Source organism: Thioclava sediminum (genome assembly GCF_002020355.1).
In the GTDB taxonomy this organism is placed as follows: domain Bacteria; phylum Pseudomonadota; class Alphaproteobacteria; order Rhodobacterales; family Rhodobacteraceae; genus Thioclava; species Thioclava sediminum.
Window position 1 is genome coordinate 614,333 of record NZ_MPZV01000002.1, and the last position, 57,083, is coordinate 671,415.

Below are 57,083 nucleotides of genomic sequence, written 5' to 3' on the forward strand. Positions count from 1 at the left end.
ACGAAACCGCCCGCTTCCTTCACGAGGAGCATGCCCGCAGCCACGTCCCACGCGTTCAGCCCGCGCTCCCAATAGCCTTCGTAGCGACCCGCCGCGACATAGGCCAGATCGAGCGAGGCCGCGCCCCAGCGCCGGACGCCCGCGCATTGCGGCATCAGCTTGGCAAGGTCCTTCAGCGTCGCCGGAAGCGTCGATTTGCCGCCGAAGGGCACGCCGGTCGCGAAGACCGATTCGATCATCTTGTGACGGCCCGATACGCGCAGACGGGTGTCGTTCATGAAAGCGCCGAGGCCCTTCTCGGCGAAATACATCTCGTCTTTCGCCGCGTCGAAGACCACGGCTGCGATGATTTCGCCCTTATGCTCCAGCGCGATCGAGATCGCCCAATGCGGCAGGCCGTGCAGGAAGTTGGTGGTGCCGTCGAGCGGGTCGACGATCCAGCGGCGGGTCGGGTCGTCGCCCGCCTCTTCGCCGGTTTCCTCGCCGATCCAGCCATAGGAGGGGCGCGCGCCGCGCAGCTCGTCCTTGATGATCTTCTCGGATTCGCGATCGGCCTTCGAGACGAAATCGCCCGGGCCCTTCGAGGAGACCTGAAGGTTCTCGACCTCGCGGAAATCCTTGACCAGCGAGCGTCCTGCCTTGCGGGCGGCCTTGATCATCAGGTTGAGGTTTGCGCTGCCTTGCATCTCTGGGCTCCTTCGCGTTTCAAGCGGTCGCCTTACAGGTGTTGCGTGGAAAATCCAAGACCTTTGGCGCGTCAGGCAAACTGAGGAGCGGCTCTGCCCCGCTTGCTGCCAGCCCGTTGCTTGCGCTCCGGGCGTTCGGCGGGGCGTCCTTCCACTGGAAGGCCGCCATTTTCCGCCTCACCCCCCGGGATATTTCGGTCGAGAATAAGGCTCAGGCGCGTTGCAGCTTCACCGGCTCGGTGCGCGCAAGCCGCAGGAAATGCGCCATGAAGGGCTGGGTGGCATCCTCGGAACGCGTCGCGGCGTAAAGGCGCTTGGTCAGCCCGTGTTCCGTCACTGGCTTGGTGATGTAATCGGGCTGGTATTTCACCTCGCGCAGCACCCAGTCGGGCAGCACCGCGACACCGCGATTCGAGGCGACCAGCATCAGGATCACCGCGGTCAGCTCCACCTGCCGCACGGCTTTCGGTTCGACCCGGGCAGGCGTCAGAAGCTGCGTGAAGATATCCGAGCGGCCCCGGTCGATCGGATAGGTGATCAGCGTCTGATCCGCGAAATCCTGCGCCTCGATATAGGGTTTCGCGGCCAGCGGCGAATTCGCGGCGGCGATGAAGGTCGGCGCGTAGTCGAAGAGCGGGTTGAAGGTGACGCCGTCGATCTTCTCGGGATCCGACGAGATCACCAGATCGACCTCCTCGCGGCTCAGCGCGGGCAGCGCATTGAAGGCCAGACCGGGCCGGATATCCACGTCGATATCGGGCCAGGCATGGCGGAAGCGTTCCAGCACCGGGAACAGCCAGTCGAAACAGGCGTGGCATTCGATCGCGATATGCAGGCGCCCCGCGCGGCCCGACCGCAACGCGTCGAACTCGGCCTCTGTCGCGGCGATCTCAGGCAGGATGCGTTCGGCCAGCCGCAGCAGCTTCTGCCCCGCCGCCGACAGCTTCAGCGGCTTCGAGCGGCGAACGAACAGCTCCACCCCGGTCTGGTCCTCGAGCCCTTTAATTTGGTGCGACAGCGCCGATTGTGTTATGTGCAGCACGTCCGCTGCCTTCGCGAGCCCCCCGGCATCGTGAATCGCCTTGATTGTGCGCAGGTGACGGAACTCGAGATGCATCTTGTTGTTACACTCATAACGATTTTGAAGATTATGAGTTTGTCTCACAAAGCCCGATCTGGCACAAGAGAGCGAACGAAAGGACAGATTCCCATGACGACGCCCAAGGTCAGCTTCGAATTTTTCCCGCCGAAGACGCTCGATGCGTCGTTCCGGCTGTGGGAAACCGCGCAGGTTCTGGCACCGCTGAAACCCGAGTTCACCTCCGTGACTTACGGTGCGGGTGGCACGACGCGCAAGCTGACGCATGAGGCGGTCGGCACGATCCACAAGAATTACGGCCTCAACGTCGCCGCCCACCTGACCTGCGTGGAAGCGACCAAGGCCGAGACGATGGAGATCGTGGACGCCTATGCCGAGGTCGGCGTGACCGAGATCGTGGCGCTGCGGGGCGATCCGCCGCAGGGCGCCAAGCATTTCACGCCGCATCCCGAGGGCTTCGCCTCTTCGGTCGAGCTGATCGAGGCGCTGGCCGAGGATGGCCGCTTCACGATCCGCGCGGGCGCCTATCCCGAGCCGCATCCCGACGCCGCCGACAATATGGCCGACGTGCGCTGGCTCAAGCGCAAGGTCGAGGCGGGCGCGACCTCGGCGATCACCCAGTTCTTCTTCGAGCCCGAGACCTTCTTCCGCTTCCGCGACGCCTGCGAAAAGGAAGGGATCGACGCGAAGATCATCCCCGGCATCCTGCCGATCCAGTCGTGGAAAGGCGCCAAGAAATTCGCGCAAAGCTGCGGCACCTCCATCCCCGCATGGGTTGAGGAAGCCTTCGAGGCCGCGATCCGCGACGGGCGCGAGCATCTTCTGGCGACCGCGCTGTGCACCGAGCTGTGCGACAAACTGATCGAGGGCGGCGTGGAAGATCTGCATTTCTACACGCTCAACCGCCCCGGCCTGACCCGCGACGTCTGCCACGCGCTGGGTGTGACGCCCGATACGGTGCTGGAGAAAGTGGCCTGAAAGGGCACTCAAATGGATTGAACGGAGGGGCCCGGCTGGGCCCCTTTTTCTTTGGCGGCGGGCGGCCTCACCGTGTCAGTCGAAGGAAATGGGCGACTGCTTGGCTCGGTTGACGTTGAGAGTGAAAACATCCGGCCGGGCGTAATGACCACTAACATCGAATTTGCGGCGTGAAGCCCTGGCGGCATCCACGTCCACTGTCGCGACCAACAGCCCCTTTTCCTTCCTCATCGGGCCCGCGTGCAAACTGCCGAAGGGCTTGTAGACCACCCCATCGCCGGGATTGATCCACTCGTTGTCGTCAGGGAAAAGCTCGTCACGATAGGGGAGATCCGCCGGCACGTCGCTTGCCTCGAGCGACGTGGCGCAGCCGAGAACCCAACATCCGCCTTCGCGCGCGATATGCTGCATTGTCGCCAGCCAGGTATCGCCGCTGTCCCAGGTCGGTGCACAATAGATGTCGATATTCTGGGCATAGAGCGCGAACCGCGCCAGCGGCATGTAGTTTTCCCAGCATATCAGGGCGCCCACACGCCCGACTGCGGTCTCAACGACCTTAAGGGTCGAGCCGTCTCCGAACCCCCAGACCATACGCTCGGGGTTTGTCGGCATCAGCTTTCGATGGTTGTTCAGAAGGGTCCCGTCGGCGTCGATGATCGCTGCGCTGTTGAAAAGCGTGCTGCCGCTGACCGCCCCATCCACCTCCTGATGGCCCATCACGACCACCATCGAATGCTCTTTTGCCGCTTCCTTTATCGGCGCAAGCTCGTCTTTGCTGAGATCGATCGAATTGGCCTGCGAAAGCGCGAAGAGATCGTCGGTCTTCTTCATCCCTGCCCCCGGCGGGAGCCGCCAGACGAAAGTGGGGTAGCCCGGCAACCATGTCTCGGGAAACACGATCAGTCGGCACGCCTGAGAAGCCGCCTCGGCGACCAGTTCGACCGCTCGCTCCAGAGACGCCGTCTTGTTCATGTAGACCGGCGGTTGCTGTACGATAGCAATTTGCATGAGATCGTCCTCCCAATGGCTGTTCGGCGCGCGGCCATCAAAACGGAAGACGGTCAAGACGCCCCACTCCGTCCGCGGAGTGATGTTCGAGAATAGCACAAGACGCCCATCCACCGGGGAAACCCCACAAGCACCCTTGGAGCGCCGCGCCTCGCGATGCTGACCCCGAGGGCAATGCTGCCCTTTGCGATGCGGATCGCAAACGCTCCCCCCTTCCCTTTCCGGCCCATCGCGATAGCTTGTCGCCCGACCCAACAGGAGCCAGACATGCCCGATCAATATTTCGCCGAAGGACCCGACGATTTCCTCCCGCTCGAGGAGGTCCTCTCGATGCCGGGGCTCGACTACGTCCGCAAGATGGTCACCGGCGACGTCCCCTCCCCCACCGTGCAGAAGCTGATGGCCTACCGGATCACCGAGGCCGAGGAAGGCCGCGTCACCTGTCGCGGCACGCCGGGGCATCCGCAGACCAACGGCTATGGCGGCATTCACGGCGGCTGGTATGCGATGATGCTCGATACGGTGATGACCTGCTCGGTGATCACCGGGCTGAAGAAGGGTCAGACGCAGACGACGCTCGAATTCAAGGTGAACCTGATCCGCGCGATCAAGCCCGGCACCGAGGTGATCGGCGTGGGCCAGCTTGATCATATCGGGCGGTCAACTGGCGTCGCGCGGGGTGAGATCCGGGGTGCCGAGGATGGACGCCTCTACGCGACCGGCACCGCCACCTGTTTCGTCATGACGCCCGAGATCTGAGGCTGGCACGGACCCGCGCGCGAGGCGGCGGATTTCGGGGCGCAGGATGCGCGGTCGGAAAATCGCGCGCGAACCTTCGGGCAAGACGACGCTCTCATGCAGCCCCTCGGAGGGGTCGCGGCCCACGACACGCGGCGCACGCAGCCAGAACAGCTTGCCCCAGCCGGTCCATGTGCCGACCGAGGGCGCATTCGGATCGCGCGGGAACTCTGCCTGCCAGCCGGGCGGCAGACTCAGCCCCAGCGACTCGGCGCGCTCCAGCATCCACACGAGCGGAATATTGGCGAGCGGTCGGGCATCGCCGAAATGGCCCAGCATCCCGCCGATATCGCCATGCGCGCCGCGAAACCAGCGCTGCTCGATCCGGGTCGCGGGAGCATCCGCCTCCGAAGCCCCCTCGTCGCTTTCCCAAACCAACGGCTCCAGCACCGAGCGCCGCTCGTCGAGCGCGAGCGCCTGAAATCCGTGGCGCACGTGATCGCTCAGGTGGTGGTCGTGAAACCGCACGCGCTCTTCGCTGACGATCCAGAAGAAGGGCACGCGGATGCCCAGCGCCTGCACCGTGTCGAACGCGCCGACCATCTCGATCTCGACATTCTCGTGGCACAGGCTGTTGCGATAGCTTTGCAGAATGTCCGCGGGCGTCTCTTCCTCGTAATGGCGCCATGCGAGGCGGGTGTTCCGCTCAATCGCATGTTCGGGACGCAAGAGACCGATCCGCCCGATCATCCCGGCCAGCGAGCGCGCCGCGAAGGCGCCCCGAGAATAGCCAATCAGGAAAATCCGGTCGCCCGGACGGTAGCGCATCGCGAGCCAGCCATAGGCGCGTGAGATCTGCTGGTTCACGCCCCAGCCGAACCAGACGTCCGACATGTCGTGCCAGTCCCGCCAGCGCAGCCCGCGCCCGTAATAGACCGACACTTTCGGCGCGGCCCGGCGCAGGAAGCGATAGATCAGCCCAATCGAGGTGAGGCGGTCGGGCCGCAGCGAGCCGAGCGTCCCGTCGAGCAGCACGACATGATCCACCGGCCCGCGGCCCGCACCAGCTGCCGCGCGCGCCTCGGCCCGTTCCGGGCTGCGGCGACGCAGGGCAGAGATCACACGCTCGAAGAGACCGCGCATATCAGCGCTCCTCAGATAAGTTGGGCTTATACTATCCAATGTAGGATAAGTTTCTCTTATCTTCAGGGGCAATCGCGGCAGTTTGTTGACCCGATCGTGCCCGCCGCGCTTTTTGGACCGGCGCGCACGGGGTTTTCCTTGTCGCCTGCGCGGGCTAAACAGCCCTCAAGCCGAGCCAAGGATGCCTGACATGACTATGGACAAGACTTTCGATGCCGCGAGCGCCGAGCCGCGGATCTACGCGAAATGGGAAGAGGCCGGAGCCTTCAAGGCCGGGGCCAACGCGTCGCGCGACGAGACCTTCTGCGTAATGATCCCGCCGCCCAACGTGACGGGTGCGCTGCATGTGGGCCACGCCTTCAACAACACCGTGCAGGATATCCTCGTGCGCTGGCACCGGATGCGCGGTTTTGACACGCTTTGGCAGCCGGGTCAGGACCATGCGGGCATCGCGACCCAGCTGATGGTCGAGAAGGAACTGGCCAAGACCCAGCAGCCCAAGCGGGTGGAACTGGGTCGCGAGAAATTCCTCGAGAAGGTCTGGGAGTGGAAGGGCGAATACGGCTCGACCATCATCAACCAGCTCAAGCGTCTGGGGTCATCCTGCGACTGGTCGCGCAACGCCTTTACGATGTCGGGTGCGCCCGGTGCGCCGGAAGGCAACGAGGGCAATTTCCATGACGCGGTGATCAAGGTCTTCGTCGACATGTACGAAAAGGGCCTGATCTATCGCGGCAAGCGACTGGTGAACTGGGACCCCCATTTCGAGACCGCGATCTCCGATCTGGAAGTGGAGAATATCGAAGTCGCCGGTCACATGTGGCACTTCAAATACCCGCTCGCAGGCGGCGAGACCTATACTTACGTCGAGAAGGACGAGGACGGGAATGTCCTCTTCACCGAAGAGCGCGACTACATCTCGATCGCGACCACGCGTCCCGAGACGATGCTGGGCGACGGCGCGGTTGCGGTGCACCCTTCGGACGAGCGTTACGCGCCGATCGTCGGCAAGCTCTGCGAGATTCCGGTGGGCCCGAAAGAGCATCGCCGCCTGATCCCGATCATCACCGATCAATATCCCGATCCCGATTTCGGCTCGGGCGCGGTGAAGATCACCGGCGCGCATGACTTCAACGACTACATGGTCGCCAAGCGCGGCGGCATTCCGATGTATCGCCTGATGGACACCAAGGGCGCGATGCGCGCAGACGGGCTGTCCTATGAGGAATGCGCGGCCCGCGCGATGGACATCTCGAAAGGCGCCGAGTTCACCGAGGCCGAGATCGACGCGCTCAACCTCGTGCCCGAGGAACTGCGCGGGCTCGACCGGTTCGAGGCGCGTGAAGCCGTGATCCGTCAGATCACCGACGAGGGCCTCGCGGTGACGACGACCAAGACCGTCACCGACGAAGACGGCAACGAGACCGAGACGACCGTTCCCTACGTCGAAGACAAGCCGATCATGCAGCCCTTCGGCGATCGTTCGAAAGTGGTGATCGAGCCGATGCTGACCGATCAGTGGTTCGTCGATGCCGAAAAGATCGTGGGCAAGGCGCTGGATGCGGTGCGCAACGGCGACACCGTCATCATGCCGGAAGCCGGCGAGAAGACCTATTTCCACTGGCTGGAAAACATCGAGCCGTGGTGCATCTCGCGCCAGCTCTGGTGGGGCCACCAGATCCCGGTCTGGTACGGTCTGGACATGGACGCGCCCGACTTCCGCGATGACGAAGGCGACGGCACGATCGACCTCGTGGAAATGGGCCGCCTGCTCGTCGAGACCAAGATGGTTCATCGCGACGACCGCTATCACTGCGCCTCGGATTTCGAGAGCGTCATCGGCTGGTTCAAGGCACAGAATGCCGAGCTGCCAACGCCGCTGAACGTGGCGCGCATCGTCGAGGTCGAAGACCGGCACAAGGCGATCGAAGTGCTCGCCGCGAGCCTCGCGCAATACGAGATGACCGAGGATCCGACGCAGCTCGTCTATCCGGTCTGGCGCGATGCCGATGTGCTCGACACCTGGTTCTCGTCGGGCCTCTGGCCGATCGGCACGCTCGGCTGGCCCGAGGATACTGAGGAGATGCGCAAGTATTTCCCGACCGATGTCCTCGTGACCGGCTTCGATATCCTGTTCTTCTGGGTGGCGCGGATGATGATGATGCAGCTGGCCGTCATGGATCAGGTGCCCTTCCACACCGTCTACCTGCACCAGCTCGTCCGCGACGAGAAGGGCAAGAAGATGTCGAAGACGACGGGCAACGTGATCGACCCGCTCGAGATCATCGACGCTTACGGCGCGGATGCGCTGCGCTTCACCAATACCGCGATGGCGGCGATGGGCGGCGTGCTGAAGCTGTCCGAGGAGCGCATCAAGGGCTATCGGAACTTCGGCACGAAGATCTGGAACGCGACGCGCTTCGCCGAAATGAACGGCGTCTTCGAAGGCCCGGTCGTGACCGAGATCCCGCAGCCCACCCACACGGTGAACCGCTGGATCATCGGCGAGACCGCGAAGATCCGCGAGCAAGTGGACGAAGCCTTTGCCGCCTACCGGTTCAACGACGCGGCGCTGGGGCTTTACGGCTTCGTCTGGGGCAAGGTCTGCGACTGGTATGTCGAATTCGCCAAGCCGCTCTTCGACGGCGAGCATGCCGAGGAAACCCGCGCCACGATGCGCTGGGTGCTCGATCAGTGCTACACGCTGCTGCACCCGATCATGCCCTTCATCACCGAAGAGCTCTGGGAGCTGACCGCGCCGCAGGGCGACCGCGCGAAGATGCTCGTCCATGCCGACTGGCCGGATTACAAAGCGGCAGATCTGGTGGACGAGGCCGCCGACCGCGAGATGAACTGGGTCATCGACCTGATCGAGGCGATCCGGTCGTCGCGCACGCAGATGGGTGTCCCGGTGGGGCTGAAACTGCCGATGGTTCTGGCCGAGGCCGATGACGCCGCGCGCGCGGCGCTCGCCAATAACGAGGCGCTGATCTTCAAGCTGGCGCGCATCGAGAGCATCACCGAGGCACCGATCCCGAAAGGGGCGATCTCGATCCCGGCGCAGGGCGCGCTGTTCGGGTTGCCGCTGGAAGGCGTGATCGACATCGCCAAGGAGAAGGCGCGTCTGGAGAAGGCTCTGGGCAAGATGGAGAAGGAAATCGGCGGCATGAAGGGCCGTCTGAACAATCCGAAATTCATCGCCAATGCCGATCCCGAGGTCGTGGTGGAAACCCGCGAGAACCTCGCCCGCGCCGAGGAAGAGGCCGAGAAGGTCCGTCAGGCCGTGGCGCGTCTGGCCGAGATGGGCTGAAGAAACGGCGCGGCCCAAACAGTGTTTAGGGCCGCGCCCGACCCTTGGGTGGGCGCTTCAGGACATATGTGGTCATCGCTTTATCTCGAAAGCCCGCAGGTCACCCGTGCCCGCGCTGACATCGCCAATGCGCCCTCCCGGGGGGAGGGTCGGGCGCGGCCCGGGGCTGGTCGCCCCGCGCCATGAGCTGAGCGGAGACCTTACTCCGACACTTCCTTCATCGTGAAGGCCACGCCCGAGGCGACCACGCAAATCCCCGCATAGACGATCAGCACCATTTCCGGCCCCGCCATCGCGAGCGCCGAGCTTGCCGCCCCGAAGGCCAGCAGCATCACACCCACGGTCGTATTCGACACCGCCGTATAGGCCGCGCGGTCATCCTTGGGCGACATATCCACCAGATAGGTCGAGCGGCCCAACCGCACCCCTTGATAGCCGATCATCAGCCCGAACAGCGCCACCGGAGAGGCCCAGATCGTGCCCATCAGCCCCGACCAGCCCAGCACCACCGCCAGCGCCAGAAACGCGGCCGCGACCAGCCCGGTGAAGATCAGCACCTTGCGTGAGGACCGATCCGCCAGCCGCCCCCAGATATAGGAACTCACCAGCGAGGCCAGTGCCGAGGCGAGCACCATCGCCCCCAGCGCGCCGAACCGGTTATCGCCCGCCTGCGCCGCGAGCAGCACGATATAGGGCGGCGCCAGCGCGGTCGGCAGCAGCAGCACCCGCGCGATCACGAACTTACCCAGATCGGCGTCCTTCCACAGCAGGCTCAGCTCGGACAGGCCGATGCTGCCCTTGTCTTCGCCCGGCTGATCTTCCTCGCGCAGCGTCGAGAACAGCGCCGCCGACGCGATCCACAGCACGGCCGCCAGCGAGATCGCCCCGATCACGAGGCTCATCCGCTCCACCACGCCGCTCATCAGAATGATCGCGAACAGGATCACCCCGGCGGCAGAGACGCTCGTCGCGATCCCGGTCGTCGTGCCGCGCCGCGTCCGGTCGACCGTCTTGCCCAGCACATCCTTGTAGCTCACCGAGGACAGCGAGCGCGCAATGGCCAGCACGCCCAGCGCCACTAGCATCGCAAGTCCCGCGGCCATCCCCTGCATCGTCAGCGCGATCACCACGATCGCCGCCGCAGCCAGCCCCTGGATCAAGCTCCCCGCCGCCCAGGCCCATTTGCGCTGCGGCATCTGGCGCACATGCGGCGCGGTGAACAGCTGCGGCAGCAGAGAGCCCGCCTCGCGCACCGGCACCAGCCAGCTGACAAGCGCGGCGGGCGCACCGACGGCCTGCATCAGCCAGCTCAGCACCAGTTTCGGATCGATCAGCCCGTCGGCGAGCTTCGTCATCGACAGCGAGCCGACATGACGCAGGAAACTGCCGGGTTCGTGCTTCGCCGCGCTGTCGCTGAGCTCTTTTACGTTCCCCGGCGCATCTCCGGTCAGGGTCTCGAACAGGGAGGTGGAGAAAGAGGTGTCGCTGGCGCTCATCGGCTGGCTTCCCGAACTTATGTCATTTCACGATATTACGCGGGGAAAAGCGTTTGGCCCAGTCCCCGGTTCCGCCGCGATCGCGCCAACCGACGCGCCCTCTTGCCGCACCCGCGCTTTGCGCTTACGCCTGTAGCCATGACCGGACCCCGATATACCCGCCTGATCGACAGCCTTCCCGCCACCGTGCCCTTCGTCGGGCCCGAGGAACACGAGCGCATTGCCGGCCGCCGCTTCACCGCGCGACTGGGTGCGAATGAAAACGGCTTCGGCCCCTCGCCGCGCGCGATTGCCGCGATGGCGGCGGCGGCAGGCGATGTCTGGAAATACGGCGACTCGACCAGTTTCGAGCTGCGCACGGCGATTGCCGAGCATCACGGTGTCGCGGTCGAGAATGTGCTGGTCGGCGAAGGGATCGACGGGCTTCTGGGTTATCTATGCCGTCTGGTGATCGAACCCGGCGACCCGGTCGTCACCTCGGAAGGCGCCTACCCGACCTTCAACTACCACGTCGCGGGCTTTGGCGGGGTGCTGCACAAGGTGCCCTATGCCGATGACCACGAAGACCCGCAGGCGCTGATCGCGAAGGCGGCGGAGGTGGGCGCGAAGCTCGTCTATATCGCCAATCCCGACAATCCGATGGGCACCCATCACCCGCGCGAGATGATCGAGGCGATGATCGAGGCGGTGCCCGAGGGCACGCTGATGGTGCTGGACGAGGCCTATGTGGAATTCGCCGAAGACGGGACCGAGGCGCGCATCAAAGCCGACGATCCCCGCGTGATCCGGATGCGCACCTTCTCGAAGGCGCATGGGATGGCGGGCGCGCGTGTGGGCTATGCCTTGGCCGCGCCCGAGCTGATCGCGGCCTTCGACAAGATCCGCAATCATTTCGGCATGTGCCGCATCTCTCAGGCAGGCGCGCTGGCCGCGCTGCAGGACAAAACGTGGGCCGCCTATATGCGCCTTCTGGTGGCAGGCGCGCGCGACAGGATCGACACCATCGCGCGGGCGAACGGGCTGAGCACTCTGCCCTCGGCCACGAATTTCGTCGCCGTCGACTGCGGGCAGGACGGTGAGTTCGCGCGGGCTGTACTGCAGGAACTGGATGCGCGCGCGGTGTTCGTGCGGATGCCTTTCGTCGCCCCGCAAAATCGCTGCATCCGGGTTTCAGTCGGGCCGGAGGCCGAGCTCGACGCCTTCGCCGCGGCTCTGCCCGACGCGCTGAAAGCCGCCCGCGCGCGCTGAGCTGCGCGCCCTCTCGGACACAATTCCGCCGATCAAATCGGCAAAAAAGCACCGGCGTCGGCGCGTCTCGCCGCAAGGTGAGTTGCGCCGACTCGGGGGCGCGCCCATGTTTTGCTCAACAACAGGAGCAGACCCATGAGCCGCAAGACTCGCAACGCCCGTATCGCAATGCTTAGCCCGCTGGCCTTTGCCTTGGCCTTCGGCGCTTATGCAGGCATGACCCAATCCAGCCGCGAGATGAAGCTCTCGACGTCGCGCACCGAAGCCCCGCAAATCTCGCGCGAAGCTTCGGAAGAGGTCGAACAGCTCACAGACTGGCTGGAGCGTCACGGTCAGGCCTGACCGGCGCCTTTCGCAATCGCGCCAGCCGCCGCGGCGATGCCGCCGGGGTTGTGCGGGATTTTCAGCGCCTGCATCCCGGCCTCCATCGTCGCCAGCGCACCCAGCGTCATATGGGCGTTCACGTGGCCCATATGGGCGACACGCAGGAAATCGTTGGCCTCGGGAGTACCGGGTTCGGCCATCCCGAGCCCGATGCCCAGCGTCACCCCCGCCTCGCGTTCGAGCCAGCTGCGCAGCCGCTGGGCGTTGCCCGCCCCGATCCGCGCCGCCGTCACCGAATGGGCGCGATGGGCCGGGTTCGCGATGTTGAGCGCGATGTCGCCCTCCTGCCCCCAGGTCTCGAAAGCCGCCCAGACGGCGGAGGCGAGCGTCGCGTGACGCGCCCAGATATGGGTCAGCCCCTCTTCCTCGAGGATCATCTTAAGCGATTCATCGAGGCCAAAGAGGTGATGGGTCGGCGAGGTGCCCCCGAAATACTGATAGACCATTTCGGGGAAGGCGCGCGGCTGCCAGTCCCAATAGGGGGTGACCATATCGGCCTCGCGGCTGGCGGCCAGCGCCTTGTCGGAGAACCAGACGAAGCCCAGACCGGGCGGCACCATCAGGCCCTTCTGGCTGGCGGCGACCATCACGTCGACGCCCCAATCGTCCATCCGGAACTCGTCGCATCCCAGAGAGGCGATGCAATCGACCATCAAGAGCGCCGGGTGACCCGCCGCGTCGATCGCCGCGCGGATCGCCGGCACGTCGTTGACCACCGAGGTCGCGGTATCGACATGGGTGAGCAGCACGGCCTTGATTTCGTGGGTCTTGTCGGCCCGCAGCGCCTCTTCGACCTTTGCAGGATCGGCGGGGGCCTTGATGCCGAATTCCAGCCGCTGAACGTCCACGCCCATCGTGGCCGCGTTGCGCGCCCAGATATTGCCGAAGCGCCCGGTCACGAGGCTCAGCGCCTTGTCGCCGCGCGAGAACACGTTGGAGATCGACGCCTCCCAAGCGCCGTGCCCGTTGGCGATATAGATCGCGACATGGGACGAGGACATCGCCACCCGACGCAGGTTCGCCGCGACCCGGGCCGCGATTTCCTCGATCTCGCCTTCGTAGATATTGGGCGCGGGACGATGCATCGCGGCCAGAACACGGTCAGGCATCGTCGAGGGTCCGGGAATGGCGAGGTAGGGGCGACCTTGGGCAAGGCTCATCGGGTATCTCCGTCTGGCACAACGGACAATCGGTAATGCCGCCCGCGCGCGGCGTCAATCTCGCGCCCGGCTTGCACGTGCCCCCCGTCTCGCGGTAATTCACGGGCTTAACCGCGCGCCGAATGGCGCGCCTATCGCATGGTGCCTCGTGGCCAAGACTGCAAATCCTTACACGTCGAAACACCTCGCGGGCCGGATGTGGCGCGATTATCTGCTCAAGCACTGGCCAATGATCGGCGTGTCGATGGTGCTTCTTATGATCGAAGGCTCGACGCTGGGCGCGCTGAGCTGGATGCTCAAGCCGCTCTTCGACAAGGTCTTCGTGCAAGGCGAAAGCGATCTGATCTGGTGGGTCGGCGCCGCGATCTTCGGGCTGTTCCTGATCCGCGCCGTGACCTCGGTGGCCTCGCGCACTGTGATGACGAGCGTCTCGCTGCGCACCTCTAGCGATATGCAGATCGACCTGTTCCGGCACATGCTGCGGCTCGACCAGCATTTCTATCAGGCCAACCCGCCCGGCGCGCTGATCGAACGCGTACAGGGCGACACCTCCGCCGTGCAGAACGTGTGGAAGATCTTCATCTCCAGCACCGGGCGCGACGCGGTCTCTCTGATTTCGCTGTTCGGCGTCGCGGTTGCCATCGATCCCGGCTGGACGCTGGGGGCCGTGATCGGCGCACCGCTCCTGATCCTGCCGGTCGCGATGGCGCAACGCTATATCCGCCGCAAGACACGCCAGATGCGCGAAAGCTCTTCCGAACGCGCGACCCGGCTCGACGAGGTTTTCCACGGCATCGCCGCCGTGAAGCTCAACGGGATCGAGGAATATCAGGCGGGGCGCTTCGCCCGACTCGTGAACGAAGTCCGCATCGCCCAGATCAAGACCACCTTCATCTCGGGCCTCGTGCCCGCGATGATCGACATCATCACCGGTCTCGGCTTCTTCGTGGTGCTGATCCTCGGCGGCCAGCAGATTCTGGAGGGCGAGCGCTCTGTCGGCGATTTCATGTCCTTCTTCACCGCGATGGCGCTGGCCTTCCAGCCGCTGCGCCGTCTCGCGAATTCGGCAGGTGCGTGGCAAACGGCGGCCGCGAGCCTCGAGCGGATCTATCGCCTGTTCGACACCCAACCCGCGATCACCTCGCCTGCGCAGCCTGCCGCCCTGCCCGAGACCACGCGGATCGAATTCGACGACGTGCATCTGCATTACGGCGACAAGCACGTCCTGCGCGGCCTCAGTTTCGTTGCCGAACCCGGCCAGACCACCGCGCTTGTTGGCCCCTCGGGCGCAGGCAAGACCACCGTGTTCAATCTGCTGACCCGGCTCGTCGATCCCGATAGCGGGCGCATCACGCTGGGCGGCACGCCGCTGAACGATCTCGGCCTTGCCGAACTGCGCCAGCATTTCTCGACGGTGTCGCAGGATTCCGCGCTGTTCGACGAGACAATCCGCGAGAATGTCCTGCTCGGGCAGCAGGAGGTCGATCCCGACCATATCCAGACCGCGCTCGAAGCCGCCCATGTGACCGAATTCACCGACCTCCTGCAGAACGGCATCAATACCGGCGCAGGCCCGCGTGGTTCGGCCCTGTCCGGCGGGCAACGCCAGCGGGTCGCCATCGCGCGCGCCGTGCTGCGCGACGCGCCGATCCTGCTGCTCGACGAGGCGACCTCCGCGCTCGACACTGTCTCCGAGGCCAAGGTCGCGCAGGCACTGGCGGACCTGAGCCAGGGCCGCACGACGCTGGTGATCGCCCACCGCCTGTCGACCGTGCGCAATGCAGACAAGATCGTCGTGGTGGTCGAGGGTCAGGTCGTCGAACAGGGCACGCATGACGAGCTGCTGGCCAAGAACGGGCCCTATGCGGGGCTGTGCCGGATGCAGCTTCTCGATTGAGTTGGCATTCCCGTCCCGGCTGCCTACATGGGCGGGGAAAGGAGACCTCTATGGCCGAGCGCATTCTCTACGAGATCACCGGTGCGGATCGCGAGCACTTCCTGCAAGGGCTGGTGACGAACGACGTGAGCCACGTGAAAGACGGGCTGGTCTATACCGCCCTGCTGACGCCACAGGGCAAATACCTTGCCGACTTCTTCCTGCTCGCGCGGGGCGAGGCGATTGTGCTCGATATCGACGCCAGCATCGCCGAGGCGACCATCAAGCGGCTGAGCATGTACAAGCTGCGTGCGGATGTCGCGATCGCCCCCTCCGATCTGAAGGTCTATCGCGGCACCGGGCCTGCGCCCGAGGGCGCGCTGGCCGATCCGCGCCATCCCGACATGGGCTGGCGGCTCTACGGGGACAAAGCGGGCGATGACGGCACCGATTGGGACGCGATCCGCGTTGCGCATTGCATCCCCGAGACCGGTGTCGAACTGACCCCCGACACGTTCATCCTCGAGGCCGGGTTCGATCGGCTGGACGGCGTCGATTTCCGCAAAGGCTGCTATGTCGGCCAGGAAGTCACCGCGCGGATGAAGCACAAGACCGAGCTGCGCAAAGGCTTCGTCACGGTCGATGTCAAAGGCCCTGCCGAGCCGGGAACCGAGATCACCTCGGACGGGCGCAGCGTCGGGCGTCTTTTCACCCGTTCCGGCGATCGCGCGATCGCCTATCTGCGCCTCGGGCGCGCATCGGGCGAGATGTCGGCGGGTGACGCGGTGGTCACTTATTTATGACCAGCGAGGATCAAATGTTTCGGAAAGCGCAAGCCCCATCCATGCGTTTTACGGAACATCGTGACGCAGAGGAAACGACCGCAAGAAATCCTTCGTAATACGAACGAATTCGCGCGATCTGAAGGCCATCAATAGAGCGCAATTTCAATCACTTAGAAGACCATCTAGGCCTTTGTGCGTTCGCGCTTCGCAAATAGCCGGCCTTGAATTCCAGCGGCACACGCTTACTTCGCGTGCATTGCGATCCCTTGTGAGGGGCCTAGCTTTTGGTGAGCGGCAAAGGTGATATGCGCCAGGCGCATACCTGCCATGTGACCCAAGGCATATCGAATCGGGGGCCGAACGGCCTAGATGGCCCTCACGCCAGGAAACGCAAGAGCAATAACAAAGGACGGAAGAATGCGCGATTTCGTTGACGGCTCGGCCTTCAATTACGAGCAGGGCCAACGAGCCCGCAAACTGTTCGCCGCTGTGGTTCTCGCGGCGCTGGATGATGCGATTGCAGACGACAAGAAATACGGCAACGGTCCCGAGCAGATCGCCCGCTGGGCACGCTCGCGCGATGGTCGTGAAGTTCTGTCCTGCGCCGGCATCGATCCGAACGAGCGCGTCGTCCGGGGTTTGATGGAATTCGTCGGCAAAGGTGTCCGCACGTCGGTCGCCCTGTCGCGCGAAGAAAGCGAACGCCGCCTCGCCGCGATCTCCGACGAGCACGAGGCCGAAGCGGCCTGATCCGGTCAGGCGCCACGGCGACAGTTGGATACACAAAACGGCGCGTCCCACAGGGCGCGCCGTTTTGAATTTCTTGGGCTTGTTCTTCTCAGCGATCTAAAGAGACGCTTTGCGTGCCTCGTCGGTGGCAAAAGTTTCCCGGACGATGCGCGCATTGTTGGCCGCGCAGAGCAGGGCTAAGTCGCTCTCGGGCGTCCCTGCCCGAGCATCTCCAACCTCAGTCCAGATCGCGGCTCATCAGAGCGCGCTGCACTTCGCGACGCACCATCTTGCGCAGGTTACGCGTGATCTTCGCGCCGAGCGCGCCTTGAAGCTCTTCGCGCAGCAGTGAAGACACGAGGTGCCGAAGTTGGGTCTCGGTCATCGATTGCGCCAGCGGATGCAAGGCGGCATCGGGCTGGTCCGAGGTGGACGCAAGTTCGGCCTCGAGCGCGGCTATCTCATCCGCCTCGAAATCTTCCTCGAGCGTCGCTCGCAGCTCCGCATAGCTGGACGTCCGCGGCTCCGGCTCCGGGGCACGCGCCCCGGCATCGCTGAGATGCAGGCGACGCGGCGGCGTATCAGCCGCATGCTCGCTAGCCTGCGCGAACTCGGAAGTACTATCACCGCCGTCCATCTCCGGCGTAAGATCTTCCCAATCCTGCGCTGCGGTGGTGTCCTGCAGCGACTCTAGCTCTGGCTCAGCCTCGGCCCCCGGCGGCACGTCGAAGCCGATCACGGCCTCGGTCGCGAGGGGCTCATCGTCGGTGCTGATGTCTTCCGGCTCGGCCTCTGCAGGAGAGCCGTCATCAAAATCGAGCGCCGCCAGAGGATCATCTTCGGCGCTCTCCAGCGCCTCGGGGGCGGTGTCCGTGTCGGCTACCGCCTCGTCAGCTTCCGGCGCGTGGGGCGCGACGAAGCCGGCCACGTCCTCCCACTCTGCGCTGGCGAAGGTCTGCTCCGGATCGGAGCCCTGATCCCAAACCGGCGTAAAACTTTCGGGCAGTTCGGTCAGCGGCGCGGTGCCTGCCGGTTCGAACGCGTCGCCCGTCTCGGATTCGTAATCGGCACCATCGCGCGCCACTTCCGCCTCGAGCTGGGCGAGCGAGCCCTCCAGCCGCTTGAGCTCGTCGTCAAAGCTGCCCTGCGGCAATTCCGCCTCCGACGGCCAGGGCTCGGCCTCGGCATCATCGAATTCGGGTTCAAAATTCTGCGGCTTGCGACGGGCCTCGGACAGCTGTGCAGGCTCCACCGACTCGGTGGGCGCCTCCGACAGATCGGCCGCGTCATCCTGCGCCGCCTCGGCTTCCTCTTCCGGCGAAACACCCGGCGCGGACCACTCGAGATCGTGGATATCGCCTTTCGACCCCGCCTGAGTGTCCGACACGAGATGCGCGGGTGTCAAAACCAGCGGATCGGGCGTCGAGCCCTCCCCTTTCGAGGCCGGATAGCTCTCGGCCACACGCGGGCTGTCCTGCGACACCAGTCGCCGGATCGATGCCAGCACATCTTCGATTTCGGGTCTGGGTCGGGTATCAGCCATGATCACTCCATCCTGCCGCGCGCACGCGCGCCTGTCCAGCCGTGACGGATCCGAAACTGCAAGGGACACCCGGAGGCTGCGATGCCTGCGCCACAGCGGCGCGGCAGGCGGGCCCGAAAGCCCGCCGAAACACCGTTCGGTCGTTACTGGCCGATGGCCTTGAGCACACGATCCAGACGCTTGCCCTGCGGGCTGAGCGTGAGGGGCGCGGTGCGGACCGAGTTGTAATAGGCCGCGGGATCATAGGTCGGAATTCCAAGCTTCAGGTTTTCTACCGTCAACAGACCCATAGCGGACAAAAGTTGATAATAAGCTACCTGCAGAGTGGCCGCCGCGTCGATCCGGCCCGCCTGCGCATCCAGCAGGTCCTGTTCAGCCGAGAGCACGTCGAGCGTGGTGCGCGCGCCCAGAAGCGCCTCTTCCTTGACGCCCTGATAGGCGGTCCGGGCTGCGGTGATCTGCTGATCGTAAGCCGAAATCTGCGCCTTCGCGATGTCGATCGCCGCCCAGGCGTTGGCCACGTTTTGCGAGACCGTCACGCCGGCCTGGCTCAGCTGCGCGCGGGCCGATTGATCGTTCGCCACGGCCTGACGCTGCGCCGAAAGAAGCGCGCCACCCGAATAGAGCGTCTGGTTCAGCTCGATCCCGGCGGATTGCGTCTGCACGCCCTGCTCTTGCTGGCGCAGGCCAAGCGAACCGGTGATTTTCGGCAGGCGATTGGCGCGGGCGTAATCCACGCCGAGGTCATAGACCGCGACGGTGTGCTGCAGCTGCTTGATGCTCGGATGGGTGCGCAGCGCGATGTCGCGTGCAGCGTCCAGCGAGCCCGGAAGCGACGGACGCTTCGGGAAGGCCGCGAGGTTGCTCGGATAGTGGCCTGTCGCCGCCTTATAGGCCTCGCGTGCGGAGCGCAGGTTGCCCTGTGCCGCAGCGAGCGAGGCGCGGGCGGAGGCCAACTGCGCCTGAGCGAGCGACACGTCGGTCTTGGTGACTTCACCCACTTCGAAACGGTCGTTCGAGGCCTTGAGTTCTTCGTTTAGGACGCGCGCCGAGTTCTGGTTGATCGCAACCTGCTCGGAGGCCGATTTCACGTCCGAATAGGCTTGGATCGCCGACAACAGCACGTTTTGTTCGACCGAGCGCAGACCCTCACGGGTGGCCAGCACGGTCTCTTTCTTCATCGAGACATTGATCTTGTTGCGACCGAAATCGAACAGCGTCATCGACGCGCCGAGCGAGGTCGAGGCGCTCTGCGAGATCGCCCCCGTGGCGTCGGAATTCAGGTAATCGTAGCTCGCGGTCCACTGCAGGACCGGGCGCAGATTCGCGACCGCCTGAGCGACGTCTTCATCGGCGGCCCGCAGCGCGGCCCGGTTCTGCTCCAGCAGGTTCGAATTGCGATATGCAGAGACCAGCGCATCGGCGAGCGTCTCCGCCCCTGCCGCGACCGGCCCAAATGCGGTAGCCGCGACCAAAGCGGTCATAGTCAGAGTCTTGCGCAGCATCGAATGTCCCTCGTTTCCTGTATCGCCGCAGATGCAGGTGTTGTCCCTCTGCCGCCGGGCGCGATTGCTTCAAATTCTATCGGCTCAGCGCCCGATTGCATATCCTGCAAAACAGCTAGCCTATTCGATGTGCTCCTCAGAGCACGAATTCACGCGGCTTCACGAACCCCTGGAGGACAGGTGCGGTGCCATTGAAAAGATCGCGCCAGCTCATCGCACCGTCGATCTTGTAACCGATCCGGGCGACCCCGAGGGCGCCTTCCATGAAAATTGCGGTGATCCGGCCGCCTTCTTTGAGTTGCTCGATCAGCGCGGCGGGAACGGTTTCGACCGCCCCTTCGATGAGGATCGCGTCATAGGGGCCATGCTGCGCCGCGCCCTCGGTCAGCGCGCCGGTGACGACGGCGACATTGTCGGCCCCCGCCTCTGCCAGCGCAGCCTCTGCCTGCGATGCCATCTCTTCGTCTTCGAGCGCGACGACCGCCTCGGCCATCCGAGCGATCACGGCGGAGGAGTAGCCGAGCCCCGCGCCCACATCGAGGACCAGATCATCGGGCTGGATGTCGAGCGCATCGAGCATCTTCGCGAAATTGCGCGGTTCCAGCAGCACGCGGCCCTGCGCCAGTTCGAGGTTTTCCCCGATATAGGCGGCTTCGCGCTTGGCCGCGGGCACGAATTGCTCGCGCGGCACATGCAGCATCGCCGCGATGATCGGGAATTTGGTCACATCGCTGGGACGGACCTGCGTGTCGACCATCATGGTGCGGCGCGTAGCGAAATCTTGCATGTCGAGAACTCTTCGGTAGCAAACCCTTGTGGCCGGTTTTGCCACAGAAGCAGGGTCTGAGCAAGTTATGCGAGAGGGCCTTCGGACCTGCTCTTGCGCTCAGAGCCGACGTCGCCTGCGCACAATGCGCCAAAGGCACAACTCGCCTCTTGCGCGGGCGCTTGCGATACCGTATCTGACGCCAACACCACGGCGGCGAGTTGGCGGAGTGGTGACGCAGCGGATTGCAAATCCGTGTACACCGGTTCGATTCCGGTACTCGCCTCCATTTATTTTCAAGCACTTGCGTGTTGCTAGTGTTTGCGCGGGCTGCACCGTTTACAGGGCCGTTTACAGTTTTGTTCATGCTACATCCCCTTTTGCGTGGGCCAGCTTGACCAGAACCGCATCGGTTTCGTCGGGCGACACGCGGGCGTAATGCTCGATCACGTTCGCCGCATAACGGACAGACCAGCCCATGTGATTTGCAATTTCGGCAAGGGAAAGTCCCGCATTCAGCAGGCGCGTTGCAGCCGTCCCGCGCGCATCATACAGGCGCAGCTCATCGGACAGCTTGGCCTTATCGCGCCACTGACGGACGCCCTCGGACGCGCGGTGCGGGGTCAGGGCGTTGCCGTTTGCATTCGTGAGGATTAGCAACCGGCCCGGCGGTGTCGTGTCGATCACCTCGGCCAGCGCGGGTGTGATCGGGATATGAGCCAGCCGCTTACGCTTGTTCGTCCGGACGCGAAGTCGACGGCCCCGCGGCGTATGCTCGATATGGGCCGGATTTAGCTTGACCAGGTCAGCCGGACGCAAGCCGGTTTCGCAGGCTGCACAGAGAATGCGGCGAACCCATTCCGGCGCGACTGCGTTGAAGGCTTCCCGGTCGGCCGGGGTCCAGACGATTTCTGATCTGTCCACCTCATAGAGCCGGTGGAGCTTGTGGCAGTGGTGTTCGGAAAGCCTGCCCTCATCCACCGCCCAATTGAGGATGCGGACTGCATGGGTGCCAGCCATATCGTGCTGCTTGGGCGAGTGCTTCCAGAGCGCCCGCCATGCGTTCATTTCGCCGCGCGATCCACGCTCCTCGAAGATGACGGCTGGCGCATCCTTGAAGTGATCCGCGAAACGGAGCGCCCACCTCCGTTGATCGGCAAAAGACCGATCGCCCTTCGCTCGCGCAGTGCTGGATAGGAAGTCGTCCACCATTTGGGGTGTCATGTAGTCGGCCGGTTTCGGGCGCGCAGCGGCTTCCGCGAATGCTTGATAGAAAGCAGGGTCGTTCGGCTTGCGGTGGTCATCTTCCCAGAATTTTGGGCCACCACGCCATGCGTAGAAGTGAAAGCGGCTCTTGCCGCTCGCCAGCTTTCTCCGGACACGGTGAACACCTTTGGGCAGATCAGCTTGAGGCACGATCTGCCCTCCACTTTTCGAGCGGTGTCATGTCGGGCTTGGCGGTGTCGCCGCCGGTCCCGGCCGTGATCAGGAATCGCTTTCCGTCTGCGCTTTCCACGACAACAGAGACTTGATCATAGCCCGCAGCCTTCGCCGCTTCGAAAGCTGGCGTAAGGTCAGATTTTCGGATTGCAGCAGGTCGGCGCTCCATCAATCCACCTCCCAGCCGATCATTTCGAAGCCAATCTGATGGATCGTCTCGAGATTTATGTGTGCTGAGCGCGGAACTGGATCGCCCCCAATTCGATTCATACCCTCCCAATCACGGATGGCAGCTTTCCATTCTTCTGACTTTATCGGCAAGCTGCTCACAGCTTCCCATTGTTCGCGCTGATGGTAAGCCTGGTCCCGGTCCCCAATACGAAGCACGGCGTCGCCCTGCTCGGAAAGCGTTAGGCGGCCAAGAGCGATGGCGCTGTAGGGAAGAGCGTCTTCAAAGCACTTCACCAACGCCTCTTCCAGAGTTTCGTCTGCATTGAGGCAATCTGGCAGATCCAAGTGCGCGTCCGTAGCACGTAGATCCGGCTTGAGTTTGCCGAAATATTGTACGTCTCGGACGGCCTTACCTGGCGATGTAGATGCCACAACCGCAATGATCACCCGGACCGCATCCAACGATGTCAGGTCAGGCGCATTCACCCCCCGCGCGCCAGTCGTGAACAAACCGGCCTCACGCAAGAACCGCACGATTGTGCGGATCGTCTTTTCCTCCCTCCGGAGACTTTGCGACATAAGAGTGATGAACTGGCTCTGCTTCATCCTTAATGAATAGATTTCTTTTAGATCGCCAGTCAACCCTAAAAGAATTTTTTCCACTTAAAGCCCTCGTTCAGCTTTATCTGCGTTCTGCAGAATGTCAGTGATCTTATCGAGGCTTTGCACGGCCCGGTGCATCGCATCACTTATCCGCTCAGCGACATAAACCGCTGCGTCTCTACTGCGCCCCTGGCCTTCTACGCCGCTATTCTTGATCATCGCCTCCAGAGCGAATGAGAGGTGGAGCGCTTCTTCGACTCCGTCGGGATAGCTCTCGAATTCAGGGTGAACGATGTTGAGCACCGCCGAGACTGCGGCCGGATACTCGGTGGGCAAGCTTGCGACATAGGCTGCTTGACGATTCCGAAGAGCTTCCACTTTCGCAATGTGGTCTCGAAAGATCGGCTCGACACACAGCGCATGACGATGCACCTCTTCGTTCTCCCAATGCGAAACCGGTTCAACAGATTGAGCATCATTGTTCGCGCAGGCGCGTTCGTTGGTCATTGCCAGGGACTCCTAATTACGGTATCAACAGTTTATGTTGATATTGCACCGACACTCAAAGTGTCAACAGAAAATGTTGAAATGACCCCAGCACAATGCCGGGCGGCGCGCGCCCTATTAGAAATGACACAACCGGAGCTAGCGGCAGCTGCAGGCTTCGGGCTGTCCACAATTGTGGACTTCGAAAAAGAACGACGTGTAGTCTCAGAAACGGCGCAAGCCAGAATGAAGGAGGCGCTTGAGAACGCAGGGATTGCATTCATTCAAGAGAACGGCGGCGGTGTGGGCGTTCGGCTTAGAGATAGGAGTTCCAATGGCTAAGATTAAAATTGAAGACGTTTTGCATCACCTAGACTATGATATGAAACGCGCTCTTGAGGACACGGTCAGGAAACACATTCCAAACGCCACGGTGGACCGAAATGTCCTCTACAGAACATTCTTGAAAGAGGTCTATCGCAAGTGTCGATCCTGGGAGGAAGTCCCGGACCGATACGTAGAGAAATGAGAGCGTTGGTAGAGCACATTACCAAAATATTTAGCAACTTGAGGTAGCAATGAATCCGATTTTTGACCGTCACGGACGGGTAGTCGCTTGGCTTCGCGACGACAGAATTCATGACCTGAACGGCCGCCATATCTCGTTCATCAGTAATGGAAACTTCTTTGGTTACAACGGCGCACACATTGGACAGTTTTCTAACGGGTTCTTTAGAGACAGACGTGGATATGCATTGGCGTTTGTAAATGGGGCAACTGGCGGCCCGGTTCTGCCAATCACCAGTATCCCACCTATCGCCCCGATTCCTGCAATCGCGCCCATTCCTCCTATCCCGGGCATCCCACCTATCCCTCCTATCCCGAGTCTCAGTTGGTCTAATACCAGCTTGTCACAGCTCCTAGGGGCATAGAGTCACGCGCCGCGCCCCCAACACTTCAAGGAAGCCGCGCGCTGTCGGGGTTTTACGGCACTCTCCGACTGATCCGGGGCGGTGTGAGGAAGCTTTTAACCTCAGGGCACGCCCGGCCCTATTCCTTCCAATCTACCATACGCATCGCACCGGACACATCGCCTGGCGAAATGCCCGCTTCTTTCGCGTCGGCCATGGTTTTGATGATAGTGGAGAGGGCGCGGGCTCTCCCACCGGCATCAAAGGCTTGCAGTGGTCGGATGGTGTCGATCTCGACCCGCCCCCCGAGCTTGGCGGATGCCTCGTCGGCAAGAAGCGCAGCGATGGGTTGGAGCGTCCAGATTGCAAGCTGACGCTGGGCCTCCCTGACGGCCGGGCCGGTAGCGGAACGGTTCACCAGCGACGGCAGGACGCCATAGGCCATGAGAATGCCCTCGCGGGCCGCTGCCAGCGTCTCGGAAGTCATGGACTTCGATAGATCCGGGGAGAGCTGATCCGGTTTCTGCCCGATCTGGGGGTTCATGCCCGCCGCCGTCGCCTGCGCAACGCCCTCGATCACCAGCGTAGAGCCGCGCCGCCCTCGGAATGCGCCACGCATCGAGGCCATGTCATCGGCCCCGGTATCCGGCAGTGGCACGATCTGCGAGCCAAGCGGGGCATTCTCGAAGGTCTCGCCAAGGGCCGACTCAACCGCGTGGAGCATCGCCCCAGTGAGGCTGGACCGACGCAGCGGGGCCGTTCCAATCCAAGGGCTCAGGTTGTCCGAGCCGATCCGAAGGTGAAGCACCTCGGCCGCCAAAGCGGTTACCGTGCGCCCGCCGCCAGCCTCTGGGATGGACAAGCGGTAAGCACGGGGCTTGCCGTCACGGGTGGTCACATCCCAATCGGTCGCCGGGACAAGTCCAAGCTCGGTGATCAGGTAGACCGCCTCGCCATTCAGCGCGGCCGAGCGTGCAATCATCGCCATCGTCTGGCGGGTCAGCAGCTCGGTGCCGGACACGTCCGCCATTGCGAACCCTCCTTCCCAGAGGCTGACGCAACTTTGCACCGTCGCCGTGAGCTCGGCCACGCCGCGCCGCCCGCTGATGAAGCTGTCGCGTGCGGCCATGACCTGGGCGGTGTAACCGGACCCGCTAGATCTGGTCTCGATCGGGCGCAGCATATTCTTGAGCCATCCGAACATTTTTACCTCCACCGCACCGCAGGATGCGGTGTCTGCTTCACAACCCTCTCAGCCACTTCGCCAATGGGTTGCCAGTTCCGAGCTTCGATCTGAGCTTGCGGGTAAGCCGGCTTCGTGACCGCGCTGATCTCGATCAGATCAGCCGCCGTGATGGTCCGTAGGATTGCGTTTCCACGTTCCTCCACCGTCTCGCCGCCTGGCCGAACGCGAAAGCCGGGAGACAGGCCCCGCACCAGCCCGGCCGCATGCGCCGAGAGGAAATCCCGGACATAGCTGACCTGCGCCATATCGGCGCCGATGGTCGCTTCCACCGTGAGCGCATCAGCCGTTTCCGTCAGGGTCAGGGTTCCTGCCGAACGTGAGGCCAGCGGCTTGTTGAAGTCATGGCCGGACAGAAAGTGCACGTCCTCGCCGCGCTCGATCCGATCCGCGAAGGCACGGGCTGCGATCATCTCACGACGCTCACGGCCCATGCCCACGCGCTCGGCCAGCACGGTTTCCCGGCCATAGGGAAAGGTTGCCCGAAGGCGGGTTTCCCCGCCCTCGGTGCGCAGCTCAAGGCTGCCAACATGAGCGCCCCAGAGCATTACGCAGCTTCCAGTTCGAGACCGGTCAGCAGTTCGAGCTGGGCCGGGCGCGCCACGGTCACGTCCATCGTAGCTAGCGCCGTGATCCGCAGCCCGCCGGACTGAGCATCGCTGTAGGGGTCGCGGATCATGTCCACCGCGCCCCAGGCGCCAACGAAGATCGGGGCGACACCGCCCGCCGCGGTGGTCAGCAGCGCGGAGGTGGCGGAAGGCGTTCCGGACGGCGCTGCAAGAGCGTTGTTCGTCATCGCGATATTGCCCGCCGGGATGTTCTTCACCAGACGATCCCATTCGGACACGGCCGTGCCGCTGATCAGGGCGCTGTCCAGATAGTCCCACAGCTCGGGCCGGATCAGGGCCCGGACCGCGTCTGGAGAACCGGCCGCGTTGGCGGTCATGAACCGGGTGACTGCCGAACGGAACGCACCCCAGCTCGCCAGCGCGGCTACCGCCGTGGACGAGATGCCGTAGGTTGCCGCGCCCGTGATGACGCCGAGCGGTTGACCGTTGGCCCCGGTGCCGAGGAACGCCGCCTGATCCATCGCAGCGCCCATGGCACCGTTCATATCCCGCCGCACCGCCTGTTCCAGCGCCGCGCCGGACTGCTTGAGCGTCTTGCGGGTGATGCGCATCTGAATGCCGAGGTTGTGGTCCGGCGACATGGCGCGGTCAGTGGTGGCGTAGGTGGTCGGCCCGGCCACGTTCGCCGTCTCGCCGTCCGCCCAGCCCGCCGTGACGGCCGAGGTGGTCACCGGCCATTCGACCGCGCCCGCGTCGATGCTGATCATCTGCGCCCCCATGCGCGCCGCCACGCTGTCCGGGAACAGCCGGTCGATGATGGGGCGAGTCTGGATCGGGTTCGGGGTGCCACTGGCGACGGTCTCACCGGCCCGGACTTCCAGCGCCTGCCACGGCACGGGGATGCCCCGGAAGCCGCCCGCGCTGCGCAGCTCGGACACGATCTCGGCCGTCTGCCCGTCAAGCTGACGCCCTTCATCGAGGGCCAGCGCGACCTGACGCATCTCGAAACCTGCCATCAGCTCGGCCCATTCTTGGGTGGAGCGGGTTTCCAGTTCGCTGCCCGCGTCCCGGCGCTCGGTGTCTTCCGCGATCAGGGCCGCGCGATAGCGGGTTTCGTTGGAGCGATATTCCCGATCCAGCGTTTCCATCTGGCGGATTTCGTCCTCGGACGGGGTTTCCTTGCCCGCCAGCTCGGCGAGGTTCTGGCGGATTTCGCTTTGCCGCCGTGCGATCTTCACAGAATCCAACATGCTCATTCCTCATGCTTTGTTGGGTTACTTTTCCCGAGCCGCTCAAGCGACTCGACAGCTTGCCGCCAAGATTGGCGGTCTTCTCGGGGCGGGGGGTGCCCGCACTCGATCCGGGTCTTTCGGGTGTGGCAACCCGGGCAAAGCGCCTGGAGGTTGCGCGGCTCATAGGACAGCTCGGGGTGCGTCCTAACTGGCCTGATGTGGTCGACCTCGAGCCGTCCTCCGCAGCCGCAGGACCGACAGCGATAGCCGTCGCGCTCAAGAATCTCCGCGCGCAGCGCTTTCCAGCGTTTGGTGCGGGTGATCTTGCGTGAATAACGATGGTGCTCTTTGCGGATGCTCACAGCGTGTCCTCCGTCCAAGCCGTGATTTCGAGGAAGGCCCGGTCGAATGGCAGTTCCTTGATGCCGTCGATCTCGTAAGCCATCCCCTCATGCATCAGCCGATCCGCACGGCGAATGGAGCGCGCGAAGGCCGAATCTCGGATCACAAACCTGCTCACCAGCCTATTTTCCCAGTGCGCGGCAACGACCCGTTCGGCGTCAGACATGTCACGGCGACGAGCGAAGAGCGTTGGGCCAAAATCCTCCCATTCGGTGCTCACCACTCCGCCCGGTCCCGTGACCTGGATTTCACGCTGCACCTGAATGCGGCGACTGAGGCTTCCAGCATTCAGAACCATGCCATCCTCGCTTTCGTTTGGGGTTGGGCCGCGATACGCGCGCCTTGCGCCACGGCGAGGACGGAAGCCGCCGCCGCGTCGATGCGGCCGGTGGAACGGGCTTTTGCGATCTTGATATTGTTGGCCGGGTCGCGCAGGCAGACCGTGTCCGCAAAGGCCGAGCGCAACAGTAGCGAAGGCCTAGCTTTGACCAGGCCATCGAAGGCGGCGCGGCGGAACCGTTCCGCATCTTCACCACCATCGCGAAAACCCTGCCCCCGCCAGACACAAGGGGCACGAATCCCCGCCCTGTTTAGCGCCTCGGACAGTTCCGCTTGCTTGTAACGGTCCATCGTGATCGCCGTGACATGCTCGCCCTCGACGTGGCGCATCACTTCGGCAAGCCAGGGGGCCACGGGCACCGTTTTGTCGCCCAGGACGGTTAACTCACCGCGCTCCTGCATCTCAACGTAGCGGCCAGCCACGCCATCAGCCTGACCTCGATCCAGCAAGCCGGGCATAGATGGGAAAGTTCCCACCGCTTCAAGTCGTCCGGTTTCGGGCCAGTAAAACGCCGCCGCAGTCATCGAGGCTGAACCACCGAGGTCGATCCCGATCACAACGCCGCCCTGGCGTGGCGGTAGGGTCTCGGCTTCACAGCTCAACCATTCGTCCAGCGTGATCAGCAGATCGCGGGACTCGCCGGACACGCGCTCATTTCGGTTGTAGAGCCGGAAGCTCGTGAGGCTCGAACCGCCGCGCGCGATCGCCCGTTTGGCTTGAGCTTCCAGCCATTCCAGCGAACCGCCGATGCCATGCGGCGCGCCGGGGTTGGCGATCAGAAGGCTTTCCGGATCATCGGCAGGCAGGCCCGGTGCGGGCCGATGCTCTTGGACATAGGAACCCGGTGCGGGATCGTCGATCCACCGTGAAAACGGGTGCGTGTCGTCGCTGGCGGACGTGCTGATAAGGAAGGCGCGCCCGTCCCGCTTGCCGAGGCCGGACAGCAGGGCGTGTTCGAGCTCGTCGCCGCGATCCAGCGCCCAATGCCCGCGCTCATCGAGGATTGCCATTGTCGGAGCGCCGCCGAGGGCGGACTTGCCGTCAGCAGCAATGACGCGCAGAACGTGCCCGCCGCCGTCGCCCTCAAACTCGATTTCGAGGCGCGGGGCGCGGCGGTAGATCAGGCGGCGTTGCAGCTCAAGCGGCAGGGTGGCAGCGAATCCGGCGACGAAGTCCCAGATGATGCGGCCCTGATCTCGCGTCCGGGCGGCTGCGATGATCTCGCGACGGGGCTGGCGATCCCAGACGCCAATGAGACCGCCGAGCGCAAGGCCTGCCGTGATCGCGGATTTGCCATTGCCGCGCCCGATGCTGAGAACCGCGTTGGCGGTATCTTCGGCCATCGCGCCTTCGATGAACTGCCGTTGGAAGGGGGCGAGGGAAACAGGTTTTCCGGCGTTCGGCCCTTCCGGAATACGAAGGCCATGCATGAATTGCATAGCTCGCTCGGCTGGCGACCCGTCGTCATCCTGCGCGAAAAGAGAAAACTCCCATCCCCGGTTCCCCGGGCTCGTGAAAGTCGCGGCATTGGGACCAGATCCAGCTTCGAAGAGGTCAGCCTGCTCGATCGCTGGCGACTCTGCGCGCGACGGCAGCGCCGATCCATCAGCGCGTCTCCACTCTCTTTTTTTCTTCACCTCGGTCATCGCTCGCGCGTCTCTCTATTCAATCTCGGTTCCTCACTGCTCAATGGTGAGGCCTGAGCGCAGGGCATAGGACGACTGCCCACGCCGAGCGGCGTGGCAGTCCCCATGCCCTCCGCGTGTCGGTCTGCTCAACGGAGCCGGCCTTCGCTTTGGGCCCGTCCGGTCATGCGCTCCTGCCGGTCGGTCGGTTGCTGCTTGCGGCACCTGAGCGCGGTGCCGGGGATCGGGCCTCAACCTTGCGGACTGCCCTTTGCCTGTGATCCCGCCCGTGGTAGGCTTTCACTCAGTGGTGCCACCGTTGCTGACCCGGTCCACCACCTCGGCCCCGCGCTGCTTCGGCGCGCGGGGCCGCGCTTTTCACCTCTCAATCAGTTCGATCTCGTCGCCACGCGGCTGAGACAGGTCAGCCACCAATTGACGCATGATGAGAGCTTGCTTGGTGGAAGGCCGCCAACTGGCGCGCTTGCCGTGCTTTGCGATCGAGCGAACGAAGCCCTTCAGCCATTCGTCCGATCCGTCAGCCATCACGCGCCGCATGACGAGGGGCCAGCGAAGCGTAAGGATTTCATCGAGCTCAGGGTCAGTCATACCTGCACCCCGCGATACCTGGCCGCGACCCGCGCCATGTGCGGCGACGTTGTAAGGCTCTTCGCATCCATCGGGGATCGGCCGTCATAGTGGAGCGCCGCCTGATCCATGAGCGCTTGCGCGAGGTCTGGCGGCACGTCTGTGGCGGCTGCACCGAACCCAGCCTGATACTCAATCGTAATGCGGGTGGGCGTCAGGTCGTAGTAATCTGCACGCCAGCGGACGTAGGGCCGATTGCCTCCGACGAAATCAAAGGCGGTGAATGCCTCGCCGTCGATTGTCACGGTAGGAACGTCTTCATCCGCAGCCGGGCCAATCGGGAGAGCCAGACCGCAATCCTGCGACGGATCGAAGATCGTTACCCGGATCGTCTGCGTCAGCAGGGCAATCTGGGCGAACTGCTCGATTTCGGCCGCAGCGGTCTTACCGATGTTCTGGATTGCTGTATCTTCGTAGTCGGTGTCGACTCGAAGATGCAGCTTCAGGTCACTCACGGAAAATGGCAGCGTTGGGCCGTTCTGGTCCCGATGTATAAGCATCTTCATGCTCACACCTCCATTTCGCTTATGTGTCGGTGAAAGGCTGCTTGGTCTGCTGAGCTCATCGCCTCGAAGGCGGCAGCGGCATATGCCTTGAGCTCAGTTCGCGTCGCGTTGGCTGCCCACCAGCGCGCATCCGACATCCCTCCGAGGAAGGATGGTCTCGGACTGCCTGCAGGGCAGACTGCACCGGCCGCGATTTCCTCACAGGTATCAGGGGCTAGCGTGACCAACGTGGAATAGGCGAGCGAGACTCGCTCCGCAGGATTCAAGCGGACGCCGATGACCTGCGCGAAGTCTATCCAAGCGCGCGGCTCACCAAGCGTCAGTGCATAGCCGAGCGCCTTGGCTGCACGCTTGTGCGGCTGCTTGATGAGCTTCGCGAGGTTTGGGGCTTGCTTTCGGTTTACAGTCGGCCTGTAACCGTTTGATTTTCCGACCCCCTTAAAGGGGGGGCGTTTACACAATTTTGCAACGTTATCAGGCAGTTCAGAAGGATTGCAAATCCGTGTACACCGGTTCGATTCCGGTACTCGCCTCCAAATTTTTCAATGACTTACGTCGCTCTTTCTCGTTCAGAAATCGGATTTTGAAACAAGCGTTGAAACTTTCACGTTCCCTTCTTGTTCTGTTCCATTCGATTCCGGGCTTCTTGGGCCTGCTGTGCAAAAAGTCGCTGTCGGACCTCACCACCATATTTTTTCAGCATTTCTACGCCCGAGTGACCTGTGACGGCCTTCACCATTTCGTCGTCGCATCCAGCTAAGTAGAGCTCGATCGTCGCATTCTTGCGCAGACCGTGCGTGACATATTTCTTAGCTTGCGGATGCTTCATGCTTGCCTTCACCTTACGCATCTCCTCGGCGATCATGCGGTAGCTTACTGGCCGCCCCTTTGCATCTGTGATCACGTTAAGTCCCTTCTTCGGAACCGCAGATAGATACTCCGCCAAGCGTTCGGTGAGCGGGATCCACAACTCCTTGTCAGTTTTGCCTTGCTTAACCCGATAGACGCCCTCCGAAAGGTCGCCCCAACGGATCTTCACCACATCGCCAATGCGCTGGCCGGTCCCGATACAAAGTTCGTAAACAAGCCTTGCTCTAGCTGTTGCAACTTCTTCGAACTCTTCGCGCACATCCTGCGGCCACGGCTCCCAGCCGTCACTTTTTTGCTTCAGGAGAGGAACGCCATGCGCCGCGGTTTTGTCACCGGTTCCTTTAATAAAGCCTTTCAGTCTTGCATGGTTGAGGAGCACCACCATAACCTGAACGAGATAGTTCGCTTGGCGCCAATGATGCCTGTTCGCTTGCTGTAACTCGTAGATGTGCGTTGTTTCGATCTTAGCCGGCTCATAGTCGCCCCAAATATCTCGAATATGGCTAATATACTTGTGGTAGTCGCTTTTCGTGCGGGGAGCGAGTTTCTGAAAAGCCTCGCTTTCATAATAGCTTAGAATAAGGGCCTCAAAGTTCCTCTTGGAAGGAGCTGACTTTTCTGCCTTAAGAAGCCGATTATAATGATCCCAAAATTCTGGCGACCCCGGCTCCTCGTGCATCATCTCTGACTGGCCGCGAGCCCGGCGAATAAACCGAACATACTCACGATCTTCGTAGACATATTTAGGGAGCGCTCTCCTCGTCATTTCTTCCCCATCCTCAGATCACCGCTGAGGAAGTCATCAGGGTGTTCTTGTTCAATCTTCGTCATGTGGAGGATGACACAGCCATCTGGCTTAATCTCGATCCGCGCGCCGGCCAATCCAGCGTCGGACAATTCGCGCACAAGTGTGGCGACAAGTCTTTTCGAGTGTGCCTGGGGGCTTGTGGCCATCTTCTTTCCTAGCGATATTCCCTCTTGGGGCCTGAATTTCCGAGGTTTTGGCCCCGCATTCCCTATTGTGGTGCTTTGGGGTGAAATACCGAAGAGGTTTCGTTCCTCAATCCACAGGAAATCGTGGACAGGATGTAGCCGTTGCCTACGCCACATGGGCCCGGGCGCGGCTCTTCTGCTTCGGCGTGAGGATTAGCCTGATTGATCTGGAGCTTCGATTTTCTTTGCTCTCGACCTAGATCGGCAGCCATTCTCGTCTGAATAAACTTCGCGGATCGAGCACATGAAGCGTTCTTCAATCACGTGTTCGGAACTCGATGGAGACGTCAGACGGCATCCAATTCGAACGCCCCTGCTAAAGAAGATTTCACGACCTTGATCACGCCACGAGCGGCCTTTGTCGGGCTGCATCAGAAACGCTCCCCACTCCGACTGGTGTGCCACGCAATCACTCTGCGTCTGCAAACAAGCTGAAACGCGCGACCAACGCTAAATTCTCGGGAGAAAGCGCACCTTCATGACACTGCCCCCGAGGCGTCTTTCACGAAAGCGAATAGCACCTCCTGTTTGTGAAGAAGATGAACCTTTGCCGCGCGGCTCCAATATTCGGAAGACAAGCGAAGCAACGCCTTCTTCGCGGAAACACCTCACGCTTCGATCAGTGCCCCGTCGCGGAGATGGATCAGCCGATCGAAGCGGTCGAAGATTTTCTCGTCGTGCGTCACGGTGAGAATACAGGCTTCCTGCTCGACGGCGAGCTTTCGCAGCAAATCCATCACAAGCTGAGCCCGCACGGAATCGAGAGCAGCCGTTGGCTCGTCGGCAAGAATGATCCGGGGTCGGTTCGCTAATGCGCGCGCGATGGCAACGCGCTGCGCTTCCCCACCTGACAGATGCGCGGGCTTGACCTCGGCGCGATGTCCGACCTCGAGATAATCCAGCAATTCGCGTGCCCGTGCTTTCGCCGCCGCAGGCTTCCAGCCCGCGAGATTCAGCACCACCGAGACATTCTCTTCGGCTGTGAGGAACGGAAGCAAGTTATGCGCCTGAAAGATGAAGCCGATTTTGTCGAGACGAAGTTGACGCAGGTTGCCACGCAGCCATCGGCCGTCAAACACCGTCTCGCCATCGAGCAAGAGACGGCCTGCCGAGGGGTCAACAATGCATCCGATAATGTTGAGCAGTGTGGTCTTTCCCGAACCCGAAGGGCCGAGCATCGCCACCACCTCGCCCGCATGGATCTGCAAATCGACCACGCGCAATGCATCGACGCGTGTTTCACCCTCGCCATAATGCTTGGCTACGCCTGACACATCGACGAGAAGGTCACCAATTGCCATATCAGCCTCCAATCGCCGTCGCAGGGTCAACCTTGAGCGCGGCACGGATACCGAGCCCGGAGGCCACGATGCAGACACCAACGATGATCCCGGCAAGCACCAATGCGTTGGTGGGCTCCAGCACAACACGGCGAGGAAAACTGTCTTTCACCAGCAAAATCAAAGACAGCCCGATCGCCCAGCCGGAAATTCCCAGGATCAGAGCCTGCTGAACTATGAGACCGAGGATCGTGCGATCTGGTGCCCCGATCAGCTTGAGCGTCGCGATCTGTTTCAGCTTCTCCATCGTCATCGTGTAGATGATCAGCGCGATCACCACTGCCGAGACGGTGAGCAGGATGCCCAAGAATAGACCGATCTGGCGGCGTGCGCGATCGACGACCGATGCGAGCAACAGTTCTTCTTGCTGTGCCTGGGTCAGGGCGCCCAGATGTTTCCATTGCCTGATCGTCGCAGCCACCCGCTCAACATCGGCATCGGGCTCGATCCGTGCAATTACTGCGGCGACATTGCTGGCGTCTGGCGATGTTGCGCCACGCGCCGCGCGGACCCTCTCGGCTGCGGGATCGAGTTCGCTTTGAAGGGCCATCGCGTCGGAAAGCGTCATGAAGACCGCGGGGTCACCGCCGGAGTTCATCGCATTTTCTGTCAGCCCGACGACGGTAAACCGGTTTCGTCCGATACGGATCGTGTCGCCGACCTGAAGCGCCGACTTTCGGTCGGCCACCAGTTCGTAGTGGCTGCGCCCAAGCCCACGCCCATCAGTGATGGTGGAGGGACCTCCGGGACGACCGCGCTCGTAACCTATAACATATAGCCGAAGCGTCTGCGTCCCGTGCTGTGCCTCGATCGTCTGGTAAGTGATCGCGCCCGCGTCAGAGATCCCCGGAAGACGCGCCACCGCATCGCGCGTCGCGGAAGGTAGCGAAGACGCCTCGGCAAAGGGCCCCTGAGTATTCGCCTCAACGACCCAGAGATCTGCGCGCGGTGCTTTGACTGCCGCAAGTGCATCCGAAACAAGACCGTTATAAATCCCGATCATCGCCAGCACGACAGTCATCAGCAACCCCAACCCGAAGCAGGTCAGGACAAAGCGAAACAGGCTATGCCGGATATCCTTGAGCGCAAGATTCATTCGTCTACCTCGACTCTCACCTTTCGGCCTTCGACAGCGCCTTTGGGAACCGGCGAAACAACCTCTGCGCCTTCCGGCAGACCGTCCGTCACCTCTGCGCGGCCGAGATCGTCGCGCGCACCGAATTCCAGGGTCGCCTGCGCGAGCGCACCATCCTGCGCTATCCAGACCGTTCCCGAAGCACCGTCGAAGCCCGTGATATCGACCTCGGGCACCATCAACGCCCGATCGCGATGACCCGTCGTGACCAGAGTCTCAGCCTGTTCGCCCAGATACATTTCGGCGGGGCAATCCGCGCAGGCGAGCCAGACCTTGCGCTCCTCGTTGACGCGGTCGCTTTCCAGCCCGATCCGCACGATTTCGCCATGAAACTCATGTTGTGGGCGCGAACGAAGACGGATGGCGCCCACCTGCCCCAGCGCAAGCTGACCCGCGCGCTCCTCGTCGATATAGGCCTGAATCCAGATCGTCTGCGGATCAATCAGGCTGAAGATCGTGTCACCCGCCTTGACCACCGTGCCGGCCTCGGCCTTGCGTGCAATGATCAAGGCATCATAGGGAGCCGCCAGAACGTGTTTATCCAGAAGCGTGCGGGCCGATTGCAGATTAGCGTCCGCCTCCGCCGCCTGAGCCCGCAGCACCATCAGCTCGGTTTTGGCCACCGCGAGATCTGCGCGCGCCACATCGAGATCGCGCTGGGTTTCCTCCGCGCTCTGCTTTGAGGTGCGATCCGTTCGTGCAAGTTCCTGCCGGCGCGTATTGGCCGCCTCGCGCTGTGACAAAACCGCCTGAGCGCGTGGCAGGGCAGCTTCCGCCTTGGCGAGCGCTGCACGTGCCGCTTCCACCCCCGCATCAGCTTGGGCAACGCGCGCCTGTTGTTCTTCGGGATGCAAACGCGCCAATTCCTGCCCGGCCATAACACGATCACCAGCATCTGTTGACAGGCTCTGCACGGCGCCCCCCAGTTCGAAGCCAACGGCGCTCAGCACACGTGCCTCAACTGTTCCCAAACCATAAATCCGGAGCGTGACATCCGTCTCTGGCGAAAGCACCGTTACCGGCAGCGGACGGTGGCGCAGCACCCAGATCCCACCCGCCAGCGCGACTGCGGCTACACCGACGACAAACCAGCTCTTACGCATCTCTCAGCCATCCTTCCTGCATTCGAGCAAGCGCAGTTGCACATCCAGCAGCGCCAGCCCGGTCTCTTCCATTGAAGTCGTGCGCGGCCCGAGCGCCCATCGGATCGCGGCGCCCTGGACAAGCGAGCTCAGCAGATAAGCAGCATCACGCGGCGTGAGATCGACCGTTATCCGCCCCTGTGCCTGTGCGGCGGCGATGTCCGCCTCAAGCGTTTCATGAAATACGCTTAGGCGCTCCCGAAAAGCCCCGCGCAGAACTTCGTTCTCGGTCGTCAATTCTCGCGAGAACAGGAGCATTGGGATCGCCGGAGTGTGCGCGATCACCCCAAGCTGTGCCGCCACCAATGCGCGCACCCGCTCCAGCGGATCTGACACACCCTCGAGCGCTGCCTCCCAGGCTGCCGCCAGGGTGCCGGTGACATGTTCGGCGACCGCACCCCAAAGCTCCGCCTTGGACGGGAAGTGCCGGAACAGAGCCGCCTGTGTCAGCCCGATCTGTTTCGCGACCGCATTCGTAGTCACGCGATCAGGGCCGATCTGGTCGGCCATCTCGAGGACGGTCGAGACGATTTCTGCTTTTCGTAGATCTGCGGATTTTCGCATCACATGCCCTTAGTTAGTTATTGATTACTTACTAGGGGACAGCTGTCGAAACGTCAACTGGCTCTTTGAACTGAAACCAATCCCGCATTGCCAGCGACCATTGCTCTCGGAATTTACGAAATCGAAAGCGCCCTCGGTGGCCCCTCAGGTGCCCACAAGACCTCGCGCTTCGTCGAACCAGTCGTTGAGCGCCTTGAGTGAGAAAGGAAGGCGACAACCATAGCCGCCCGTAAACTCGTCATAAGCATGTTCGTTCAGGCCGTTGATGCCCACGAGGACGGGAATGCCCCGCGTGACCGCCTCCGCGATAACCGGGCGAAACCCGCGCCCTTCAGCTTCCATTTTGCCGAACTTGTTCACCACGAGCAGATCAGGCCCGTCGGCGAGACTGCGTGACACCGCCGCGACGGAGGTCTCGAGCGCGGCGGGATCAAGACGGCATCCGCGAGATCCCGCGCCGAGTGCCTGAGAGATCGATAGAACGGGTCCATTGGGCAGGACCTGGATGTCCATGTCGCAAGCGTGGCTTTGGGGTCGATCGATATTGACCTGCACAACGCCACACACGCGAAGTCCTCGCGAAATCGTCTGTCGCGCAAATCGCGCCATCAGGAAGTCCGCGTCGCCCCGACCGGGGCTTTCGATAGCGGCAATGGGAAACATCTTTTGTCCTTTCCGTTCAATCCGCTGCAGTGCTCAGATGCGGAACATCCTCACCGAAAACACTGGCGCGGGTGATCGTGCAGTCAAGATCGGCAAGCACGCCGTCCTTGAGGCCATAGATTAGTCCGTGAACCTTGACTGGCTCGCCGGCGGCCCAAGCGCGCTGAAGAATTGGTGTCTCAGCAATACGCCGCACGCCCTCGATCACATTGAGCTCCGCCAGCCTGTCGCGACGGGACTCGATCTCGGCCAGTTGGCCAAGATCGATCGCGTAAGCGCGCGCCAGGCGACGAATGGGCTCGAGCCAGTGATCCGTCAGACCGCCCAGCATATCCTCGGTCGCCGCCTTGACCCCGCCGCAGCCGTAATGACCACAGACGATAATCTCGCGAATACCAAGGCTTTCAACGGCAAATTCAAGCGCACTCAGCAAGTTCATGTCTGAAGAATGCACGACGTTGGCGACGTTCCGGTGGACGAAGACCTCGCCGGGATCAAGCCCCGCAACAACATTCGCAGGTACGCGGCTATCGGCGCAACCAACCCAGAAGAACTCCGGGTTTTGCCGCGTCGCAAGACGTGAGAAATAGCCAGGCTCCTCCGCCTTGCGGCGTTCCGACCAAGTGCGGTTGCGGGTGAAAAGATCGCTCAGCATCGCTTTTGTCCCTATGCCGTCAGATCGACCCCAGAGATATCTGCTCGTGCGGCGAGCTCCGCCACGAAGGCGCGCACTGCGCGTATCCAGGCTGCCTTCTCCATCGCTTCGGCAATACGCGGACGCACGGTCTCGTATGGCAGTGGAGCGCCTTCGGCGACCGCATCGAGCCGGATCACATGCCAGCCGAAACGACTGAGCACGGGCTCCGCGGTGAGCTCTCCTTGGCCAAGCGCACGCAGGGCTTTCTCGAACTCAGGAACGGTGTCGCCCGGGCCGAGTTGGCCGAGGAAGCCACCCTCGCCGCGCGACGAGCAGTCGCTATTCTCCTTGGCTAGACGCGCAAAGCTTTTGGGTTTTTCGATCGCCTCTGTCGCCAAGGCGCGCGCGCGGGCCTCAGCTGTCTCGCGTTGCGCCTCGTTGCGCGGATCGCAGGCGATCAGTATATGCGCGGCTTCCCAAAGCGGCGGGGCGCGGAACCGCGTGGGATCACGGCTCCATTCGACTTGGATATCCTCCTCGGAGGGAGGCGTCACCTCGACGGCATCCTCGAGAAGCGCACGGATCAGAGCCTCGTCCTCGGTCTCGATCTGTCCCGGAGCGACATCCTGAGGGTCGGCGTCAATCGCACGGTGCTCCGCTTCTTGCAGAAGAAGCGCGCGAACCGCGAGCGCATTGGCCGCCTTGCGCCAGGCAATGCCGGGTTTGTCACTCGGGCCGTTATGATGCTGGGCTTCCGCAGCAATCGCCGCGGAAGGGATAGTCTGGCCATTCACGACGACATCGGGAAAGAGCGGTTTGGTCATTGCTCTCACTCCGCAGCCGAAGGTCGCTTCGCCGCAGCGATACGCCCCTTATTGATGTCGGCAGCACTGCGCTCAGGCAACTTGGAGCTCCGGCGAGACCGCACGATCTGATAACCGGGGCGCAGCAGCAAATAACGTAGCGGCGCGAAGATCCCCGAAGCTATGTGAACGAGGCGGGTGAAGGGGACCAACAGGAAAATGGTCAGTCCGAGCACGATGTGCAGCTTGAACACAAGCGCCGCGCCCGCGACATAGTCCGCAGCACCCGGCTGGAACGTCCAGATCATCTGCGCCCATGTCATGAACTTGACCATCTCGTGACCGTCGGAGTGTTGCCAGCTCACCGGAACCGTCCCGAGACCGAGCAGAAGCTGAGCCAGCAGGAGCACGAGGATCGCGATATCGGCAAAGCTCGACGTCAACCGGATACGTTGGTCGGTCCAGCGGCGATAGAGCAGCATCCCGCCGCCGATCGTCGCCATCACGCCCGCGATCCCGCCTGCCACGATTGCGAGGATTTGTTTGGCGCCGTGGCTGACATGGAGCATGTCGAATACCCAGATCGGCGTCAGAAGGCCGACGACATGGCCCACGAAGATCACAAGAACCCCGACATGGAACAGGATCGATGCGATCGCGAAATGACGCTGTCGCAGCAACTGGCTCGACGAGGTTTTCCAAGTGAAGGGATCACGATCGTAACGCGCGATCGATCCCAGGAAGAGCACGGAAAGTGCGATGTAGGGGTAGATGCCAAAGAGAAACGTATTCATCTGAGCCTCCGTCATTCCGCCGCGGTTTTCGCGTGGCGCAGTTTGGGCGGATCCATCTGCGCGAGCATGTCGCGCACCTGCGGACAGCCTGCATTCGGGTCGGGACCGAAGGTAACCTCGGTTTCTTCCCAGATCTTGTCGATCTCCTCGAGATCGTCGGGGGACGGATCAGGTCGCGCGAGAATCTCGGCCACAGCCTCCTCGTCAGCCATCTCACCCGACATTTGCACGAGCGCCGTGAAGATCGCCGCATAGGCGCTCTCGCGCTTGCCCAACCGTTCCCCGACCGCAGCGAGGATATGGGCTGCATCCGCCAGCATATCGCGCGCTTCCTCGGGCGGACGAGCCGCAAGGAACTCGAGCAGCACGGGAAGATGGTCGGGCAGTTCGGTCGTTGCTGGCTCAAAACCTGCCGCACGATAGGTCTCGAGCAGGTCGACCATGGCACCGCCACGATCACGGCTTTCTCCATGGACATGTTCGAAGAGGTTGAGCGACAGGCTGCGCGAGCGGTCGAAGAGCATCACATAGTCCTCTTCGAGCGCGTAGATGTCACGGGCACCGAGTTCTTCGATCAGCGGGCGCAAGTCCCGCCGTGCCGCCGCCGTGAGCCGCGTCTCGGAGGCGAGAACGCCCCCGATCTCCGGCATCGCTTGTTGCAGTTCCTGCGTCGGATAGCTCAGCAGGACCGAGAAGGCCTTGAGCGTGCGATCGTTGAGTTGATGGTCCATCACTGCACCTCCTGCGGCATCTTGAGCGGTCTTTTGGAGCCCCCGAAGAGCGAGCCCTTCGAGATCCCGGTCGAGCAGCCGTTGCAATCGGTGAACCCGGTGCCCGCGCGCAGGTCATAGGCATCCTCGACCTGTTCACGATGGGTCGTCGGGATCACGAAGCGGTCCTCGTAATCGGCGAGCGCCATGATCTTATACATATCCTCGATCACACGACCCGAGAGACCGACACGTGCGGCGATCCCTTCGTCGCGAACCCCGTCGACGGTCTTGGCCCGCATGTAGGAACGCATCGCAAGCATCCGCTCAAGCGCGGTAGCGATCGGCGCCTCGTCACCGGCTGTCAGCATGTTGGCGAGGTAGCGCAGCGGAATACGCAGGCTCTTCACGTCCGGCATCGCGCCATCCATGCCGATCGCGCCCGCCTCGGCGGCGTTCTGGATCGGTGAGAGCGGCGGAATATACCAGACCATCGGCAGCGTCCGGTATTCGGGATGCAGCGGGAAGGCGACCTTCCACTCCATCGCCATCTTCCAGATCGGGCTTTGCTGCGCCGACTTGATCCATTCCTCCGGAACGCCATCGGCTCGTGCGGCCTCGATTACGACCGGATCGTTGGGATCGAGGAACACGTCGAGCTGCGCGTCATAGAGCTGCTGCTCGGAGGGCGCATTCGCCGCTTGCTCGATCTTGTCGGCATCATAGAGCATGACGCCGAGATACCGAATCCGGCCCACGCAGGTTTCCGAACAAACGGTCGGGTTGCCGCTCTCGATCCGCGGGTAGCACAGGGTGCATTTCTCGGATTTTCCGGTCGACCAGTTGTAATAGACCTTCTTGTAGGGGCAGCCCGAGACGCACATCCGCCAGCCGCGGCATTTTTCCTGGTCGATCAGGACGATGCCGTCTTCCTCACGTTTGTAGATCGCACCCGAAGGACACGACGCTGCACAGGCCGGATTAAGGCAATGCTCGCACAGTCGCGGCAGATACATCATGAAGGTGTTCTCGTATTCCCCGTAGATCTCCTTCTGCACCCCCTCGAAGTTGTAGTCCTTCGAGCGTTTCGAGAATTCGCCGCCAAGGATTTCTTCCCAATTCGGCCCCTTTTCGATTTTCTCGATCCGTTCGCCAGTGATCTTGGAGCGCGGGCGGGCGGTCGGAAAAGCCTTCATCTCGGGCGCGTTGGCGAGATGCTCGTAGTCGAAATCGAACGGCTCATAATAATCGTCGATCGCAGGCAGGTCGGGGTTGGCGAAGATATTCGCCACGATCCGCCATTTCGAACCCTGCCGCGGGATCAGCTTACCGGAACGGGTGCGTTTCCAGCCACCGTTCCAGCGTTTCTGATTTTCCCAGTCGGTCGGGTAGCCGGTGCCGGGCTTAGTCTCGACGTTGTTGAACCAAGCGTATTCGACACCGTCACGGCTGGTCCAGACGTTCTTGCAAGTCACGGAGCAGGTGTGACACCCGATACATTTGTCGAGGTTCAGCACCATGCCGATTTGTGCGCGGACTCTCATTCTGCTGCCTCCTGGGTAGCGGGCTCATCGAGCCAGTCGATCTTCTTCATCTTCCGGACCACGACGAATTCGTCGCGGTTCGCACCCACGGTGCCGTAGTAGTTGAACCCGTAGGAAAGCTGGGCGTAGCCACCGATCATATGCGTGGGCTTGAGCGTCGCGCGGGTCACCGAATTGTGGATGCCTCCACGCAGGCCGGTCTTCTGAGAGCCGGGCGTATTCACGATCTTCTCCTGGGCGTGATACATGAAGATCGTGCCTTCCTTCATCCGCTGCGAGACGACCGCCCGCGCGGTCAGCGCGCCGTTAACGTTGTAGGCTTCAACCCAGTCGTTATCTTCGATTCCCGCTTTCTTCGCGTCGGTCTCCGAAATCCAGACCACCGGCCCGCCGCGGTTCAGCGTGAGCATCAGCAGGTTGTCGGTATAGGTGGAGTGGATGCCCCACTTCTGGTGCGGAGTGATGAAGTTCAGCACAACATGCTTGTCGTCGCCGGCGAGCACATCTTGCGTCACAGTCTTCAGGTCGACCGGCGGACGATAGGACACGAAGCCCTCGCCGAAAGCGCGCATCCAGAGGTGGTCCTGATAGAGCTGCTGACGACCTGAAAGGGTGCGCCATGGGATCAGCTCATGCACGTTGGTGTAGCCGGCGTTGTAGCAGACTTCCTCGCTCTCGATACCCGACCAGGTCGGGGACGAGATGATCTTGCGCGGTTGCGCGGCGATATCACGGAAGCGGATCTTCGTGTGCTCCTGCCCTTCGGCAAGGTGCTTATGCCCGCGGCCGGTGGGCTTCTCGAGCGCCCCCCAAGCCTTGACCGCAACCTCGCCGTTGGTTTCGGGCGCGAGCATTAGGATCACCTCGGTTGCGTCGATGTCGGTATCGATTTTCGGACAACCTTTGGTGGGACCATCCTCCCATTCGCCATTGAGTTTGCGAAGCGCTTCGACCTCGTGCTTGGTATCCCAGCCAATGCCCTTGCCGCCATTGCCCAGCTTGTCCATCAGCGGACCGAGCGCCACATACCGATCGTAGATCGCACCGTAGTCGCGCTCGACAGTGACGTAGTTAGGCGCGGTTTTACCCGGGATCAGGTCGCATTCACCCTTCTTCCAATCGCGCACCTCGGGCTGAGCCAATTCACCTGCCGTGTCGTGCAGGATCGGCGCCTGGACAATGTCGGTTTCCTGACCAAGAACCTCCGGCGAAACCTCTTGGAATTTCTTGGCGATCGCCTTGAAGATCTCCCAGTCGGACTTCGACTCGTAAGCTGGGTCTACAGCCGCTTGAAGCGGGTGAATGAACGGGTGCATGTCCGAGGTGTTGAGGTCGTTCTTCTCATACCACGAAGCGGTCGGCAGAACGACGTCGGAATAGACTGCGGTCGTCGACATACGGAAGTCGATGCAAACGAGCAGGTCGAGTTTGCCTTCCGGTGCCTCGTCATGCCAAACGGCCTCCTTCGGCTTCGCCCGACCTTCCTCGCCGAGATCCTTTCCGAGAATCCCGCTGTCGGTGCCGAGTAGGTGACGAATGAAATATTCGTGCCCCTTGCCCGACGAACCCAAGAGGTTCGAGCGCCACACATAGAGATTGCGCATCCAGTTTTCAGGAGCGTCAGGGTCCTCGCAGGACATCTGCAGCTCACCGGACTTCAGCTTTTCGGCCACGTAGTCTTTGGGATCCATGCCCGCTGCCTTGGCAGCCTTGGTGACCTCAAGCGGGTTCGTCTTGAGTTGCGGCGCCGAAGGCAACCACCCCATACGCTCGGCGCGTATGTTGTAGTCGATCAGCGAGATGTCCCAGTCACCCTTCGGCGCGGTCGGAGACAGGATCTCGTCCACCCCGAGCGTTTCGTAACGCCATTGGTCGGAATGGGCATAGAAGGCTGAGGTGCCGTTCATCTGACGCGGCGGGCGCCCCCAATCCAGAGCGAAGGCGAGCGGAAGCCACCCCGTTTGCGGGCGCAGTTTCTCCTGACCGACATAGTGGCTCCAACCACCACCTTCCTGACCGACGCAACCGCACATCACCAGCAGGTTGATGATGCCACGGTAGTTCATGTCCATATGATACCAGTGGTTCAGACCCGCCCCCAGGATCACCATGGATTTGCCGTGAGTCTTTTCGGCATTGCTGGCGAACTCGCGTGCGACCGCGATGATCTTGTCGGCGGAGACCCCGGTGATCTTCTCGGCCCATTTCGGCGTGTAGGGCAGGTCCTCATTGAAGTCATGGCTGACCCAGTCGCCCCCCAGACCACGATCGAGACCGTAATTCGCACAAAGGAGGTCAAACACGGTCGCGACCATGGCCTCGCGGCCATCAGCGAGCGTGACCTTTCTAACCGGCACGTTTCGGGTCAGGACGTCGGGGTGTTGGCACTTGACGAAATTCTCCGTAGCGGCGCCGCCGAAATAGGGGAAATCGACACCGACGACATCGTCATGGCACTCTTCCATAACCTGGCTAAGCCGAAGCTTCGCCTCTCCCGTGCTGGCGCGGTCCTCGAGGTTCCACTTGCCCTCTTCCCCCCAACGGAAACCGATGGACCCGTTCGGCACGACCATCGCCCCGGAGGCTTCATCATAGGCAACGGTCTTCCATTCGGGGTTGTTGCTCTCACCCAATCCGTCTGCGAGGTCCGAAGCCCGAAGCATCTTGCCGGGGATGTGGCGGCCATCCTCCTCATCGAGCAGCACGAGCATCGGCATGTCCGAATAGCGACGCGCATAATCCTCGAAATACTCGGCCTGACGGTCGAGATGATATTCGCGCAGGACCACATGCCCCATCGCCATCGCCAGCGCCGAGTCGGTGCCCTGCTTGGGATTGAGCCAGATGTCACCGAATTTCGAGGCTTCCGAGTAATCAGGGCAAATCACGGCGGATTTGGTGCCGCGGTAGCGGGCCTCGGTATAGAAATGAGCGTCCGGCGTGCGGGTTTGCGGCACGTTCGAGCCCCAAATCAGCAGATAGCCCGCATTATACCAATCCGCAGATTCCGGGACGTCGGTCTGCTCGCCCCAGGTCTGCGGCGAGGCAGGCGGAAGATCGCAATACCAGTCATAGAAGGACAGACAGGTGCCGCCCAGCAGAGACAGGTAACGCGCACCTGCAGCGTAGCTGACCATCGACATGGCCGGGATCGGCGAGAAGCCGAAGACGCGATCGGGCCCGTAGGTCTTTGCAGTATAGGCATTGGCGGTCGCAGCGATCTCGGTAGCTTCGTCCCAGCTCGCGCGCACAAAACCGCCCTTCCCGCGGGCCTTGGTGTATTCGGCGCGCAGCAGAGGATCGCTCTGGATGGCAGTCCATGCTTCGATTGGCGACTTGGTCTTGCGCATCTCGCGCCACATTTTCAGCAGCTTGCCACGCACCATCGGGTGTTTCATCCGCGCTGCGGAATAGAGATACCAGCTATAGGAGGCGCCGCGGGCACAGCCGCGCGGCTCGTGGTTGGGCAATCCGGGACGCGTGCGCGGGTAATCGGTCTGCTGGGTCTCCCATGTCACGATCCCCGACTTCACGTAAATCTTCCAGCTGCAAGACCCGGTGCAGTTCACACCATGGGTCGAGCGGACGATCTTGTCGTGACGCCAGCGGGACCGATAGGTCTCTTCCCATTTACGGTCCTCGCGGGTCACCTGCCCGTGGCCGTCGGAGAACTGCTCCAACTCCTTGGATTGCAGGAAATTAAGTCTGTCGAGCAAGTGGCTCATGTCGCGTCTCCTTGCGGAAATGGATTGGAAGCGCGCGCCGCGGGACGCCACGGCGCGCGCCGGTCGCGTCAGCAGGGAACGGAGGCGCCCTTGCGGCTGTAGAAGAACCACGTCACCACCACGCAGAGCGCGTAGAAGATCATGAAGCCCCACAGAGCTGCGTTGGGAGCGCCGGTCAGGCTGATCGACGTGCCGTAGAATTTCGGGATGAAGAAGGCACCATAGGCCGCGATCGCCGAGGTGAAAGCGATGATCGCCGAGCTCTCCAGCTCCGATTGCTTGAGCGTGGCGGCCGCGTCGAGATGCGGGTTCAGACGCGGCACTTCCTGACGCATGATCGAGGGGATCATCTGGAAGGTCGAGGCATTGCCCACGCCGGTCAGGAAGAACAGCGCCATGAAGCAGGCGAAGAAGCCCCAGAAGCTACCGGCGTCACCGGCCGAGGGCAGGAACTGCAGCACCCCCCAGACGGCGACGATCATGCCGACGAAGGTCCAGAAGGTCACGCGACCGCCACCGAACTTGTCGGAAATCCAACCTGTGCCAGCCCGGCTCAGCGCGCCCACCAGCGGCCCGAGGAAAGCGAATTGCAGCACGTCCACCTCAGGAAACTGCGTCTTCATGAGCAGCGGGAAGCCCGCGGAATAGCCGATGAAACTTCCAAAAGTGCCGGTGTAGAGGACGCACATCACCCAGTTGTGGAAGCGCGAGAAAATCACTGATTGCTGTTTGAACGAAGCGCTGGCCGATGCGATGTCATTCATCCCGAACCATGCGGCGATCGCCGAAAGGACGATGAAGGGCACCCAGACGAAACCAGCGTTCTGCAGGAAGAGCTCACCCCCTGCCGACAATTGCTGGGGCGCGCCGCCGAGGGAGCCGAAGACGCCCGTGGTGATCACGATCGGCACGAGGAACTGCATCACCGAGACGCCCGCGTTGCCGAGGCCTGCATTGAGAGCCAGCGCGTTCCCCTTGGTCTTCTTGGGGTAGAAATAAGCGATGTTGGCCATCGAGGAGGCGAAGTTTCCACCACCGAAGCCGCAGAGCAGCGCGAGCAGCAGGAAGATGGCGTAGGGGGTCTCGGGGTTCTGCACCGCAAAGCCGATACCGAGCGCGGGCAAAAGCAGCGTGGCGGTCGAGAAGGCCGTCCATTTGCGGCCGCCGAAGATCGGGATCATGAAGCTGTAGAAGATGCGCAGTGTCGCGCCCGACAGGCCCGGCAGTGCCGCCAGCCAGAACAGTTGTCCGGTAGAGTAGTCGAAGCCGATTGCGGGAAGCTTGGCGACCACGACGGACCACACCATCCAGACCGAGAAGGCGAGGAGAAGCGCGGGGATCGATATCCAGAGGTTGCGGGTGGCGATCGCATGCCCGCGGGTTTTCCAGAACTCCGGATCCTCGGGACGCCAGTCGGTCAGCACGTGGCCGCTTTGACCGGAGGTTGCTGTTGTGGTGGCCATTGGAGTGGCTCCTTCAGAAATGTGCGAGGGGGGCGGGCCACCCAGCGGGAAGCCCGTTGGGTATTCATCAGGGCATGGACTTCGCGAGCGGCTCATCTGGCACATCGGAAAGATACTTCTCTCCTTTGAGACCAGGATGCCGTGCATGTTCCATGCGGCGGATGGCGATGTGCATCCAGACCGTCGAGACGAGGACCAGCACGAAGAGCAACATGAAGGGAGCAGTCCAGACACCGCTTTGGTCGAGCAAGAAGCCGAAGCTGATGGGCAGGAAGAAACCACCCAGTCCCCCGATCATGCCGACGAGTCCGCCAACGGCCCCGACGTGATGCGGGTAATAAACCGGGATATGCTTGTAGACGGCAGCCTTTCCGAGGCTCATCACGAAGCCCAAGATCACGGTCATCACCATAAACATCGTCGCGTTGAGGCCGAAGGTGAACGAGATCGGGCCGTGGATGCCTTCAACTGTGTAGCTGGTCTCGGGGTAGCTCATGACGAACAGGAGCACGAGCGAGACAATGAAGGTCAAATACATGACGAAACGCGCGCCCCATTTGTCGGACATCCACCCACCAAGAGCGCGGAAAACGGAACCAGGCAGGGAGTAGAAGCCAGCAAAGACTCCGGCCGTCGTGAGCGGCAGCCCATAAGCCCCGACATAGTAGCGCGGCAAGAACGAGGCGAGCGCAACAAAACCGCCGAAGACGAAGAAGTAATAGGTAGCGAAACGCCAAACCTGGATATTCTTGAGCGGTGCGAGTTGGTCCCCTGCAGATACCGGTTTGGCGCCAGTCTTCTTGCGTTCCTGTTGCACCGGATCGGTCTTCGCAGTCAGGTAGAAGAACACTGCCGTTGCAGCGAGAACGACGGCATAGACCTTCGCAGTCCCTTCCCAGCCAAGCGCGACGACAAGGAAGGGAGCAGCGAAGTTCGTCACCGCAGCGCCGACGTTGCCCGCGCCGAAGATACCCAAGGCGGTGCCCTGACGTTCTTTCTCGAACCAGCGTGACGTGTATGCGACGCCGACAATGAAGGACCCCCCCGCCAGGCCAAGGCCAAGTGCTGCGATCAGGAAAACCTCGTAGGTGTGAACCGTTGCCAGCAGCCAGACAGCAACTGCCGTAATGAGCATCTGCAGCGGAAACATGATCCGGCCACCGAACTGCTCGGTCCAGACGCCAAGGAAGATACGGCTGATCGAACCCGTCAGAACCGGGGTGGCAACCAACAGTCCGAACTGCGTATCGGACAAGCCAAGCTCCTGCTTGATCCGGACGCCAATGATCGAAAAAATCGTCCAGACCGCGAAGCAGACGGTGAAGGCGAAAGTGCTGAGCCCCAATGCCCGGTATTGGTCCGAACGAGTGACTCCATCGAGTGTATGCATGTTCTCTCTCCGCAGTTGGGCCGACGTGAACCGCCGGTCTGGTTGCGGACAGATCAACAGGCAGGGAGACTGGAAAAGGTTGATCGAAATCAAACCGATTAGCTGGTAGGATCGAAATAAGTCACCGCTCGGCAAGGATCACGCCGACAGAAAACACCTATCAACCCGCTCGCCAATCGGTGACAATTGACCGCTTGATATTTATCAAGCATCACCGTCAGGCACGATTAGAGGTGAAGCATGGCCATCCGCTTGCGCGACGATGAATCTTCCGAGATTCGCGCGCTACGACTGTTTTCCGGGATCGACGACGAGAATTTTTCTGCGTTGATCCGAGGTGCCTATGTCCAAAACTTTCCGCCGCAAATCGAGTTGTTCACTGAGGGCGAGACTAGTGATTTCCTTCACGTCGTCATCAGTGGGTCGGTGGAATTGTTCGCAACATGGAATGGGCGCGAAACGACGATGGAGACGCTGCAGCCCGTCTCAACCTTCATCGTGGCGGCTACCGTCAAAGCAGCGCCCTACCTGATGTCTGCGCGCACGCTTGAAAAGTCGCGCATCATCTTGGTGCCATCAGAGGATGTTCGTGCAATCTTCGATGCCGACCAGACATTCGCACGCAACGTCGTAACAGAGCTCGCTCAGGGATATCGTGGGGTTGTGCGGAACACAAAGAACCTAAAGCTCCGAACTTCCCTTGAGCGCCTGGCCAACTACCTTGTTCATCGCCACACATGCGAGGATAAGGCAGATGTCTTTGATCTTGGGATCGAAAAACGGCGTCTGGCTTCTTACTTGGGCATGACACCAGAAAACCTGAGTCGAGCGATCCGTCAGCTGGAACCCTACGGCGTGCAAGTTGACGGAAGCTGCGTTACGATCACCGATGCAAAAGATCTTCGTGCTTTTGCCAAACCTTCTGAACTGATCGACGATCCCTGTTCCTGAAGGTCAGCGCCTTCCGTCGGCCTCGTCGATCAGTAAGCGTTGCATCTGACCCCGCTCACGCGTCTGTCGTTTCGCGCTCAGGGAGCCTATCTTGGCGCTACGCGCCAAGATGGAAAGCAAGCAATCATTGCCTTTTCCGTTAGTGAGCTTTGGAACCCTATGCAGCGAGGTCGGACGGTTGCCTTTCTCGGGGCTCCGTCCTCGGCCGCGAATTCGCCAAGATGCAATGAGGAAGGTCGGAAACCAGTCTTCATCGATCCCTAGATTCTTGCGGCGCAGTTCCGAGAGTGTCTTAGAGAGCCGGGTCTCAATGTCATTTGCTGTGTCCGACGGGAAGAACCGAATATCGGCAATCCGAAAGTGAACCGAGCGACGCGGGCCGCTCCTGGTGGGGACGGAACGTCTCGTCATTCCAACGACCCTGCAGTTCGACAGAAAATCAAGGGTTCACGGCTATGCACGATAGAAAACCTCACCCGTGGTTCGCACAAGCGGCGAGCCGTCCTCCGAGAGAACTCATGGGGCCTGCACTCCGGCGACATTCCACGAACGGGGTCAATACATGCGGTTCTCTTGTCAGGAGCGCTTTTGAGCATCGTCATTGAAAAAACTCCCGCCACTCATCGTCGGAGAAATTGCAAGAAAGATCGTCGTGAACCTTTTCCAAGGCCAGACGTTCAAACGCAGCTGTGCGATATGCCTCAGCGGTTCTTTCGCTTCGGTGACCACAGGCCTTCATGGCTAACTCGACGCCGCGGGAACCGAAACGGGCGAATTCATCATGGAGCTTCGTTCGCGCCGCGTGCGATCCTGTCCCCAGAACTTGGCTCCAGAGGAAGCTCACGTAATTCTTGTGAGGTGCTGTGTCGTCATAGTTCACAAACAACAATCGTCGTTTCTGGAAACAAGATTCTCGCATTTCCGACAAGTAGATCGGCGCACACCCTTGCAGCACGACTTGATCAATGAAGAAGGCGAAGACTGGATGGATGCGGGACTGAAACCGACGACCAGTCTTCGATACCTTCAAATCGAATTTGTAGCCAGCTTCGTCCCAGGCAAGTTCCTTGCCGAACGAGATGCGTGTATCCGCGACGCGCAACGGTAGTGCTGCAAACAGAGTGATCGCAAGCGCGGCATTCCGTCGATACTGAGCATGTCGTGGATTTGGCAGCCGGTCGGCTTCTCCAAGCATCTCGAAAGCTATCGCAAACATCTCCGAATATGTCGGCAATGAGAGGACCTTTGCCTCCTTCTTTGGCTGAATCTTGGCGGAACGACGCTCGTGGAAACGAACACGCTCAAGAAGATAATCGAGAACTTCCTCCTTGGCGCCGATGTATCGTGCGAAGTCGCGCACTTGCCGCATCGCAGAATGAATAGTGACCGGTGAGAGTGGGCGCTCTCGGTTGAACAGGGACTTCTCATACTCCCGGGTTGCCTCCAATGTCAGGTCCATCGCCAGACCGCGATCACGTGCGACTTTGGCAAACTCCCGCAACTTCACTTTCGTCGTTGCAATCATGGAAGGCGCAGGGGGATTGGCCGCAACGCCCGGCAAGCCATCTTCCATCGCTGCAAGGGCCTCCAACCAGCTGTGCGGAAGATCACTAATATCCAGGGAGAACCTTTTCTCGCGCGGCTTGTGAGATCTATGCCTGTCTTCTGGGGGGCCGTGCCATCGCGCAATGGCGATGTCCAATTCACGTTCAAAAGGAGAGCGCTCAAAGATTTTCCTGAGCGCCGCTCGCAGCGAGGTCAGTTTACCCCACGTCCAATATTCGGTAGCTTTCGATATAAGGCCCGCATCAATGTGTGCCTCAGCATCCAGTTTCAATGCAGAAAAAAACTCGTCTACAATCGAAATCTGTGCAACCGAAATTTCACGCCTAACGATCTGAGTCAGAGTTTGGTCAATATCCAGCATTTGTGCTAATCGCCCGCGCTCGATAATTTCTCTTGCCCTTTTCACGCGATACGTCGGTGCGTTTCCATTCTTCATTTGGAGAACCCCGCCATCTTAATAATCTTATCCTGAACTTCGAGAAGCTCTCGCTCTTCATCAATCCAAGCATAATATTTACGAACTACGTTCGGGGTATTACACAAAAGCCGCGCGGCGCCAGCGTAGTCTCCAGGCTGAGCTCGTAAGTAAAGAGAAGCGAGTCCATGCCGAAAATTATGCGGGAACATTTGAAGGTGATGATTGCGTGCGTGGCGATGCAGCCAGCCCCGCAAAACGGTTGAAGAAAGTTGGCCCCCCCCATAGCCAGGAAAGAGAAAATCCGACTCTTCCGATCCATGAATCTCTGGCCGAATTTCATCAAGATACCAGATCAATACCTCCAGCGCTCGCGTTGGACCGTCCACGAGCGATGCCTTGATATCACGCTTATTTTTCACGGAATGCGCTGGTAGTAATACGTATGCTTGCCTCCGCGCCCCAACGGGAAGGATGAGATTTGCATCCTCTCCCCTATGTCGAAGTTGAAGCATATTCGACACTCGCAGCGGCACCCCCCATAACGCGATCGCGGAAAAGCATGCAAGAACTCCCAGCTGAATAATTCTTCGCTCCTTGTAAGGAGAATTAAAGACTTCCGCTCGTAATGACTGAGCGTCCCTCATGAATGCCAGATGTAAACTTTGAAAAGTAAGTTCGGCACGACGATTTCGAAGAAGATGCTGGCAAAACGCTTTTGCCGGTTCAGACATCTCTTGCGCGTCGCGTTGCCCCTTTTTTAAGGTAGGGTTTATCTTGAGCGATGCTCTCATAAAGCTCGTATCAAGGTGCAACCACTCTGCGAGGATGGCGATGTTAGTTATATAGGAACGCATCGTGCGCTCCGAAATGCGGATGTTTCCATCTTGGTCTTGGATCCAAGCCCGAACAATTTCGAGAAATACAGGGCGATCGAAAATCTTCTCAAACGCGAGGATCTCATGTCTGATGACACCGATCATTAATCCGGTCCGAAGATACTTATTGAGAGCCGCCTGGCGCACATTTTGCGCAGCTTTGGAAAGCCCAAAGACCGCTTCCCCACTAATTTCATCCATCTCGCCGGACGAAGCGCTTTCGATCAACTGATGGGCTTGCTGTTGCAGATGAAAGGGAATGTGATCGGGCGCCGACCTCCGCACCCTATCCGGAACTTCCAGGTCGCATGTTGGCAGAGTCCCCGCGATTTCGGATGAAAGGTGTCGATACTCATTCAGCCTGCGCACCGCCTGAGAAATGGTTCGACGACGTCTTGCATCGAGTGCATCAGAGAGGGTAGAGAGCCATGCGCCGTCAAGTTCATGAGGCTGGCGTCCAGAACGTCTAGCTTCTTTTGCAAGCTGCACGATCGGTATAAGTTCCTGGCGCCTGCGGCCAAAGGTTCCATCGACTAGCCTTTCGCATTCGAAAAGTAATTTGCTCCAGAGATCATTGGGGACGACGGTGTTCGCTGTCGTGGCTCCGCTGCTCTTTTTCAGTATGGAAACGACCCTCTGGCGCCAACCTTTGTAGGATTTGAATGTTTTGAAAAGATCGGGATCATAGTTTTTGCGATGGAAACGCCCCTCAAACGCCACCACATCCGCAGGGATACTAGCGAGACTGTTGACTTGATAAACTTTCAAGCAACGGCGGATCGCATCTCGGTAGATCTTTTTCGTTCCATCCGTATATCCCGCCTCGCATTCAATCCACCGAAGCACATCTACCATTGTGCCAACTGCGCCATCTTCTTTCTTTCCGGACATGTTCGCTAATTCCACTTTTCTTCGATATAACCGACTGGAGAACCGAACACTCCATTTCTTTGACACGCCGAAAAAGAGAGAGTGTTCCGTTGTTTTCTCGCTAATACCCACTCTGTTCCTTATTACGCAGGTAGAGCATCGTGCTCGCCTTCGCCGTGTCGCCCCCCGTGGTGTCAACCAGACGCACAGCCTTCCCAAATCGTGGCTCGAGCCACCATTCGAATGGCTCGTTCAAGCGCCACGCATCGACGTGCGCGGGCAAGTAGCGACGAATTCGCGGGCCAAGATCCGCGTGATGCGGCAACCTCCACTTCGGGTCTCTTTCGTTGCCAGCCCGGCGGATCGTGTGTTCCTCGACGCCCGCCATCTCCGCTAGCTGCTTCACCGAAAGAAGTGGCCGCTGGAGCTGTGGCAGCTCTGAAGATGGGATCTGATGAAGTCGCCACAATCGGCGGAGCAGGTCGACGAAATTCACGCGCCCGCCCGGCATCATCTCGCAAGAGAGCTCGCCCACTACTTTCGTGGCGGTCTTGCGTGTAACGCTCAGGTGCTCTGCGATCCTCGATATCGTCATCGGATGATAGCTCGCATATTTGATGGCAATTTTTCTCATGCCATCATTTTTTCACATCACACCTCTAAACGGGAACGCCCAAAGACGGTCAAAAGCCACGAAACAGCAAAAGACTTGTGGATTACGAGGCATTTCCGAACTCGAACAAGAAGGCTCAAAGCGAATTAGGAGATAATTGCGCAATTTTAGCCGAAATCGACCCTTCTATTGCGCAAAAACATATATTTTTTCGCACAGGAAATTGCCATTACGGATACGATTTCTTTTTCGATTTTTAGACGAAAGAAACCGACGAGTAGGCAGGCAAAAGCAATTGCCTTGGAACGGGTTCTCAACCTGGCAATCGGATGTAATTGACTCATCGCTGTATTTGACTGCAGCGCTCGTCGGCGTGGAGACCGTTGTGCTCCTCAAGCCAATAGGATCAAAGCCAGTGGCCGTGCGGTGCGCAAGATGGGCGTGCGGTCATCCTCCGCGCCCGGGACGAGCATACGCGCGGCCTCCCGGCAGCCCCCTACCAGTTCTCGGGGCTCGCGTTCGATTTCAACCGTTCCCGGCTGCATCCGGGACAGTCGTAGGGTTGCCGCGAAAGTCTTCCCCTCCATCGTTGCTCTCGCCGCGACAGCAATATTCTGGATATTGGATCCTGAGCCTAAGCGGAAAGTCCATCGATAGAGACGATGCGACCATGCAGCTTCACCAGATCTGCTTGGCGCGCCGGGACCTGACGACGTCCAGTATGCCCGAGATAAAGGGCGAGACTGACAATGACGATCACGCCGCCGACCAGCATGGACGGCGTTGGCTGAATGCCGGTTCCGGCCCAGATCCAGATTGGGCCGAGAACGGTTTCGCGAAGCATCAGCAGGCTCACGTTCGATGGGTGCGTGTAGCGAGATGAAAGCGAGAGCGAGAAGAACGACACGGGGAGCACCAGCCCGCCTGCGAGGGCAGTTGCCCAAACGTGCCACTCAGTCATGCGCCCGGTCCCGTCAATGCAAGACCTGCAAGCCCCGCCAGTGTGGCCCCACCACCTACCAGGAGCAGGATCGGCAATTGCGCATTGGCTCGGATGGTAACGAAACTGATCGCCAAACACATCGCGACGCCCAGACCTATTGCTGCACCAAGCAGTGGACTACCGGTGGTCTGCCCGGGATCCGTCCCGAAAACTGCAATGCCGATTCAGGACAGCACGACTGCGGTCGTGACCCAGGTCGTCCAATGTTCCCGTTCGCCCAGAAACATCTAGGACAACAGCACAGCAAAGATTGGCACGGTGGCAACGCTGAATAAAACAACCGAGACCGGCGCAACCGCGATGCCAAATGCGAAAAGCGAAGCGTTTCAAGATTGACAAAGCAGGACGAGCACACCGGCCCAGCAGATAGTGACACGCAAATCTTTGCGAAGTTGCCGTCGCCGGAAAATCAGCCAAGCCAGCAACATCGCAGAGCCCATCAGGAGCCCGCGCCAAGCCATCATCTGGCTGCCGCTCATCTCCGACCACCGCATGAGCAGAGTGTCAGGTGAGATCGCCAGCGCCCCAAAGAGGGCGAGGAAGATACCGAACCTGGGGTTGCTTGTCATTTTCGATTCCAGAAGCGAGGAAGCGCCCAAGCCTTACCGGTCCACTGGTAGCATTCCAAGCTTTGTCGAAGCATCGTTAGGTCTCAAAAGGAACAGAGCAGCATCTCGTCGCTTCCGACCCTTACCTGCCGTCCGCTTCGCGTCCGAGCGCTGCGGTGCAGCGTCTCGAGAGCGGCCATTGGTTCATCGTGCAGCATTTTTGGAGGATGACGGTCTGCTGTGCGGACGAAGCCGACGGTCGCGCCCTCGTCGTCTGGTTGTTGCCCGAGATGCGTTATCGGCGCGACCGTTCAGCCGGGAAGCCCGTCGATTCTTTCGATGGCGACCAGGTCGTTGTCCCAGGTCGCGCGACTGGAACAGCAGATATGCGCGTTGGGTCGTATATCGATCCGGCTGTCCAGCGACCCTGCTGGCACGACAAGCAAACCAATCTCCGGTTGGGAAACAGGCAGCGCGGCCCCGCAGTCGGAGCAAAAGCCCTTAACATGGCGTGAACCGGCGAGCCGGAACGTCTTGATGTTTTCCTCACCTGACATCCATTTAATTTTGGCCGTGGACGAAAACAGGTTTGCCGAATGGGCCGAACCGCTGTCCTTGCGGCAGCGGGCGCAGTGGCACAGGAAAAAGCTCTCGAACTCTCCCGATATGCGGAATTTCACAGCGCCGCACAGGCATTGTCCTATGGCCGGATTGTCGTCCATTCACACTCCTCTCGAGAGACAAGCCCCTGCCGCCAGTCGAATGCATTTTCATTTCCTCCTTGTATCCGCGTGTTGGATCACGGTCAAAAGGGGCTCGAAGCGGGCTTGCGGCGTCGCGGCACGGCTGGGCGCTCTCAGTGAGCAAAGATCGTCGCTCTCGGCCCTGAGTTGGACATTGAAGTTGGCGGGTCTGCGCAAATGCTGCTTGATCGAACCCGCCATTTTCGCATCGTGCAGCCGTCGCTCACGGCTTGTAGACGAATGATGCTTCGCCAAGAGATGGTGCTCACTTTAATCGTTGCGGTGGTTGGTCTCGTCGCGATCACGTTCATATCTTTTCATGTCCGGAAATTCCGGCAGCCAGGCTTCGCGACGAACGACCCAATTCTCATAGGTTGGTTTCAATTGGTCGGGCGCATCGAGGCAACCGAGATGCAGTTCGACCTCATCGCCACTTCGCGCGAAAACGGACGATCCGCAGCGTGGACAAAAATTCCTCCCGGCATAGTCACGCGTGTCGCCGTCGATCTTCACCGCGTCTTCAGGGAAAACGGCGGCCGCGTAGAATAGGGCGCCATGATATTTGCGACAGTCGAGGCAGTGACATATGCCGACCCGATAGGGGCGACCCGAAGCCACAATTCGAACATCGCCGCACATGCAACCGCCCGTGAAACGCTTCATGATCGTGTTTCCCCTCGATCAAACCTGTGAAAATTCAGCCGCGCGCTGCGGCATCGCCGGTCTTGCCCGCAACATGAACGGCCAGTTTGCCAAGCGTTTGAGCGCCAAATTCGACAGCCCCAAAGCCGATAACCACTGCGCGGCGTGCTGGCGTCGGATGCATCTGGCGCAGGGTGACAACCGTCTTTCCATTATCCTGCTTGTCGAAAGTGACCAGAAGCCGGAACCGGTCAGGATCATCATCGACATCGCGACCGTGATCGGCCTCGATCAGGCTTGGTGCCTCGACCCGCAGAAAATCCATACGGTTCGAGAACGGCGTGCCGTCCGGGGCAATCATGTCGAACCGCCATACACCGCCTGCCCGGATGTCGGCTTCATGCGACTCGATCTGGAAGCCGTCAGGCCCAAACCATTGCACGATTTGCGC

At 61.2% G+C, this 57,083-nt stretch carries 52 protein-coding genes and 1 tRNA gene (2 of these 53 running past the window's edge); 11 read left to right on the forward strand and 42 right to left on the reverse strand.

The window, feature by feature from the left end; translation table 11 throughout:
* A protein-coding gene (locus tag BMI91_RS10225) for an inositol monophosphatase family protein (RefSeq protein WP_078522447.1) crosses the window boundary here: on the reverse strand, positions 1-686 show its 5' portion. 106 nt of this gene lie to the left of the window's left edge; 686 of the gene's 792 nt are visible here — the first part of the coding sequence; the start codon lies at positions 684-686; the stop codon falls past the left edge of the window.
* Positions 687-897: 211 nt separating this feature from the next.
* Positions 898-1,803 carry a LysR family transcriptional regulator gene (locus BMI91_RS10230; RefSeq protein WP_075773886.1) on the reverse strand — a complete coding sequence of 302 codons (906 nt, stop codon included), beginning with the start codon at positions 1,801-1,803 and terminating at the stop codon, positions 898-900.
* A gap of 93 nt (positions 1,804-1,896) precedes the next feature.
* Between BMI91_RS10230 and metF the strand changes: the two genes are divergently transcribed.
* Complete coding sequence (metF, locus tag BMI91_RS10235) at positions 1,897-2,763, forward strand: methylenetetrahydrofolate reductase [NAD(P)H] (RefSeq protein WP_078522446.1); 867 nt, start codon at positions 1,897-1,899, stop codon at positions 2,761-2,763.
* A gap of 75 nt (positions 2,764-2,838) precedes the next feature.
* On the opposite strand, the gene BMI91_RS10240 is transcribed toward metF, so the two are convergent.
* A complete protein-coding gene (locus tag BMI91_RS10240) occupies positions 2,839-3,828 on the reverse strand; it encodes a carbon-nitrogen hydrolase family protein (protein WP_244176602.1) in 990 nt (329 codons plus the stop codon).
* A gap of 210 nt (positions 3,829-4,038) precedes the next feature.
* Between BMI91_RS10240 and BMI91_RS10245 the strand changes: the two genes are divergently transcribed.
* Entirely contained in the window at positions 4,039-4,530 is a 492-nt protein-coding gene (locus BMI91_RS10245) for a PaaI family thioesterase (protein WP_078604869.1), read from the forward strand.
* Here the strand turns inward: BMI91_RS10245 and BMI91_RS10250 are convergent.
* The gene (locus tag BMI91_RS10250) at positions 4,432-5,652 is read right to left on the reverse strand and encodes a DUF2235 domain-containing protein (protein ID WP_078604870.1); all 1,221 of its coding nucleotides are present in this window, start codon (positions 5,650-5,652) and stop codon (positions 4,432-4,434) included. The two genes, BMI91_RS10245 and BMI91_RS10250, sit on opposite strands and share 99 nt — an antisense overlap.
* A gap of 190 nt (positions 5,653-5,842) precedes the next feature.
* Between BMI91_RS10250 and BMI91_RS10255 the strand changes: the two genes are divergently transcribed.
* Positions 5,843-8,962 carry a valine--tRNA ligase gene (locus BMI91_RS10255; RefSeq protein ID WP_078604871.1) on the forward strand — a complete coding sequence of 1,040 codons (3,120 nt, stop codon included), beginning with the start codon at positions 5,843-5,845 and terminating at the stop codon, positions 8,960-8,962.
* A gap of 200 nt (positions 8,963-9,162) precedes the next feature.
* On the opposite strand, the gene BMI91_RS10260 is transcribed toward BMI91_RS10255, so the two are convergent.
* Complete coding sequence (locus BMI91_RS10260) at positions 9,163-10,458, reverse strand: MFS transporter (protein WP_078604872.1); 1,296 nt, start codon at positions 10,456-10,458, stop codon at positions 9,163-9,165.
* 138 nt (positions 10,459-10,596) lie between these two features.
* Here BMI91_RS10260 and BMI91_RS10265 point away from each other — a divergent pair, with 138 nt between their 5' ends.
* Both BMI91_RS10265 and BMI91_RS10270 read left to right on the forward strand, forming a co-directional pair.
* The gene (locus BMI91_RS10265; RefSeq protein ID WP_078604873.1) at positions 10,597-11,706 is read left to right on the forward strand and encodes a pyridoxal phosphate-dependent aminotransferase; all 1,110 of its coding nucleotides are present in this window, start codon (positions 10,597-10,599) and stop codon (positions 11,704-11,706) included.
* A 135-nt stretch (positions 11,707-11,841) separates the two neighbouring features.
* Entirely contained in the window at positions 11,842-12,048 is a 207-nt protein-coding gene (locus BMI91_RS10270; RefSeq protein WP_078522440.1) for a hypothetical protein, read from the forward strand.
* Here BMI91_RS10270 and BMI91_RS10275 read toward each other — a convergent pair.
* Positions 12,039-13,250 carry a pyridoxal-phosphate-dependent aminotransferase family protein gene (locus BMI91_RS10275; protein WP_078600667.1) on the reverse strand — a complete coding sequence of 404 codons (1,212 nt, stop codon included), beginning with the start codon at positions 13,248-13,250 and terminating at the stop codon, positions 12,039-12,041. The two genes, BMI91_RS10270 and BMI91_RS10275, sit on opposite strands and share 10 nt — an antisense overlap.
* 196 nt (positions 13,251-13,446) lie before the next feature.
* Here BMI91_RS10275 and BMI91_RS10280 point away from each other — a divergent pair, with 196 nt between their 5' ends.
* The 3 genes from BMI91_RS10280 (at position 13,447) to BMI91_RS10290 (ending at position 16,661) form a co-directional block, all read left to right on the forward strand.
* On the forward strand, positions 13,447-15,147 hold the full coding sequence (locus tag BMI91_RS10280; protein ID WP_078604874.1) for an ABC transporter ATP-binding protein: 1,701 nt from the start codon (positions 13,447-13,449) through the stop codon (positions 15,145-15,147).
* Between the two features lie 50 nt (positions 15,148-15,197).
* Positions 15,198-15,929 carry a CAF17-like 4Fe-4S cluster assembly/insertion protein YgfZ gene (ygfZ, locus tag BMI91_RS10285; RefSeq protein ID WP_078604875.1) on the forward strand — a complete coding sequence of 244 codons (732 nt, stop codon included), beginning with the start codon at positions 15,198-15,200 and terminating at the stop codon, positions 15,927-15,929.
* A gap of 399 nt (positions 15,930-16,328) precedes the next feature.
* A complete protein-coding gene (locus BMI91_RS10290; protein WP_075773874.1) occupies positions 16,329-16,661 on the forward strand; it encodes a DUF6280 family protein in 333 nt (110 codons plus the stop codon).
* Positions 16,662-16,878: 217 nt separating this feature from the next.
* On the opposite strand, the gene BMI91_RS10295 is transcribed toward BMI91_RS10290, so the two are convergent.
* From BMI91_RS10295 to BMI91_RS10305, 3 genes are all read right to left on the reverse strand, one after another.
* A complete protein-coding gene (locus BMI91_RS10295; RefSeq protein ID WP_078604876.1) occupies positions 16,879-18,183 on the reverse strand; it encodes a hypothetical protein in 1,305 nt (434 codons plus the stop codon).
* A 143-nt stretch (positions 18,184-18,326) separates the two neighbouring features.
* Entirely contained in the window at positions 18,327-19,688 is a 1,362-nt protein-coding gene (locus BMI91_RS10300; RefSeq protein ID WP_078542289.1) for a TolC family outer membrane protein, read from the reverse strand.
* A gap of 136 nt (positions 19,689-19,824) precedes the next feature.
* Complete coding sequence (locus BMI91_RS10305) at positions 19,825-20,475, reverse strand: protein-L-isoaspartate O-methyltransferase family protein (RefSeq protein WP_078549127.1); 651 nt, start codon at positions 20,473-20,475, stop codon at positions 19,825-19,827.
* 194 nt (positions 20,476-20,669) lie between these two features.
* Between BMI91_RS10305 and BMI91_RS10310 the strand changes: the two genes are divergently transcribed.
* A tRNA-Cys gene (locus BMI91_RS10310) sits at positions 20,670-20,743 on the forward strand.
* Between the two features lie 74 nt (positions 20,744-20,817).
* On the opposite strand, the gene BMI91_RS10315 is transcribed toward BMI91_RS10310, so the two are convergent.
* The 3 genes from BMI91_RS10315 to BMI91_RS10330 form a co-directional block, all read right to left on the reverse strand.
* Positions 20,818-21,870: a tyrosine-type recombinase/integrase gene (locus BMI91_RS10315; RefSeq protein ID WP_208607974.1), complete on the reverse strand. Its 1,053-nt coding sequence runs from the start codon at positions 21,868-21,870 to the stop codon at positions 20,818-20,820.
* Positions 21,871-22,062: 192 nt separating this feature from the next.
* A complete protein-coding gene (locus BMI91_RS10325) occupies positions 22,063-22,728 on the reverse strand; it encodes a hypothetical protein (protein WP_146684055.1) in 666 nt (221 codons plus the stop codon).
* Positions 22,729-23,175 (reverse strand): hypothetical protein, encoded by a 447-nt coding sequence (locus BMI91_RS10330; RefSeq protein WP_078604880.1) that lies wholly within the window; start codon positions 23,173-23,175, stop codon positions 22,729-22,731. It lies immediately after the preceding gene.
* A 557-nt stretch (positions 23,176-23,732) separates the two neighbouring features.
* Between BMI91_RS10330 and BMI91_RS20340 the strand changes: the two genes are divergently transcribed.
* Complete coding sequence (locus BMI91_RS20340; protein ID WP_425274936.1) at positions 23,733-24,086, forward strand: 4-fold beta flower protein; 354 nt, start codon at positions 23,733-23,735, stop codon at positions 24,084-24,086.
* A 118-nt stretch (positions 24,087-24,204) separates the two neighbouring features.
* Here BMI91_RS20340 and BMI91_RS10345 read toward each other — a convergent pair whose 3' ends face one another.
* The 22 genes from BMI91_RS10345 to BMI91_RS10455 form a co-directional block, all read right to left on the reverse strand.
* Entirely contained in the window at positions 24,205-25,269 is a 1,065-nt protein-coding gene (locus tag BMI91_RS10345) for a phage portal protein (RefSeq protein ID WP_078604883.1), read from the reverse strand.
* A 2-nt stretch (positions 25,270-25,271) separates the two neighbouring features.
* Entirely contained in the window at positions 25,272-25,856 is a 585-nt protein-coding gene (locus BMI91_RS10350; protein WP_078604884.1) for an HK97 family phage prohead protease, read from the reverse strand.
* Complete coding sequence (locus tag BMI91_RS10355) at positions 25,856-27,127, reverse strand: phage major capsid protein (protein ID WP_078604885.1); 1,272 nt, start codon at positions 27,125-27,127, stop codon at positions 25,856-25,858. Before BMI91_RS10355 ends, BMI91_RS10350 begins: the two co-directional genes overlap by 1 nt.
* A 2-nt stretch (positions 27,128-27,129) precedes the next feature.
* Entirely contained in the window at positions 27,130-27,471 is a 342-nt protein-coding gene (locus tag BMI91_RS10360) for an HNH endonuclease (RefSeq protein WP_078604886.1), read from the reverse strand.
* Complete coding sequence (locus BMI91_RS10365) at positions 27,468-27,809, reverse strand: head-tail adaptor protein (protein WP_078604887.1); 342 nt, start codon at positions 27,807-27,809, stop codon at positions 27,468-27,470. Before BMI91_RS10365 ends, BMI91_RS10360 begins: the two co-directional genes overlap by 4 nt.
* Positions 27,800-29,497 (reverse strand): terminase TerL endonuclease subunit, encoded by a 1,698-nt coding sequence (locus BMI91_RS10370; RefSeq protein ID WP_078604888.1) that lies wholly within the window; start codon positions 29,495-29,497, stop codon positions 27,800-27,802. Before BMI91_RS10370 ends, BMI91_RS10365 begins: the two co-directional genes overlap by 10 nt.
* 357 nt (positions 29,498-29,854) lie before the next feature.
* Positions 29,855-30,085, reverse strand: coding sequence for a hypothetical protein (locus BMI91_RS10375; protein WP_078604889.1), 231 nt, complete (start codon positions 30,083-30,085; stop codon positions 29,855-29,857).
* Positions 30,082-30,630 carry a head-tail connector protein gene (locus BMI91_RS10380; protein WP_078604890.1) on the reverse strand — a complete coding sequence of 183 codons (549 nt, stop codon included), beginning with the start codon at positions 30,628-30,630 and terminating at the stop codon, positions 30,082-30,084. Before BMI91_RS10380 ends, BMI91_RS10375 begins: the two co-directional genes overlap by 4 nt.
* Positions 30,631-31,234: 604 nt before the next feature.
* On the reverse strand, positions 31,235-32,266 hold the full coding sequence (locus BMI91_RS10385; RefSeq protein WP_078522433.1) for a site-specific integrase: 1,032 nt from the start codon (positions 32,264-32,266) through the stop codon (positions 31,235-31,237).
* Positions 32,267-33,101: 835 nt separating this feature from the next.
* A complete protein-coding gene (locus tag BMI91_RS10395; protein WP_078549132.1) occupies positions 33,102-33,794 on the reverse strand; it encodes an ABC transporter ATP-binding protein in 693 nt (230 codons plus the stop codon).
* Position 33,795: 1 nt separating this feature from the next.
* The gene (locus BMI91_RS10400; RefSeq protein WP_078549134.1) at positions 33,796-34,929 is read right to left on the reverse strand and encodes an ABC transporter permease; all 1,134 of its coding nucleotides are present in this window, start codon (positions 34,927-34,929) and stop codon (positions 33,796-33,798) included.
* Complete coding sequence (locus BMI91_RS10405) at positions 34,926-36,071, reverse strand: efflux RND transporter periplasmic adaptor subunit (RefSeq protein ID WP_078604891.1); 1,146 nt, start codon at positions 36,069-36,071, stop codon at positions 34,926-34,928. Before BMI91_RS10405 ends, BMI91_RS10400 begins: the two co-directional genes overlap by 4 nt.
* A 3-nt stretch (positions 36,072-36,074) precedes the next feature.
* A complete protein-coding gene (locus BMI91_RS10410; protein ID WP_240497843.1) occupies positions 36,075-36,620 on the reverse strand; it encodes a TetR/AcrR family transcriptional regulator in 546 nt (181 codons plus the stop codon).
* A gap of 198 nt (positions 36,621-36,818) precedes the next feature.
* Positions 36,819-37,337, reverse strand: a complete 519-nt coding sequence (locus BMI91_RS10415; protein ID WP_078604893.1) for a DUF2478 domain-containing protein — start codon at positions 37,335-37,337, stop codon at positions 36,819-36,821.
* A gap of 16 nt (positions 37,338-37,353) precedes the next feature.
* Entirely contained in the window at positions 37,354-37,992 is a 639-nt protein-coding gene (locus BMI91_RS10420) for a carbonic anhydrase (RefSeq protein WP_078604894.1), read from the reverse strand.
* 11 nt (positions 37,993-38,003) lie between these two features.
* The gene (locus BMI91_RS10425; RefSeq protein WP_078604895.1) at positions 38,004-38,798 is read right to left on the reverse strand and encodes a peptidylprolyl isomerase; all 795 of its coding nucleotides are present in this window, start codon (positions 38,796-38,798) and stop codon (positions 38,004-38,006) included.
* A gap of 5 nt (positions 38,799-38,803) precedes the next feature.
* Positions 38,804-39,571 (reverse strand): respiratory nitrate reductase subunit gamma, encoded by a 768-nt coding sequence (narI, locus tag BMI91_RS10430; protein WP_078604896.1) that lies wholly within the window; start codon positions 39,569-39,571, stop codon positions 38,804-38,806.
* 11 nt (positions 39,572-39,582) lie between these two features.
* Entirely contained in the window at positions 39,583-40,302 is a 720-nt protein-coding gene (gene narJ / locus BMI91_RS10435; protein ID WP_078549142.1) for a nitrate reductase molybdenum cofactor assembly chaperone, read from the reverse strand.
* The gene (gene narH / locus BMI91_RS10440; RefSeq protein ID WP_078549144.1) at positions 40,302-41,825 is read right to left on the reverse strand and encodes a nitrate reductase subunit beta; all 1,524 of its coding nucleotides are present in this window, start codon (positions 41,823-41,825) and stop codon (positions 40,302-40,304) included. The genes narJ and narH overlap by 1 nt, the downstream gene beginning before the upstream one ends.
* Positions 41,822-45,550, reverse strand: a complete 3,729-nt coding sequence (locus tag BMI91_RS10445; RefSeq protein ID WP_078522421.1) for a nitrate reductase subunit alpha — start codon at positions 45,548-45,550, stop codon at positions 41,822-41,824. The genes narH and BMI91_RS10445 overlap by 4 nt, the downstream gene beginning before the upstream one ends.
* 68 nt (positions 45,551-45,618) lie before the next feature.
* Positions 45,619-47,013 carry a NarK family nitrate/nitrite MFS transporter gene (locus BMI91_RS10450; RefSeq protein WP_078522420.1) on the reverse strand — a complete coding sequence of 465 codons (1,395 nt, stop codon included), beginning with the start codon at positions 47,011-47,013 and terminating at the stop codon, positions 45,619-45,621.
* Between the two features lie 67 nt (positions 47,014-47,080).
* Entirely contained in the window at positions 47,081-48,403 is a 1,323-nt protein-coding gene (locus BMI91_RS10455) for an MFS transporter (protein WP_078522419.1), read from the reverse strand.
* A 240-nt stretch (positions 48,404-48,643) separates the two neighbouring features.
* Between BMI91_RS10455 and BMI91_RS10460 the strand changes: the two genes are divergently transcribed.
* Positions 48,644-49,354 (forward strand): cyclic nucleotide-binding domain-containing protein, encoded by a 711-nt coding sequence (locus BMI91_RS10460; RefSeq protein ID WP_093477004.1) that lies wholly within the window; start codon positions 48,644-48,646, stop codon positions 49,352-49,354.
* Between the two features lie 598 nt (positions 49,355-49,952).
* Here BMI91_RS10460 and BMI91_RS10465 read toward each other — a convergent pair.
* The 8 genes from BMI91_RS10465 to BMI91_RS10500 form a co-directional block, all read right to left on the reverse strand.
* Positions 49,953-51,281 carry a hypothetical protein gene (locus BMI91_RS10465; protein ID WP_078549146.1) on the reverse strand — a complete coding sequence of 443 codons (1,329 nt, stop codon included), beginning with the start codon at positions 51,279-51,281 and terminating at the stop codon, positions 49,953-49,955.
* Positions 51,282-51,352: 71 nt separating this feature from the next.
* Complete coding sequence (locus tag BMI91_RS19805; protein WP_143595028.1) at positions 51,353-53,104, reverse strand: tyrosine-type recombinase/integrase; 1,752 nt, start codon at positions 53,102-53,104, stop codon at positions 51,353-51,355.
* A 100-nt stretch (positions 53,105-53,204) separates the two neighbouring features.
* Positions 53,205-53,717 carry a hypothetical protein gene (locus BMI91_RS10475; RefSeq protein ID WP_146684060.1) on the reverse strand — a complete coding sequence of 171 codons (513 nt, stop codon included), beginning with the start codon at positions 53,715-53,717 and terminating at the stop codon, positions 53,205-53,207.
* Positions 53,718-54,330: 613 nt separating this feature from the next.
* Positions 54,331-54,657 carry a hypothetical protein gene (locus BMI91_RS20230; protein WP_244176603.1) on the reverse strand — a complete coding sequence of 109 codons (327 nt, stop codon included), beginning with the start codon at positions 54,655-54,657 and terminating at the stop codon, positions 54,331-54,333.
* Between the two features lie 368 nt (positions 54,658-55,025).
* On the reverse strand, positions 55,026-55,268 hold the full coding sequence (locus tag BMI91_RS20235) for a hypothetical protein (RefSeq protein ID WP_244176604.1): 243 nt from the start codon (positions 55,266-55,268) through the stop codon (positions 55,026-55,028).
* Between the two features lie 290 nt (positions 55,269-55,558).
* Positions 55,559-55,969 carry a GFA family protein gene (locus BMI91_RS10490; RefSeq protein WP_078549154.1) on the reverse strand — a complete coding sequence of 137 codons (411 nt, stop codon included), beginning with the start codon at positions 55,967-55,969 and terminating at the stop codon, positions 55,559-55,561.
* Between the two features lie 291 nt (positions 55,970-56,260).
* Positions 56,261-56,653, reverse strand: a complete 393-nt coding sequence (locus BMI91_RS10495; protein ID WP_078604898.1) for a GFA family protein — start codon at positions 56,651-56,653, stop codon at positions 56,261-56,263.
* 34 nt (positions 56,654-56,687) lie between these two features.
* Positions 56,688-57,083 carry the 3' portion of an SRPBCC family protein gene (locus tag BMI91_RS10500; RefSeq protein ID WP_078549158.1) on the reverse strand. 123 nt of this gene lie beyond the right edge of the window, so the window shows 396 of its 519 coding nt (coding positions 124-519); its start codon lies beyond the right edge, outside the window — the gene reads right to left on this strand; its stop codon occupies positions 56,688-56,690.

Excerpts from the sequence above, each read along its gene's own strand:
- BMI91_RS10230 (WP_075773886.1), bottom strand. The coding sequence starts at position 1,803 with ATGCATCTCGAGTTCCGTCACCTGCGCACAATCAAGGCGATTCACGAT.
- metF (WP_078522446.1), top strand. The coding sequence starts at position 1,897 with ATGACGACGCCCAAGGTCAGCTTCGAATTTTTCCCGCCGAAGACGCTC.
- BMI91_RS10245 (WP_078604869.1), top strand. The coding sequence starts at position 4,039 with ATGCCCGATCAATATTTCGCCGAAGGACCCGACGATTTCCTCCCGCTC.
- BMI91_RS10250 (WP_078604870.1), bottom strand. The coding sequence starts at position 5,652 with ATGCGCGGTCTCTTCGAGCGTGTGATCTCTGCCCTGCGTCGCCGCAGC.
- BMI91_RS10255 (WP_078604871.1), top strand. The coding sequence starts at position 5,843 with ATGACTATGGACAAGACTTTCGATGCCGCGAGCGCCGAGCCGCGGATC.
- BMI91_RS10260 (WP_078604872.1), bottom strand. The coding sequence starts at position 10,458 with ATGAGCGCCAGCGACACCTCTTTCTCCACCTCCCTGTTCGAGACCCTG.
- BMI91_RS10265 (WP_078604873.1), top strand. The coding sequence starts at position 10,597 with ATGACCGGACCCCGATATACCCGCCTGATCGACAGCCTTCCCGCCACC.
- BMI91_RS10270 (WP_078522440.1), top strand. The coding sequence starts at position 11,842 with ATGAGCCGCAAGACTCGCAACGCCCGTATCGCAATGCTTAGCCCGCTG.
- BMI91_RS10275 (WP_078600667.1), bottom strand. The coding sequence starts at position 13,250 with ATGAGCCTTGCCCAAGGTCGCCCCTACCTCGCCATTCCCGGACCCTCG.
- BMI91_RS10280 (WP_078604874.1), top strand. The coding sequence starts at position 13,447 with ATGTGGCGCGATTATCTGCTCAAGCACTGGCCAATGATCGGCGTGTCG.
- ygfZ (WP_078604875.1), top strand. The coding sequence starts at position 15,198 with ATGGCCGAGCGCATTCTCTACGAGATCACCGGTGCGGATCGCGAGCAC.
- BMI91_RS10290 (WP_075773874.1), top strand. The coding sequence starts at position 16,329 with ATGCGCGATTTCGTTGACGGCTCGGCCTTCAATTACGAGCAGGGCCAA.
- BMI91_RS10295 (WP_078604876.1), bottom strand. The coding sequence starts at position 18,183 with ATGGCTGATACCCGACCCAGACCCGAAATCGAAGATGTGCTGGCATCG.
- BMI91_RS10300 (WP_078542289.1), bottom strand. The coding sequence starts at position 19,688 with ATGCTGCGCAAGACTCTGACTATGACCGCTTTGGTCGCGGCTACCGCA.
- BMI91_RS10305 (WP_078549127.1), bottom strand. The coding sequence starts at position 20,475 with ATGCAAGATTTCGCTACGCGCCGCACCATGATGGTCGACACGCAGGTC.
- BMI91_RS10330 (WP_078604880.1), bottom strand. The coding sequence starts at position 23,175 with ATGACCAACGAACGCGCCTGCGCGAACAATGATGCTCAATCTGTTGAA.
- BMI91_RS20340 (WP_425274936.1), top strand. The coding sequence starts at position 23,733 with ATGAATCCGATTTTTGACCGTCACGGACGGGTAGTCGCTTGGCTTCGC.
- BMI91_RS10345 (WP_078604883.1), bottom strand. The coding sequence starts at position 25,269 with ATGTTCGGATGGCTCAAGAATATGCTGCGCCCGATCGAGACCAGATCT.
- BMI91_RS10350 (WP_078604884.1), bottom strand. The coding sequence starts at position 25,856 with ATGCTCTGGGGCGCTCATGTTGGCAGCCTTGAGCTGCGCACCGAGGGC.
- BMI91_RS10355 (WP_078604885.1), bottom strand. The coding sequence starts at position 27,127 with ATGTTGGATTCTGTGAAGATCGCACGGCGGCAAAGCGAAATCCGCCAG.
- BMI91_RS10365 (WP_078604887.1), bottom strand. The coding sequence starts at position 27,809 with ATGGTTCTGAATGCTGGAAGCCTCAGTCGCCGCATTCAGGTGCAGCGT.
- BMI91_RS10370 (WP_078604888.1), bottom strand. The coding sequence starts at position 29,497 with ATGACCGAGGTGAAGAAAAAAAGAGAGTGGAGACGCGCTGATGGATCG.
- BMI91_RS10375 (WP_078604889.1), bottom strand. The coding sequence starts at position 30,085 with ATGACTGACCCTGAGCTCGATGAAATCCTTACGCTTCGCTGGCCCCTC.
- BMI91_RS10380 (WP_078604890.1), bottom strand. The coding sequence starts at position 30,630 with ATGAAGATGCTTATACATCGGGACCAGAACGGCCCAACGCTGCCATTT.
- BMI91_RS10385 (WP_078522433.1), bottom strand. The coding sequence starts at position 32,266 with ATGACGAGGAGAGCGCTCCCTAAATATGTCTACGAAGATCGTGAGTAT.
- BMI91_RS10395 (WP_078549132.1), bottom strand. The coding sequence starts at position 33,794 with ATGGCAATTGGTGACCTTCTCGTCGATGTGTCAGGCGTAGCCAAGCAT.
- BMI91_RS10400 (WP_078549134.1), bottom strand. The coding sequence starts at position 34,929 with ATGAATCTTGCGCTCAAGGATATCCGGCATAGCCTGTTTCGCTTTGTC.
- BMI91_RS10405 (WP_078604891.1), bottom strand. The coding sequence starts at position 36,071 with ATGCGTAAGAGCTGGTTTGTCGTCGGTGTAGCCGCAGTCGCGCTGGCG.
- BMI91_RS10410 (WP_240497843.1), bottom strand. The coding sequence starts at position 36,620 with ATGGCCGACCAGATCGGCCCTGATCGCGTGACTACGAATGCGGTCGCG.
- BMI91_RS10415 (WP_078604893.1), bottom strand. The coding sequence starts at position 37,337 with ATGTTTCCCATTGCCGCTATCGAAAGCCCCGGTCGGGGCGACGCGGAC.
- BMI91_RS10420 (WP_078604894.1), bottom strand. The coding sequence starts at position 37,992 with ATGCTGAGCGATCTTTTCACCCGCAACCGCACTTGGTCGGAACGCCGC.
- BMI91_RS10425 (WP_078604895.1), bottom strand. The coding sequence starts at position 38,798 with ATGACCAAACCGCTCTTTCCCGATGTCGTCGTGAATGGCCAGACTATC.
- narI (WP_078604896.1), bottom strand. The coding sequence starts at position 39,571 with ATGAATACGTTTCTCTTTGGCATCTACCCCTACATCGCACTTTCCGTG.
- narJ (WP_078549142.1), bottom strand. The coding sequence starts at position 40,302 with ATGGACCATCAACTCAACGATCGCACGCTCAAGGCCTTCTCGGTCCTG.
- narH (WP_078549144.1), bottom strand. The coding sequence starts at position 41,825 with ATGAGAGTCCGCGCACAAATCGGCATGGTGCTGAACCTCGACAAATGT.
- BMI91_RS10445 (WP_078522421.1), bottom strand. The coding sequence starts at position 45,550 with ATGAGCCACTTGCTCGACAGACTTAATTTCCTGCAATCCAAGGAGTTG.
- BMI91_RS10450 (WP_078522420.1), bottom strand. The coding sequence starts at position 47,013 with ATGGCCACCACAACAGCAACCTCCGGTCAAAGCGGCCACGTGCTGACC.
- BMI91_RS10455 (WP_078522419.1), bottom strand. The coding sequence starts at position 48,403 with ATGCATACACTCGATGGAGTCACTCGTTCGGACCAATACCGGGCATTG.
- BMI91_RS10460 (WP_093477004.1), top strand. The coding sequence starts at position 48,644 with ATGGCCATCCGCTTGCGCGACGATGAATCTTCCGAGATTCGCGCGCTA.
- BMI91_RS10465 (WP_078549146.1), bottom strand. The coding sequence starts at position 51,281 with ATGCTGGATATTGACCAAACTCTGACTCAGATCGTTAGGCGTGAAATT.
- BMI91_RS19805 (WP_143595028.1), bottom strand. The coding sequence starts at position 53,104 with ATGTCCGGAAAGAAAGAAGATGGCGCAGTTGGCACAATGGTAGATGTG.
- BMI91_RS10475 (WP_146684060.1), bottom strand. The coding sequence starts at position 53,717 with ATGAGAAAAATTGCCATCAAATATGCGAGCTATCATCCGATGACGATA.
- BMI91_RS20230 (WP_244176603.1), bottom strand. The coding sequence starts at position 54,657 with ATGACTGAGTGGCACGTTTGGGCAACTGCCCTCGCAGGCGGGCTGGTG.
- BMI91_RS20235 (WP_244176604.1), bottom strand. The coding sequence starts at position 55,268 with ATGACAAGCAACCCCAGGTTCGGTATCTTCCTCGCCCTCTTTGGGGCG.
- BMI91_RS10490 (WP_078549154.1), bottom strand. The coding sequence starts at position 55,969 with ATGGACGACAATCCGGCCATAGGACAATGCCTGTGCGGCGCTGTGAAA.
- BMI91_RS10495 (WP_078604898.1), bottom strand. The coding sequence starts at position 56,653 with ATGAAGCGTTTCACGGGCGGTTGCATGTGCGGCGATGTTCGAATTGTG.